This window comes from Allobosea sp. (assembly GCF_035999205.1).
GTDB lineage: Bacteria > Pseudomonadota > Alphaproteobacteria > Rhizobiales > Beijerinckiaceae > Allobosea.
The window spans coordinates 167,550-223,106 of record NZ_DASYHA010000018.1; the positions used below are offsets into that span (position 1 = coordinate 167,550).

At 66.5% G+C, this 55,557-nt stretch carries 54 protein-coding genes and 1 tRNA gene (1 of these 55 cut by a window edge); 26 read left to right on the top strand and 29 right to left on the bottom strand.

What is annotated here, in order from left to right:
• Positions 1-4: 4 nt before the first annotated feature.
• Complete coding sequence (locus tag VGN82_RS06860; protein WP_327526251.1) at positions 5-403, top strand: TIGR02300 family protein; 399 nt, start codon at positions 5-7, stop codon at positions 401-403.
• A gap of 193 nt (positions 404-596) precedes the next feature.
• A tRNA-Ala gene (locus VGN82_RS06865) sits at positions 597-672 on the top strand.
• A gap of 619 nt (positions 673-1,291) precedes the next feature.
• Here the strand turns inward: VGN82_RS06865 and VGN82_RS06870 are convergent.
• From VGN82_RS06870 to VGN82_RS06885, 4 genes are all read right to left on the bottom strand, one after another.
• Positions 1,292-2,164 (bottom strand): flagellar motor protein MotB, encoded by an 873-nt coding sequence (locus VGN82_RS06870; RefSeq protein WP_327526252.1) that lies wholly within the window; start codon positions 2,162-2,164, stop codon positions 1,292-1,294.
• A gap of 22 nt (positions 2,165-2,186) precedes the next feature.
• Positions 2,187-3,050 (bottom strand): flagellar motor stator protein MotA, encoded by an 864-nt coding sequence (gene motA, locus VGN82_RS06875; protein ID WP_327526253.1) that lies wholly within the window; start codon positions 3,048-3,050, stop codon positions 2,187-2,189.
• 526 nt (positions 3,051-3,576) lie between these two features.
• Positions 3,577-4,134, bottom strand: coding sequence for a L,D-transpeptidase (locus tag VGN82_RS06880; RefSeq protein WP_327526254.1), 558 nt, complete (start codon positions 4,132-4,134; stop codon positions 3,577-3,579).
• A 222-nt stretch (positions 4,135-4,356) separates the two neighbouring features.
• Positions 4,357-5,145 carry a class II glutamine amidotransferase gene (locus VGN82_RS06885; protein WP_327526255.1) on the bottom strand — a complete coding sequence of 263 codons (789 nt, stop codon included), beginning with the start codon at positions 5,143-5,145 and terminating at the stop codon, positions 4,357-4,359.
• Positions 5,146-5,318: 173 nt separating this feature from the next.
• Here VGN82_RS06885 and VGN82_RS06890 point away from each other — a divergent pair, with 173 nt between their 5' ends.
• Positions 5,319-6,743, top strand: a complete 1,425-nt coding sequence (locus VGN82_RS06890) for a sodium:proton antiporter (protein WP_327526256.1) — start codon at positions 5,319-5,321, stop codon at positions 6,741-6,743.
• Between the two features lie 26 nt (positions 6,744-6,769).
• On the opposite strand, the gene VGN82_RS06895 is transcribed toward VGN82_RS06890, so the two are convergent.
• Positions 6,770-8,086, bottom strand: coding sequence for a polyhydroxyalkanoate depolymerase (locus VGN82_RS06895; protein ID WP_414644212.1), 1,317 nt, complete (start codon positions 8,084-8,086; stop codon positions 6,770-6,772).
• 188 nt (positions 8,087-8,274) lie between these two features.
• On the opposite strand from VGN82_RS06895, the gene VGN82_RS06900 reads away from it, so the two are divergent.
• Both VGN82_RS06900 and VGN82_RS06905 read left to right on the top strand, forming a co-directional pair.
• A complete protein-coding gene (locus VGN82_RS06900) occupies positions 8,275-9,630 on the top strand; it encodes an ActS/PrrB/RegB family redox-sensitive histidine kinase (protein ID WP_327526257.1) in 1,356 nt (451 codons plus the stop codon).
• A 76-nt stretch (positions 9,631-9,706) separates the two neighbouring features.
• The gene (locus tag VGN82_RS06905) at positions 9,707-10,273 is read left to right on the top strand and encodes an ActR/PrrA/RegA family redox response regulator transcription factor (RefSeq protein ID WP_327526258.1); all 567 of its coding nucleotides are present in this window, start codon (positions 9,707-9,709) and stop codon (positions 10,271-10,273) included.
• On the opposite strand, the gene VGN82_RS06910 is transcribed toward VGN82_RS06905, so the two are convergent.
• Positions 10,274-11,308: an aldo/keto reductase gene (locus tag VGN82_RS06910; RefSeq protein ID WP_327526259.1), complete on the bottom strand. Its 1,035-nt coding sequence runs from the start codon at positions 11,306-11,308 to the stop codon at positions 10,274-10,276. It lies immediately after the preceding gene.
• Between the two features lie 31 nt (positions 11,309-11,339).
• Positions 11,340-12,509 carry an MFS transporter gene (locus tag VGN82_RS06915; RefSeq protein WP_327526260.1) on the bottom strand — a complete coding sequence of 390 codons (1,170 nt, stop codon included), beginning with the start codon at positions 12,507-12,509 and terminating at the stop codon, positions 11,340-11,342.
• Positions 12,510-12,606: 97 nt separating this feature from the next.
• Here VGN82_RS06915 and VGN82_RS06920 point away from each other — a divergent pair, with 97 nt between their 5' ends.
• Positions 12,607-13,578 (top strand): LysR family transcriptional regulator, encoded by a 972-nt coding sequence (locus VGN82_RS06920; protein ID WP_327526261.1) that lies wholly within the window; start codon positions 12,607-12,609, stop codon positions 13,576-13,578.
• Here VGN82_RS06920 and mmcB read toward each other — a convergent pair.
• Positions 13,575-14,036 (bottom strand): DNA repair putative endonuclease MmcB, encoded by a 462-nt coding sequence (gene mmcB, locus VGN82_RS06925; protein ID WP_327526262.1) that lies wholly within the window; start codon positions 14,034-14,036, stop codon positions 13,575-13,577. The genes VGN82_RS06920 and mmcB overlap by 4 nt on opposite strands.
• 124 nt (positions 14,037-14,160) lie before the next feature.
• On the opposite strand from mmcB, the gene VGN82_RS06930 reads away from it, so the two are divergent.
• A complete protein-coding gene (locus VGN82_RS06930; protein WP_327526263.1) occupies positions 14,161-15,180 on the top strand; it encodes an MraY family glycosyltransferase in 1,020 nt (339 codons plus the stop codon).
• On the top strand, positions 15,177-16,106 hold the full coding sequence (locus VGN82_RS06935) for an NAD-dependent epimerase/dehydratase family protein (protein WP_327526264.1): 930 nt from the start codon (positions 15,177-15,179) through the stop codon (positions 16,104-16,106). Before VGN82_RS06930 ends, VGN82_RS06935 begins: the two co-directional genes overlap by 4 nt.
• Here VGN82_RS06935 and VGN82_RS06940 read toward each other — a convergent pair.
• The 3 genes from VGN82_RS06940 to VGN82_RS06950 form a co-directional block, all read right to left on the bottom strand.
• Positions 16,030-17,994, bottom strand: a complete 1,965-nt coding sequence (locus VGN82_RS06940; protein ID WP_327526265.1) for an SDR family NAD(P)-dependent oxidoreductase — start codon at positions 17,992-17,994, stop codon at positions 16,030-16,032. The two genes, VGN82_RS06935 and VGN82_RS06940, sit on opposite strands and share 77 nt — an antisense overlap.
• A 71-nt stretch (positions 17,995-18,065) precedes the next feature.
• Positions 18,066-18,662 carry a TetR/AcrR family transcriptional regulator gene (locus tag VGN82_RS06945; protein WP_327526266.1) on the bottom strand — a complete coding sequence of 199 codons (597 nt, stop codon included), beginning with the start codon at positions 18,660-18,662 and terminating at the stop codon, positions 18,066-18,068.
• 209 nt (positions 18,663-18,871) lie between these two features.
• Entirely contained in the window at positions 18,872-20,353 is a 1,482-nt protein-coding gene (locus VGN82_RS06950) for a cobyric acid synthase (RefSeq protein ID WP_327526267.1), read from the bottom strand.
• 312 nt (positions 20,354-20,665) lie between these two features.
• Between VGN82_RS06950 and VGN82_RS06955 the strand changes: the two genes are divergently transcribed.
• Complete coding sequence (locus tag VGN82_RS06955) at positions 20,666-21,814, top strand: aminotransferase (protein ID WP_327526268.1); 1,149 nt, start codon at positions 20,666-20,668, stop codon at positions 21,812-21,814.
• 4 nt (positions 21,815-21,818) lie between these two features.
• Here VGN82_RS06955 and VGN82_RS06960 read toward each other — a convergent pair whose 3' ends face one another.
• The 6 genes from VGN82_RS06960 to hisF form a co-directional block, all read right to left on the bottom strand.
• Positions 21,819-23,219, bottom strand: a complete 1,401-nt coding sequence (locus VGN82_RS06960) for a hypothetical protein (RefSeq protein ID WP_327526269.1) — start codon at positions 23,217-23,219, stop codon at positions 21,819-21,821.
• Between the two features lie 135 nt (positions 23,220-23,354).
• Positions 23,355-23,705, bottom strand: a complete 351-nt coding sequence (locus tag VGN82_RS06965) for a RidA family protein (RefSeq protein WP_327526270.1) — start codon at positions 23,703-23,705, stop codon at positions 23,355-23,357.
• 73 nt (positions 23,706-23,778) lie between these two features.
• The gene (locus VGN82_RS06970; RefSeq protein WP_327526271.1) at positions 23,779-24,225 is read right to left on the bottom strand and encodes a YqaA family protein; all 447 of its coding nucleotides are present in this window, start codon (positions 24,223-24,225) and stop codon (positions 23,779-23,781) included.
• A 48-nt stretch (positions 24,226-24,273) separates the two neighbouring features.
• Positions 24,274-25,248: a type I pantothenate kinase gene (coaA, locus tag VGN82_RS06975; RefSeq protein WP_327526272.1), complete on the bottom strand. Its 975-nt coding sequence runs from the start codon at positions 25,246-25,248 to the stop codon at positions 24,274-24,276.
• Between the two features lie 52 nt (positions 25,249-25,300).
• Complete coding sequence (locus tag VGN82_RS06980; RefSeq protein ID WP_327526273.1) at positions 25,301-25,621, bottom strand: phosphoribosyl-ATP diphosphatase; 321 nt, start codon at positions 25,619-25,621, stop codon at positions 25,301-25,303.
• Positions 25,622-25,626: 5 nt separating this feature from the next.
• Positions 25,627-26,391 (bottom strand): imidazole glycerol phosphate synthase subunit HisF, encoded by a 765-nt coding sequence (hisF, locus tag VGN82_RS06985; protein ID WP_327526274.1) that lies wholly within the window; start codon positions 26,389-26,391, stop codon positions 25,627-25,629.
• A gap of 147 nt (positions 26,392-26,538) precedes the next feature.
• Here hisF and VGN82_RS06990 point away from each other — a divergent pair, with 147 nt between their 5' ends.
• Positions 26,539-27,345, top strand: a complete 807-nt coding sequence (locus VGN82_RS06990) for a transporter substrate-binding domain-containing protein (RefSeq protein ID WP_327526275.1) — start codon at positions 26,539-26,541, stop codon at positions 27,343-27,345.
• Between the two features lie 26 nt (positions 27,346-27,371).
• Here the strand turns inward: VGN82_RS06990 and VGN82_RS06995 are convergent, their stop codons facing one another.
• Positions 27,372-28,124 carry a sulfite exporter TauE/SafE family protein gene (locus tag VGN82_RS06995; RefSeq protein WP_327526276.1) on the bottom strand — a complete coding sequence of 251 codons (753 nt, stop codon included), beginning with the start codon at positions 28,122-28,124 and terminating at the stop codon, positions 27,372-27,374.
• A gap of 262 nt (positions 28,125-28,386) precedes the next feature.
• Here VGN82_RS06995 and VGN82_RS07000 point away from each other — a divergent pair, with 262 nt between their 5' ends.
• Positions 28,387-29,037: a L,D-transpeptidase gene (locus VGN82_RS07000; protein WP_327526277.1), complete on the top strand. Its 651-nt coding sequence runs from the start codon at positions 28,387-28,389 to the stop codon at positions 29,035-29,037.
• Between the two features lie 22 nt (positions 29,038-29,059).
• Here VGN82_RS07000 and VGN82_RS07005 read toward each other — a convergent pair whose 3' ends face one another.
• Together VGN82_RS07005 and VGN82_RS07010 are read right to left on the bottom strand one after the other, a co-directional pair.
• A complete protein-coding gene (locus VGN82_RS07005) occupies positions 29,060-29,950 on the bottom strand; it encodes an aldose epimerase family protein (RefSeq protein WP_327526278.1) in 891 nt (296 codons plus the stop codon).
• 14 nt (positions 29,951-29,964) lie between these two features.
• Positions 29,965-30,732: an IclR family transcriptional regulator gene (locus VGN82_RS07010; RefSeq protein WP_327526279.1), complete on the bottom strand. Its 768-nt coding sequence runs from the start codon at positions 30,730-30,732 to the stop codon at positions 29,965-29,967.
• Positions 30,733-31,094: 362 nt separating this feature from the next.
• On the opposite strand from VGN82_RS07010, the gene pcaH reads away from it, so the two are divergent.
• The 5 genes from pcaH to VGN82_RS07035 all read left to right on the top strand — a co-directional run bounded on the left by pcaH (position 31,095) and on the right by VGN82_RS07035 (position 35,054).
• Positions 31,095-31,805 (top strand): protocatechuate 3,4-dioxygenase subunit beta, encoded by a 711-nt coding sequence (gene pcaH, locus VGN82_RS07015; RefSeq protein ID WP_327526280.1) that lies wholly within the window; start codon positions 31,095-31,097, stop codon positions 31,803-31,805.
• The gene (pcaG, locus tag VGN82_RS07020) at positions 31,795-32,376 is read left to right on the top strand and encodes a protocatechuate 3,4-dioxygenase subunit alpha (RefSeq protein WP_327526281.1); all 582 of its coding nucleotides are present in this window, start codon (positions 31,795-31,797) and stop codon (positions 32,374-32,376) included. Before pcaH ends, pcaG begins: the two co-directional genes overlap by 11 nt.
• A gap of 111 nt (positions 32,377-32,487) precedes the next feature.
• A complete protein-coding gene (locus tag VGN82_RS07025) occupies positions 32,488-33,384 on the top strand; it encodes a 2-dehydro-3-deoxygalactonokinase (RefSeq protein WP_327526282.1) in 897 nt (298 codons plus the stop codon).
• Positions 33,381-34,289, top strand: coding sequence for a ribokinase (locus tag VGN82_RS07030; RefSeq protein WP_327526283.1), 909 nt, complete (start codon positions 33,381-33,383; stop codon positions 34,287-34,289). The genes VGN82_RS07025 and VGN82_RS07030 overlap by 4 nt, the downstream gene beginning before the upstream one ends.
• A 201-nt stretch (positions 34,290-34,490) precedes the next feature.
• Positions 34,491-35,054 carry a retropepsin-like aspartic protease family protein gene (locus tag VGN82_RS07035; protein ID WP_327526284.1) on the top strand — a complete coding sequence of 188 codons (564 nt, stop codon included), beginning with the start codon at positions 34,491-34,493 and terminating at the stop codon, positions 35,052-35,054.
• A 121-nt stretch (positions 35,055-35,175) separates the two neighbouring features.
• On the opposite strand, the gene VGN82_RS07040 is transcribed toward VGN82_RS07035, so the two are convergent.
• The 3 genes from VGN82_RS07040 to VGN82_RS07050 form a co-directional block, all read right to left on the bottom strand.
• Entirely contained in the window at positions 35,176-35,799 is a 624-nt protein-coding gene (locus VGN82_RS07040) for a TadE family protein (RefSeq protein ID WP_327526285.1), read from the bottom strand.
• 8 nt (positions 35,800-35,807) lie between these two features.
• Positions 35,808-36,437: a TadE family protein gene (locus VGN82_RS07045; protein WP_327526286.1), complete on the bottom strand. Its 630-nt coding sequence runs from the start codon at positions 36,435-36,437 to the stop codon at positions 35,808-35,810.
• Positions 36,438-36,853: 416 nt separating this feature from the next.
• Complete coding sequence (locus tag VGN82_RS07050) at positions 36,854-37,309, bottom strand: pilus assembly protein N-terminal domain-containing protein (protein WP_414644229.1); 456 nt, start codon at positions 37,307-37,309, stop codon at positions 36,854-36,856.
• Between the two features lie 483 nt (positions 37,310-37,792).
• On the opposite strand from VGN82_RS07050, the gene VGN82_RS07055 reads away from it, so the two are divergent.
• The 9 genes from VGN82_RS07055 to VGN82_RS07095 all read left to right on the top strand — a co-directional run bounded on the left by VGN82_RS07055 (position 37,793) and on the right by VGN82_RS07095 (position 46,573).
• Positions 37,793-37,960 (top strand): Flp family type IVb pilin, encoded by a 168-nt coding sequence (locus VGN82_RS07055; protein ID WP_327526288.1) that lies wholly within the window; start codon positions 37,793-37,795, stop codon positions 37,958-37,960.
• 186 nt (positions 37,961-38,146) lie between these two features.
• Positions 38,147-38,659 (top strand): A24 family peptidase, encoded by a 513-nt coding sequence (locus tag VGN82_RS07060; RefSeq protein WP_327526289.1) that lies wholly within the window; start codon positions 38,147-38,149, stop codon positions 38,657-38,659.
• 139 nt (positions 38,660-38,798) lie between these two features.
• Positions 38,799-39,581 (top strand): Flp pilus assembly protein CpaB, encoded by a 783-nt coding sequence (cpaB, locus tag VGN82_RS07065; RefSeq protein WP_327526290.1) that lies wholly within the window; start codon positions 38,799-38,801, stop codon positions 39,579-39,581.
• Positions 39,578-41,026: a type II and III secretion system protein family protein gene (locus VGN82_RS07070; RefSeq protein WP_327526291.1), complete on the top strand. Its 1,449-nt coding sequence runs from the start codon at positions 39,578-39,580 to the stop codon at positions 41,024-41,026. The genes cpaB and VGN82_RS07070 overlap by 4 nt, the downstream gene beginning before the upstream one ends.
• Positions 41,027-41,064: 38 nt before the next feature.
• Positions 41,065-41,799, top strand: a complete 735-nt coding sequence (locus tag VGN82_RS07075; RefSeq protein ID WP_327526292.1) for a CpaD family pilus assembly protein — start codon at positions 41,065-41,067, stop codon at positions 41,797-41,799.
• On the top strand, positions 41,799-43,058 hold the full coding sequence (locus tag VGN82_RS07080; RefSeq protein WP_327526293.1) for an AAA family ATPase: 1,260 nt from the start codon (positions 41,799-41,801) through the stop codon (positions 43,056-43,058). The genes VGN82_RS07075 and VGN82_RS07080 overlap by 1 nt, the downstream gene beginning before the upstream one ends.
• Positions 43,059-43,134: 76 nt before the next feature.
• The gene (locus tag VGN82_RS07085) at positions 43,135-44,580 is read left to right on the top strand and encodes a CpaF family protein (RefSeq protein ID WP_327526294.1); all 1,446 of its coding nucleotides are present in this window, start codon (positions 43,135-43,137) and stop codon (positions 44,578-44,580) included.
• A 27-nt stretch (positions 44,581-44,607) separates the two neighbouring features.
• A complete protein-coding gene (locus VGN82_RS07090; protein ID WP_327526295.1) occupies positions 44,608-45,585 on the top strand; it encodes a type II secretion system F family protein in 978 nt (325 codons plus the stop codon).
• Between the two features lie 10 nt (positions 45,586-45,595).
• Complete coding sequence (locus VGN82_RS07095; RefSeq protein ID WP_327526296.1) at positions 45,596-46,573, top strand: type II secretion system F family protein; 978 nt, start codon at positions 45,596-45,598, stop codon at positions 46,571-46,573.
• A 96-nt stretch (positions 46,574-46,669) separates the two neighbouring features.
• On the opposite strand, the gene ppk2 is transcribed toward VGN82_RS07095, so the two are convergent.
• The 5 genes from ppk2 to VGN82_RS07120 form a co-directional block, all read right to left on the bottom strand.
• Complete coding sequence (gene ppk2 / locus VGN82_RS07100; RefSeq protein ID WP_327526478.1) at positions 46,670-47,584, bottom strand: polyphosphate kinase 2; 915 nt, start codon at positions 47,582-47,584, stop codon at positions 46,670-46,672.
• A 772-nt stretch (positions 47,585-48,356) separates the two neighbouring features.
• Entirely contained in the window at positions 48,357-49,184 is an 828-nt protein-coding gene (locus tag VGN82_RS07105; protein ID WP_414644230.1) for an ABC transporter permease, read from the bottom strand.
• Positions 49,185-49,189: 5 nt separating this feature from the next.
• Positions 49,190-50,161 carry an ABC transporter permease gene (locus VGN82_RS07110; protein WP_327526298.1) on the bottom strand — a complete coding sequence of 324 codons (972 nt, stop codon included), beginning with the start codon at positions 50,159-50,161 and terminating at the stop codon, positions 49,190-49,192.
• A gap of 64 nt (positions 50,162-50,225) precedes the next feature.
• Positions 50,226-51,833, bottom strand: coding sequence for an ABC transporter substrate-binding protein (locus VGN82_RS07115; RefSeq protein ID WP_327526299.1), 1,608 nt, complete (start codon positions 51,831-51,833; stop codon positions 50,226-50,228).
• Between the two features lie 49 nt (positions 51,834-51,882).
• Positions 51,883-53,247: a M20 family metallopeptidase gene (locus VGN82_RS07120; RefSeq protein WP_327526300.1), complete on the bottom strand. Its 1,365-nt coding sequence runs from the start codon at positions 53,245-53,247 to the stop codon at positions 51,883-51,885.
• Positions 53,248-53,364: 117 nt separating this feature from the next.
• Here VGN82_RS07120 and VGN82_RS07125 point away from each other — a divergent pair, with 117 nt between their 5' ends.
• A complete protein-coding gene (locus VGN82_RS07125) occupies positions 53,365-54,276 on the top strand; it encodes a LysR substrate-binding domain-containing protein (protein WP_327526301.1) in 912 nt (303 codons plus the stop codon).
• A 136-nt stretch (positions 54,277-54,412) separates the two neighbouring features.
• Here VGN82_RS07125 and VGN82_RS07130 read toward each other — a convergent pair whose 3' ends face one another.
• Positions 54,413-55,557, bottom strand: partial view of an MFS transporter gene (locus tag VGN82_RS07130; RefSeq protein WP_327526302.1) — the 3' portion only. 67 nt of this gene lie beyond the right edge of the window; only the last 1,145 of its 1,212 coding nucleotides appear in the window; its start codon lies off the right edge, out of view; it ends in the stop codon at positions 54,413-54,415.

Below are 55,557 nucleotides of genomic sequence, written 5' to 3' on the forward strand. Positions count from 1 at the left end.
CGCAGTGGCGAAACCGGAACTTGGAACGAAACGCGTTTGCCCGACCACGGGCCGCAAATTCTACGACCTGAACAAGGACCCGATTGTCTCCCCCTATACGGGACAGTCGTTCGCGCGCTCGATGTTCGAGCCGCAGGCCAAGGTTGCTGCCGCAGCCGCGGCCAAGCCCGACGAGGACGAGGATGAGACCGAGGCCGCCGACGGCGCTGTCGAACTCGTCTCGCTCGACGAGGCCGATGCCGAGGCGTCCGAGAAGGATGTCGTCGTCACCAGCGAGGACGACATCGAGGTCGAGGACGACGGCACGCCCGACGACGACACCTTCCTGGAAGAGGACGAGGAAGGCGACGACGACGTTTCCGACCTGATCGATGGCGACATCGAGGGCGACGAAGACGTTTGAACGCCTTCGGCAGGGGCCGCGAAAAAGAATGACGATCAAGCGACAATAGGTGCTTGAGTCTTCCGCCGCTCCCGCCTATAGAGCGCTTCGCCGCTGACGCGGTGACCGGGTTCCGGGCCTTTCCTCACCGAAATGGTGAGCGGCGCGGATCCCAGATTATCCCGGCCGACCCCCATGTCGGCTGGTTGAGAGTGGGGCCATAGCTCAGTTGGGAGAGCGCTTGAATGGCATTCAAGAGGTCGGCGGTTCGATTCCGCCTGGCTCCACCATCTCCTCCCGCCAAATGACTACGGTTTCGCGGGAATAGCCGGAACAGTCCGGCCTACCCCAAAATTTGCCCCCAGCCCTCTCTCCCCTCGGGCGAGACTACGGGGCTTCAAGCAGGCATCGGGCAAGCCGAGAGCTTCGCCTGGGCAGCGCCATCCGCATGAGTCGAGTCTGCCGGTGGACCAAGCGCAGCGGCTGATTCGGGCAGCATCTGTGCTGCCGTCATCCTTCAAGGCCACACTCAGACGATAGAGCGCAACGATCAGCAACCCGCCCGAGGGCGCTGCGACGACCTCGCTCTTCGGGCGTTCGACCAAGGTGGAGACGGCGCGACGAATCGACGACCGGTCGTCGTCGCAGAACCCGTTGTCGTCGGGCTCACACTCATTCTCGCATTGCGCGCCTTCGTCCAGGCACGCATCCTCCAGATCGGTGCCAGGACGAAGGCGTTCCGGCGAGGTTAGGCTCCAGGTCGCAATCTCCGTCGATCGCATCCACGACCCTGATCAGCGAAGCAACGGCGGCATCCAAGTGCTTGCAGGGTGGCGGCAGGCCAGCCGAGTGCGGCAGCCACTGAGCTCAATCTCAAACGGACACTGAGCCCGCCGAGGCGCCTTGTCGTCAGCGAAGGATGTTCGGGGGCAGCGGCGGTTCCGCATTGAGCAGCAAGATCGTCACCCGTCGGTTCGGCGAGAGGTAGGGATTGTCGGGGAAGACCGGCTCGGTGTCGCCGCGTCCCACCACGGAGTCGAAGTGGTCGCTGGGGAGTCCCGCACCGGACAGAATCTCGCGTACGGCGAGCGCGCGGCCGGTGGTGAGGCCCCAGGGTTCGACGGCCCGCACCGAGCCCGGGCGCGCGGCGGCCGTGTGGCCGGTGACAGACAGGCGGTTGGGCAGCCGGCGCAGGGTGGGCGCGATCGCCTCCAGCACGAGACGGGTGTGCTGGTAGGGCTGGACCGAGCCCTCCGGGAACATGGAGCGGCCGTCCTCGTCCACGAGGGAAACGGTCACCCCCTCCTTCGTTTGCTCGATCACGATGTTACGCGACAGCTCGGTAATTTCGGGCAGCTTCTGGAGCGCCTGCCGGAGGCTGGCTATGGCGCTGTGGTTGGCCTGCACGTTGGCGGCCGGGCGGTTGACCTCGCGGTCGCTGGCACGGCCCGAGCCGGTCGGGCGCGCTCCGTCCTCCTGCTTGGCGGAGCCTATCGCCGCGTCGCGGGGCACTGACGATTTGTTGCCTGACTTGTCCAGGGCGGTGCCCATCAGGATGCCGCCAGCGCCGCTGGTGCTGGCACTCAGGGCCGTCGGCGCGAAGTATTCAGCCAGGCCGTTCTTCTGCTCCTGCGTCGTCATGCTGATCAGCCACATCAGCAGAAAGAACGCCATCATGGCGGTCACGAAGTCCGCATACGCGATCTTCCAGGCCCCGCCGTGGTGCGCATGACCGGCCTTCTTGACCTTCTTGATGATGATCGGCTGGGCGGGCTTGTCCATCGAGTCCCCACTGGAGATTGGGTCAGACGTTGGCGGGCAGAGCCGCGGTCGCCGCTTCCACTTCGCTGAAGGTCGGGCGGACGTCGCTCATCAGAGCCTTGCGGGCAAATTCGACCGACATCACCGGCGGCTGGCCGCTGATATGGGCGAGGAGCCCCGCCTTGAGTGAAAGGAAGTACTTGGATTCCGCCTCGAAGGTGCTCTTGAGCGACGCTGCCATGGGCGCGAAGAAGCCGTAGGCGACAAAGACGCCGAAGAAGGTGCCCACGAGCGCGCCGCCGATCAGATGTCCCAGCACCTCCGGCGGCTCTTTGATCGCCCCCATCGTCTTGATCACGCCGAGCACGGCGGCGACGATGCCGAGCGCCGGCGTTCCGTCGGCGATCGACTGCATGGCCGAAACGAGACGCTCCTGCTCCTGGTGGTGCGTCTCCAGTTCCTCGTCCATCAGAGCGTCAATCTCGTGGACGTTGTTGGCGCCCAGCGACAACATGCGCATGTAGTCGCAGACGAACTCGACCGCATGATGGTTCGCTGCAAAAGTCGGGAAGGCGTTGAACAGCGTCGATTCGCTCGGATTTTCAATGTGCTGCTCGATAGCGAGCATGCCCTTCTGCTTCACGAGCTTGTACAAGGAATACTGCATCCCCAGCAGTTCGACATAGCATTCCTGCGTGTACTTGGGGCCCTTCATGATCGTGCCCAGCATGCTGGGCACGGCCTTGAGCACCGGCGCGGGGTTGCCGATGACGAAGGCACCGATGGCTGCACCGAGGATGATCACGAACTCGAACGGCTGCCAAAGGACGAGGAGGTGGCCACCCATGGCCGCGTAGCCGCCGAAGACGCAGCCGAAGACGATGATTGTGCCGACGATCAGCCGCATGGATCTGCCACTCTGTGCCGCAGCAGGTGCAGCCCGCGCGAAGCATTACTAGTCCAACGAAATGACCGATCGAGGTTAACGGCGGGTTTAGAGCCACGGTCCGGCAGGTCCGTAAGCATCGTCCTCCGGCCACGGCGTCGAGGCTTGGGGCGGCGGACTAGGAGATCGGCGTGCAACGCATCTCCGCCGATCCCGGTGATCCGCGTCCAATGGGGAAGCGTTTCATGGGGTCATCGACGCTGCGCCGCCTTCCTGTCCCGCGGCGAGGGGGCACGGGCTGGCCTTCCGACCAGCGATATGTCGATAAGGCATTGATTTGATTATCTTCAGTTCTTGCGTTCAAGCATGATGCCGCCGAACCATAGAGGCACACATGCATTCCAACCGAGGCAAGCGAACTGCGATGCTGATGCGCGCCGCGCTCGCGTGGCAGGTGACCATTCGTGGTTTTCTGCCGACGGCCGCTCGGCCGCGGCATGCGAATGGCGTGGTCGGGGCTCAGGGTTTCGAGCGTGCCGCGTCCGAATCAGCGGAGCACGACGACCTTGGTTCCGATCCTGACGCGGTCGTAGAGATCGACGACGTCGCGATTGGTCATCCTGATGCAGCCCGACGATACAGCGGCGCCGATCGTGTTCGGCTCGTTCGAGCCATGGATGCGGTAGAGGCTCGATCCGAGATAGAGCGCGCGCGCCCCAAGAGGGTTGTCGATGCCGCCGGCCATGTGGCGCGGCAGGTCGGGGCGGCGCTTGAGCATGGCCGCCGGCGGTCGCCAATCCGGCCATTCGCGTTTCATCGTGACGTTCTTGGTGCCCGACCAGCTGAAGCCCTGCCGTCCGACGCCGACGCCGTAGCGCAGCGCTCGCCCATTGCCGAGGACGTAGTAGAGCCGCCGCTGGCTGGTCGAGATCACGACCGTGCCCGCAGCCTGTTGTCCGCTCCACGGCACCACCTGGCGCGGGATCGGCTGTTCGCTGAAGATATTGAGGAAATCCGCGAGTCCGCGGCTGATCGTATTGTCGTAGGCACGTGCGGGTGCCGAGAGAACGAAAAGCGTGACGATGAAAACGATGGTGCGCAGCATGATTGGCCCTACGGCGCCCCCCGCCCGAATTTAACGGGAGAACGGCAAGGCGGGTCAAGGCAGGCTCCGCGATATGGGAGCGTATCGCCGCCCCGGTAGCCTTTGGGAGGTGTGAAGACCGAGGCGGCGAAGGCTGAGCCGCAAGGCTCGCGACCCGATCATCTGTCGCTTCCGGCCGGCGTCCGGTTCACGGGCCTGCGCAAATAATGCGAGGACCGCGGCTCAGGCGGCCTGCTCGAGGCCGACCTCAAATGGCGTCAACGCGACCGTGCCGGCGCGGACCGACACCAGCGTGTTGCAGGGCAGCGCCTGCCAGCAGTCGCGCGCGGCGTCGACCGGCTCCGAGGCGACGACGACGCTGTCGCTGCGCTGGCAGAGATAGAGGCTCGGCGGGCGCGCATCGGAGGACCAGCGCACGGCATGGATCGTGTCGCCATCGGCGAGGGCCGCGGCGCAGCGCAGGGGCTCGCTCGTGCCGACATGCCGCATCAGATCGAGCGCGTCGCCCAGCGCGGCGGCCAGGGCCGCACCGGGCGCCAGCCCTCCCTCGATGCGCGAGAGGGTGAGCAGGAACAGCGCTTCCGAATCGGTCGTGCCGACCCGGGCGGAATAGAGCGAATCGGGGATCAGCGCCTCGAGCCGGCGCCGGATCAAGCCGTAGCCCCCGATCTGGCCGTTATGCATGAAGAGATGCCGGCCATGAGCGAAGGGGTGGCAGTTGGCCCGCGTCGTCGCCGTGCCTGTCGCCGCCCGGACATGGGCGAAGAACAGATGCGAGCGGACCTGCCGGGCGATCGAGAGCAGGTTCTCGTCCGACCAGGCCGGCCTGACCTCGCGATACTGGCCGGGCTCCTGCCGGTCGCCATACCAGCCGACGCCGAAGCCGTCGCCATTCGTGCCCGTTTTGGCCTCGGCCGCGTGCAGCGACTGATGGATCAGCGAATGGCACGGTGCGGCGACGAGGTCCTCGAGGAAGACCGGCACGCCGGAATAGGCCAGGAAACGGCACATGGGGCTGTCCGAATCAGCGCGGCGGATCACCGCGCGGAGAAGATTATTCTCGCGGAATGAACAGCGGCACAATGGCGGAAAGCGGGCGGGCGCTCCGGTTGCGGGGGGCATGGCCATCGTATAACCGTGCCCGGCAGCGGATCACGACAACCACGCGAAGAGTGGGGCGGGGAATGGCCTTGAAAACCGGACTGACGCGGGCTGCCGCGATCGTGACCCTCTGCCTGACATCCAGTGCCGCCTTCGCTGCCGGCGACATCGGCGGGGGCTCGATGGGCGGCCTCTGGGCGCTGCCCTTCGCCGGCATGCTGCTCTCGATCGCGCTGGGGCCGATCCTGTTCCCGCATTTCTGGGAGCTGAACTACGGCAAGTTCGCGGCCTTCTGGGCGGCGCTGGTGCTCGTGCCGCTCGTCCTGTTCCGCGGCTTCGAGCCGGCATTGGGCGCGCTCGCACATACGGCGCTGCTCGAATACATCCCTTTCATCATTCTGCTTTTTGCGCTGTTCACGATCGCCGGCGGCATCCTGATCATGGGAAACCTGCACGGGACCCCCGCGACGAACACGGCCCTGCTGGCGATCGGCACGCTGATGGCGAGCTTCGTCGGCACCACCGGCGCCTCGATCATCATGATCCGCCCGGTGCTGCGCGCCAACGACAACAGGCGCCACAACGTCCATGTCGTCGTGTTCTTCATCTTCCTGGTCTCGAATATCGGCGGCTCGCTGACGCCACTCGGCGACCCGCCGCTCTTCCTCGGCTTCCTGCGCGGGGTGAACTTCTTCTGGACGACGACGCATCTGCTGCCGGAGACAGCGCTGGCCGTCGCGATCCTGCTCGCGCTCTTCTTCGCCCTCGACAGCTGGTTCTACCGCAAGGAAGACGGCATGCCGGCCCTGAAGGACCCGACGCCCGACCGCGACATCAAGCTCTACGGCAAGGTCAACTTCCTCCTGCTCGGCGGCGTCATCGCGGCGATCCTGATGTCGGCCAGCTGGAAGCCCGGCGTCGCGGTCACCATCGCGGGCGTCCATGTCGAACTGCAGAACATCGTGCGCGACGGAATCCTGCTGGCGCTGGCCGCGCTCTCGCTGATGCTGACGCCCAATCCGGTCAGGGCCGGCAACGAGTTCAGCTGGGGCCCGATCAAGGAGGTCGCCAAGCTCTTCGCCGGCATCTTCATCTGCATCATTCCCGTGCTGGCGATGCTGCAGGCGGGCCGGGACGGCGCCTTCTCGGGGCTGGTCTCGCTCGTCACCAATCCCGACGGTAGCCACAACACGGTCGCCTATTTCTGGCTGACCGGCGCCCTGTCCTCGTTCCTCGACAATGCGCCGACCTATCTCGTCTTTTTCGAGCTGGCCGGCGGCGATCCGCAGAAGCTGATGACGACGGGCGCGCTGACGCTGGCGGCGATCTCGGCGGGCGCCGTCTTCATGGGCGCCAACACCTATATCGGCAATGCGCCGAACTTCATGGTCTACGCCATCGCCAAGGACCGCAAGGTCCGGATGCCGAGCTTCTTCGGCTACATGCTCTGGTCGGGGGCGATCCTGATCCCGATCTTCCTGCTGCAGACGGTGATCTTCTTTCGGTAGCCGGAGCGGCGCAGGCGCCGCTCCGCTCAGCTCGCGACCTTCAGCCCCTTGCGGGCCTCGGCCGCGCCGGCATCGCGGCGGCCCTTGGCCGCTTCCATGTCGAGGCTGACCATGAAGTCCGAGATGCGCGGAGCGATCTCGGAGCGGAAGCGCGAGCCGTTGAAGACGCCGTAATGGCCGACGCCCTTCTGGAGGTAGTGCACGCGCTTCTCGGCGGGGATGTTGGGGCAGAGGTCGTGGGCGGCCTGCGTCTGCCCGACGCCGGAGATGTCGTCCTTCTCGCCTTCGACGGTCATCAGCGCGACGCGGCGGATGGCTGTGCAATCAACCGGCTTGTCGCGATGCATCATCGTGCCCTTTGGCAGCGCGTGCTCGACGAAGACGGTCTCGACCGTCTGGAGATAGAACTCCGCGGTCAGGTCCATCACCGCCAGGTACTCGTCGTAGAAGTCGCGGTGCTTCTCGGCGGAATCGCCGTCGCCGGCGATCAGGTGCTGATACATCTCGTAATGCGCGCTGACATGGCGGTCGATGTTCATCGCCATGAAGCCGGAGAGCTGCATGAAGCCGGGGTAGACGTCGCGGAAGGTGCCCGGATGCGGGAAGGGGACCTTGGTGATGCAGTTGCGCCGGAACCAATCCGTACCGCGCTCCATGGCGAGGCAGTTCACCGCGGTCGGCGAGCGTCGGGTGTCGATCGGCCCGCCCATCAGCGTCATCGAGCGTGGCGCGCAGACGTCACCCTCGGCCTCCATGCGGGCGGCGGCGGCGAGAACCGGCACCGAAGGCTGGCAGACAGCCATCACATGGGTCTCGGGGCCGAGCATCTGCAGCATCGCGATGACGTAGTCGATATAGTCGTCGAGGTCGAAGCGGCCGGCCACGAGCGGCACCAGGCGGGCATCGGTCCAGTCGGTGATGTAGACCTCGTGCCCGGGCAGGAAGGCCTCCACGGTGCCGCGCAGCAGCGTGGCGTAGTGGCCCGACATCGGCGCGACCAGCAGGACCTTGGGCTGCGGCTTGCGGCGGCCGGAGATCTTGCGGTCGAAATAGACCAGCCGGCAGAACGGACGTTCCCAGACGACGCGCTCCTCGACGGCGGTCTTGACGCCGTTGATCGTCGTCTCGGACAGGCCGAAGGCGGGCTTGCCGTAGCGCCGCGTGGTGCGCTCGAACAGCTCGCAGGAGGCAGCGATGCTACGGCCCATCGGCGTGTAGGTCAGCGGATTCGCCGGGTTCCTGAAGGCCAGATGCATGGCATCCGACATGCCCCTGGCGGGGCTGAGCATCATGTGAACCGCTTCATAGGCATGATAGGCAAACGACATGGCGGCCCCGTACATGCGATGTTGATCCTTCCGGCGCTGCAACATTCGTTGATGCGCCGCAACAACAACACACCCTATGCCTAAATTGTTCTCATTCAATCCCGCAAAAGGCTAAGAAATCACTCCAATGCCGGTTTGCCACAGAAGATTGCACAGGGAATGCCTCGCATGATGCCTGCGGCGCCAACGAGACGGGGCCGAACATGAGCTTCGCGGATGTCGCGACGCCCGCGCTGGGCCGCGCGAATCGCCACCTGCGACTCGATACGCTCGTGCGGCTGCGCTGGCTTGCCATCGCCGGCCAGAGCCTGGCCGTCGCAGGCGTGCATTTCGGGCTCGGCTTCCCTTTGCCCTTCGGCTGGTGCTTCGCCGCGATCGCCGTCTCGTCCTGGCTGAACATCGCGTTGCGCATCCGCTTTCCGCTGAGCCATCGGCTTCAGGCGGGTGCGGCGACGGCCCTGCTCGCCTTCGACATCGTCCAGCTCGCGGCGCTGCTCTTCCTGACGGGCGGTTTGCAGAATCCGTTCTCGATCCTGTTCCTGGCCCCGGTGATGATCTCGGCAACGGCGCTGCCGCCGCAGCGTACATTCGTGCTCGGCGTGCTGGCGATCGTGTTGGCGACGGTGCTCAACTTCGTTCACCTGCCGCTGCCCTGGGCCGGGCCGGAGCGTCCGGTGCTGCCGTTCTACTACCAGCTCGGAAGCTGGGCCGCGCTCGTTCTCGGCCTGGGCTTCACCGGCATCTATGCTTGGCGGGTCGCCAAGGAAGCGCGCGACCTCTCCGATGCGCTCGCCGCCACCGAACTCGTCCTCGCGCGCGAGCAGCATCTCTCGCAACTCGACGGTCTGGCCGCCGCCGCGGCCCATGAACTCGGCACGCCGCTGGCCACGATCGCGCTCGTCGCCCGCGAATTGTCGCGACTTGCTCCGGCCGAGGGCGAGATGGCCGAGGACATCGCGCTGCTGCGTGAGCAGGTCGAGCGCTGCCGCGGCATCCTCGGCAAGCTCGCCTCGCTGCAGGATGACGATGCCGGGCCGCTCGACCAGCTGTCCCTGCGCCTGCTGATCGAGGAGGCCGCCGGGCCGCAGCGCCCCTTCGGCGTGCCCTTCGAGATCGTGATGAGTGGCGAGAAGCCCGAGCCGGTGTGCCGGCGCAATCCGGGCATGATCTACGGCCTTGGCAACATCGTCGACAACGCCGTGGATTTCGCGCGGTCGACGGTGACGATCACGGCGGAATGGAATGCGAGCCTCGTCACGCTCACCATCGCCGATGACGGTCCGGGCTTCCCGCCCGACGTGCTGCTGCGGGCGGGCGATCCCTATCTCACCCATGGTGCGGGCGAGAGCCGCGCCGGCGGCGGGCTCGGGCTCGGGCTCTTCATCGCCAAGACCCTGATCGAGCGCGGCGGCGCGGTGATGGAGTTCGCCAACCTGCCGGCGCCGGGAAGCGGCGCTTCGGTGCGGATGACCTGGCCACGCGAGGTGTTCGAGGCCGACCTGCCTGCCGCCGGGTCTACAAACGCGGAGCCGTCGATCCCACATGGTGTGGGCCGATGAGCCGGCGTAAGGGGTGCGTCGCGGTGGGAGCCGCGCTAAAGTGCCGATCGGGCTGGGCCCGCGGCAGGAGAGGATGATGCAGGAGACGCTGAGCGAAACCGTGGCGGATTTGGCCGCCCCGGACATGACGCTGCTGCTGGTGGACGACGACAAGCCGTTCCTGACCCGGCTGGCCCGCGCCATGGAGGGCCGCGGCTATTCCGTGCGCACCGCCGAGAGCGTCAGCGCCGGGATCGCGGCGGTCGAGGAGGAGGCACCAGCCTTTGCCGTGATCGATTTGCGTCTCGGGGATGGCAATGGCCTTGACGTCATCGCCCGTCTCAAGGAGCGCCGCCCCGATGCCCGAGGCATCGTGCTCACCGGTTATGGCAACATCGCCACCGCCGTCAGCGCGGTGAAGCTCGGTGCCTTCGATTTCCTGGCGAAGCCGGCCGACGCCGACGAGATCCATGCCGCGCTGGCCGCCACCCGCGATTCCCGGCCGCAGCCGCCCGAGAACCCGATGTCGGCTGACCGGGTGCGCTGGGAGCATATCCAGCGCGTCTACGAGCTCTGCAACCGCAATGTATCCGAGACGGCACGCCGGCTCGGGATGCACAGGCGCACGCTTCAGCGCATCCTGGCGAAGCGCGCGCCGCGCTGATCAGACCGGCGGCGGATTGATCTGGCGGAAGCCGCCCTCGCCCCAATACGGATAATGCGGGTAGGCCGGGGTCGTGGCGCTGGCGGCATCGAGCCTCGCGATCTGCTCGGCCGTCAGGCTCCAGCCGACCGCGCCGAGATTCTGGCGAAGCTGCTCCTCGTTGCGCGCACCGATGATGACGCTCGACACGGTCGGGCGCGCCAGCAGCCAGTTCAGGGCGATCTGCGGCACGCTTTTGTCGGTCTCCGCCGCGAGCGCGTCGAGCACGTCGACGATTGCGTAGAGCCGTTCGTCATCGACGGGCGGGCCGAAGGCGGCGCTGTCATGCAGGCGGCTCTTTTCGGGCAGGGCGACGCCGCGCCTGATCTTGCCGGTCAGGCGGCCCCAGCCGAGCGGGCTCCAGACCATCGCGCCGACCTTCTGGTCGAGGCCGAGTGGCATCAGCTCCCATTCGTAGTCGCGGCCGACCAGGGAGTAATAGACCTGATGCGCGACATAGCGCGGCCAGCCATGGCGCTCGGATGTGGCCAGCGATTTCATCATCTGCCAGCCGGAGAAGTTCGAGGCGCCGACATACAGAAGCTTGCCGGCGCCCACGAGGTCGTCCAGCGCCTTCAGGACCTCCTCGACCGGCGTGCCCGCGTCGAAGGCATGGAGCTGGAGCAGGTCGATGCGATCCGTGCGCAGGCGCTTCAGCGCAGCCTCGACCCCCTCGATCAGCCGTCGCCGCGACGTGCCAGCCTGGAGCGGGCCCTCGCCGATCGGCAGGCCGAGCTTGGTCGAGATCAGCGCCGCATTGCGCCTCCCCTCCAGCGCCTCGCCGAGGATCGCCTCGGAGGCTCCTTCGGAATAGACATCGGCCGTGTCGAACAAGGTGAGGCCGGCTTCGAGGCAGATGTCGATCAGACGCTTCGCCTGCGCGACATCCGTGTCGCCCCAGGCGCCGAAGAGCGGGCCCTTGCCGCCGAATGTGCCGCATCCGAAGCTGAGCGCGGGCACCTTGAGGCCGGACGCACCGAGTTGCCGATAATCCATGTGGTTCTCCTGTAGAGTGAATTGAAAGGGGTCAGGCGGCCAGCACGCGCGTGGCGCGCCGGTCGAGCGTGAGAGCGATCCAGGCGAGCGCGAGCGCTGCCAGCGGCACCAGGGCTGCGACCGGGGCGACGCCGGCGAGACCCGGTCCATGCGAGATCACGACGCCGCCGAGCCAGGCGCCGAAGGCGTTGCCGAGGTTGAAGGCGGCGATGTTGAGGCTCGAGGCCAGGCCCTGGCCGGCACCGCCGGCCTGCTGGAGCACCCACATCTGAAGCGGCGCGACGGTGGCGAAGGCGGCGGCACCGAGCACGAAGGCGCCCACGATCGCGCCGATCTTGTCATGGAACGCGAAGGTCGCTGCGAGCAGGGCGAGCGTCAGGAACATCAGCGTTCCGACGAGCGCGGGCGACAGGCTGCGGTCGGCCAGGCGTCCGCCGAGCAGATTGCCGACGACGAGGCCGGCGCCGAACACCAGGAGGATCGGCGAGACCGCCGCCTCGCTGAAGCCCGCGAGCTCGACCAGCAGCGGCTGGATATAGGTGAAGACGGCGAAGATGCCACCGAAGCCCAACACGGTCATGGCGAGCCCGAGCAGCACCTGCGGCCGGGCCAGGACCTCGAACTCTTCCGAAAGCGGACCGGACGCGACGCGCTCGCGGGCCGCCGGCACGAAGATCGTCAGGATGGCGAGCGCCAGCAGGCCGATTCCCGCCACGGCCCAGAAGGTCGAACGCCAGCCATAGGCGAGGCCGAGCCAGGAGCCGAAGGGAACGCCGAGCAGGGTCGCGAGTGTCAGCCCGGTGAACATCAGGGCAATGGCGGAGGCCTTGCGTTCCGGCTCGACGAGGCCGGTCGCGACCATGGCGCCGACGCCGAAGAAGGTGCCATGCGCCAGCGCCGTGACGATGCGCGCCGCCATCAGCCACGCAAAGCTCGGCGCAAGCGCAGCGGCAAGGTTGCCGAGCGTGAAGATTGCCATCAGCACGAGCAGGGTCGTCTTGCGCGGCAGGGAACGCGTCGCGATGGTCAGGATCGGCGCGCCGACGAAGACGCCGAGCGCATAGCCCGACATCAGCAGCCCGGCGACGGGAATACTGACGCCGAGATCGGCGGAGACCTGCAGCAGCAGTCCCATGATGACGAATTCAGTGACGCCGATGCCGAAGGCACCGACGGTGAGGGCATAAAGAGCGATGGGCATGACCGGCTCCGGGGAATGAACGAGCCGGCAAGATGGCGCATGCCGCGCCTATGAATTAGATTGCCGCCAGGACCTGCAATTGTGAAGTGAAGTCATCATGCCTCGGCCCGAGATCAACCGTTCCGGCGAGATGGAGGTCTTCGTCCGCGTCGTCGAGCTTGGCGGCTTCTCGTCGGCGGCTCGAGACTTGCGGATGACGCCATCCGCGATCAGCAAGCTCGTGGCCCGGCTCGAGTCGAGGCTTGGCGTCCGGCTGATGGTCCGATCGACTCGCAAGCTCCAACTCACCGAAGAGGGCGCCACCTTCCACCAGCATGCACTGCGGGTGCTGAACGATCTCGACGAAGCCGAGCGCTCCGTCGCGGTCTGCCAGACTCCACGCGGGCGGCTGCGGGTCAATTCGAACGTGCCGTTCGGGCGGCTCTACCTGCTGCCGCTGGCACCTCGTTTCATGGCGGGCCATCCGCAGGTGCAACTCGACATCACCATTACTGACGAGGTCATCGACCTAATGGACGAGCGCGCCGAGATCGCGATCCGCGTCGGGCCGATGCGGCCCTCGCAGCTGATCGCCCGCAAGCTCGGCGAGGCAGGGATGGCGATCGTCGCTGCGCCGGAGTATCTCGCACGCAAGCCGGCGCTCGAGCACTGGAACGACCTCGCGCGGCACGACCTGATCACCTTCAACTTCGCCCGCCATTGCGACGAGTGGCCGTTCCGGGCCGATGGCCGTCGCTTCTCGGTGCCGGCGCATGGCCGGGTCGCGGTCGGCGACGGCGAGAGCGCCCGTCAGCTCGCCCTCGCCGGGCAGGGGCTGGCGCGGCTTTCTCTCTTCCATGTCGGCCACGACATCGCGGCCGGGCGGCTCGTGCCCGTGCTGCAGGACTTCAACCCCGGCGATGTCGAGGAGGTCCATGCGGTCTATGTCGGCCATGGCGGCAAGCTGCCAGCCAGGGTCCGCGCCTTCATCGACTTCCTCGTCGAGACCGTCGATCTGACGGCCCCGCCGGGCGCCAACGAAGCCGAACCGCGGATGGTTCCCGCATTGGAGGGTGCGGTATCGGCCTAGACTCCGGGATCCTCGATCAGCGCCAGCCGGCCGGCGGCGAGCTTGGCGAAGGCGATCGTCAGCGCCTTGCGCCGCGCCGGCGCCAGCGGGTGCCGCGGCGCTTCCCGGATCAGCGCGCCGCCATAGGCGTCGGCGACGATCAGGCCGACATCCTCGGGCAGGATCTCCTGGGGAAATTCGGGCGCGACAGCGAAGAGGAAGCCATCGCAGTAGTCGCGGTAATCCGGCCATTTGCCGTCGACGCGATAATCCTCGATCCCGGACTTGACCTCGACCACCAGCAATTCCCCGGACGGGGCGAGCGCGACGATGTCGCCGCGCCGGCCATTGGCGAAGGTCATCTCCTTGACGATCGCATAGCCGCGCTCGCGCAGATGCCGGCCGGCCCCTCGGCAGACGGAGCGGGTGATGTCGGGCCGCGTCGGCGGCGGGTTGAGGACGGAATCCGGAAGCCGCATCCACTCATGTTCCCTCTTTGTGCTGGTCAAGGCAAGGGTGGAGCGCGGCAGGCGCCGGAAAACGGCTCCCGCTTTCGGAGTTCATGCTCTAGGGAAGGCGCGATGCTGCAGTGGTGACCTCACTTTGGAACGTCTTGCTACGCCTGTCCTGATCCTGCTCGTTGCGGCTGCCGTCTCGGCAGGGCTCTGCGTGCTGCTGCGGCCGTTGCTGGTGCGCTATGCGCTGGCGCGCCCCAATGCCCGCTCGAGCCATCGCGTGCCGACGCCGCAGGGTGGCGGCATTGCTGTGCTGGCGGGTGCGTTCCTGGCGCTGGGGCTGGCATTGCAGGTCGCGCCGCCGTCCATCGGCACATCCGGCCTCGCCTTCGTCGTCGTGGCCGCCCTCGCGCTTGCCATGGTGGGCGCCTGGGACGACATCCGGCCGCTCTCGGCTGGGTTGCGGCTCGGCCTCCAGGCGCTCTGCGTCGCGGTCGTCATCGTTTACGCCGCGCCAGACGCGCGGCTGTTTCCGGATCAGATGCCGCTCGCCGTCGAGCGCTGCCTCGCTCTGCTCGCCGGGATCTGGTTCGTCAACCTGACGAACTTCATGGATGGCATCGACTGGATCACGGTCGCGGGCGTCGTGCCGCTCGCCGGCGCCTTGGCGCTCGCCGGCGTCTTCGGGCTGATCGACCCGGCGACAGGCTGGCTGGCGGCGGCGCTGTGCGGCGGGTTGATCGGGTTCGCACCGTTCAACAAGCCGGTCGCGCGGCTCTTCCTCGGCGATGTCGGCTCCTTGCCGATCGGGCTCCTCACCGCCTATCTGCTGTACCGGCTCGCGGGCATGGGTGCGCTCGTGGCGGCGTTGATCCTGCCGCTCTACCATGTCGCCGATGCCACGATCACGCTGCTGCGCCGGCTGGCGCGCCGCGAGAAGGTCTGGGAAGCCCACCGCTCGCATTTCTACCAGCAGGCGACGACGAACGGTTACAGCGCCCTCGCCGTCGTCACACAGGTCGCGCTGCTCAATCTTGCGCTGGTCGTGCTGGCGGCCGTTAGCGTGCTTCTGCCGGTTCCGACCGCGCAGGGAGGCTGCCTTGCCGCGGCGATTGTCCTGACCGGGCTGCTGTTGCGCCGTTTCTCGCGACCGGCCGCGCGCCGATGAACGGCGAAAGGGTCCTCGTGACGGGCGCCGGCGGGTTCATCGGGCCCCATGTCGTCGCCGCCCTGAAGGCGGCTGGCTACCGTATTCGTGTCGCGCAACGCAGCGCTGCTCCGGTGCCCGCAGGTGCCGAGGCTGTCGTGACCGGGGACCTCGCCACTCTGGTCGATTGGAGCGCTGCGCTCGAGGGCGTCCAGCATGTCGTCCACCTCGCCGGGCTGGCTCACGCCGGCCCCGGCCTCGACGAAGATCTCTATCGCCGGATCAACACGCGGGCGACGCTGGATCTGGCTGAGGCGGCCCGTCGCGCCGGCGTGTCGCGCTTTGTCTGCATCTCCTCGATCAAGGCGCAGTCCGGCGCCTTCGACGGGCCGCCCTTGCGCGAGGACGATGCCCCCGCCCCCGACGACGCCTATGGCCGCTCGAAGCTGGCCGCGGAGCAGGGGCTGGCTCGACTCGATTTCGACTGGGTCGCGCTGCGACCGGTGCTGGTCTACGGGCCGGGTGTGAAGGCCAACATGGCAGCGCTGCTGAAGCTCGCGCGACTGCCGGTACCGCTGCCGCTGGGCGCGCTGATCGCGCCCCGCTCGCTGCTGGCGGTCGAGAATCTCGCCGATGCGGTGCAATTCGCGCTGACGCCCGCCTGTCCGGCCCGACGGGTCTTCACCGTCGCCGATCCGGAACCGATCAGCGTCGCGGCGATCCTGACGGCGTTGCGGGCAGGCATGGGGCGCGGCCCGGGGCTTGTCGCCGTGCCACTCGGCCTGTTGCGGCTGGCGGCGCGTCTCGTCGGGCATGAGGACGCCTTCGTCAAGCTGAGCGGCAGCCTCGTGGCATTGCCCGAGGGGCTGCTCAGGGCAGGTTGGCGGCCGCCGCTGACGACGCGGACGGCTCTTGAGCGCCTGGCGGCGTCTTCTGGCGCTGGCTGAAATCCGGGATCGCCTCGTCCAGCACGGCATCGGCGGCGGCGCGATCATCGGCCTTCAGCGCAGCCTCCAGCCGTGAGAGCCAGGCCTGCAGGCGGGCGCGCTGGGCGAAGACCGGCTTGGCGGCCATGACGCCGTCGAGGCCGGTTTCGGCCATCGGCTCGTCGCGGGCGAACAGGATCTCGTTGAGGCGCTCGCCCGGCCTGACGCCCGAGACCGCGATCTCGATGTCCTCGCCCGGCTCGAAACCCGCCAGCCGGATCATCCGCTCGGCCAGATCCATGATCCTGACCGGCTGGCCCATCTTGAGGACGTAAACGGCGGCGCGCTCGGCTTCGGGCCCATCCGGGCGGGCATGCGAGGCCGCCGTCAGCACGAGGTCGCAGGCTTCCCGAATGGTCATGAAGTAGCGGATCATGTCCGGGCTGGTCACGGTCAGCGGCCCGCCGCGCGCAATCTGCGCCTTGAACTTCGGCACCACCGATCCGACCGAGCCCAGCACGTTGCCGAAGCGCACGGCGACCAGCCGCATGCCGGCTGCGGCGGCGACGAATTCGGCATCGCGCGACTGCGCGTACATCTCGGCGAAGCGCTTGGTCGCGCCCAGCATCGAGACCGGCTCGATCGCCTTGTCGGTCGAGATCAGCACGAAGATCTTGGCGTTGGCAGCGATTGCGGCATCGGTCACGTTGACCGAGCCGAAGATGTTGGTCTTGACACCTTCGCTCCAGTCCGCCTCGAGATAGGGCACATGCTTGAGCGCCGCGGCATGGATGACGATGTCCGGTGCAAAGGCGGTGAACAGCGGCGTGATCCGCGCCCGGTCGCGCACATCCGCCAGCGCGCCGGAAACGACCGTGTCGTGGCCGTGCGCGATGAGCTGCTCCGTCACCTGGAACAGGGCGGGCTCGGAACTCTCGACAATCAGGAGTTCGGCCGCGCCGAAGGCGGCACAGCGCAGGCAGATCTCCGATCCGATCGAACCGCCGCCGCCGGTGACGATCACCCGCTTGCCCTTCAGGAAGGTGCCGAGGCGGTCGCGGTCGATCCGGACAGTGGAGCGCACCAGCAGGTCCTCGATCTCCAGCGGCGCGAGCTCGGTGTCGCGGACGCCTTCCCCGAGCGTTTCGATGCGCAGGATCGGCAGGGAGAGCTTGCGCGTGCGGGCGAGCCACCGGTCGGGCTGGGCCTCAGGCAGCAGCGCGCTCGGTGTCGCTACGATGCGGCGAAAGCCCTCGCCGCGATCCGCCGCGTCATTGGCGATCTGCTCGATCTCCGAGAGCAGGCCGAGCACCGGCACGCCCCGGATCGACTGGCCGAGATCATCGGCGCGCGGCGACAGGATGCCGGTGGGCCGCAGCCGACGCATGGTGCCGGACTCCATGGCGCGAATCACCATCTCGACCTCAAGGCCGCGCCCCAGCAGCAGGGCGGGCAGCGCCGCCTCCCGTGCCGCGTGGCGACGGGAGCGGGCGAACTTGAAATAGCGATAGGCGAGGCGGGGGCCGCCCAGCAGCGCAACCTGCACGAGCCAGTAGAGCGCGATGGTGATCTTGCCGAAATAGAAGGCGCCGTAGAAATTCGGCGCCACCAGCACATAATCCACGACAAGCAGCGTCAGCGTCAGGAGCGAGACGGCTTTGACGATGTTCGACAGGTCCGGCAGCGAGGCAAAGCGCCATTTCGAGCGGTAGAGCGAGAAGTACCAGTAGACCAGCCCGGCATAGGCTACGAAGAACGGCAGGAAGCGGGGCAGGTAACGCAGATGCTCGTCGAGCTGCCCGCCCTCGAACCGCACGACGAAGACAAGACAGATCGCAAGCGCCGTGACCACGAGATCGTGGAGGACGACGGCGAGCTTCTTGACGTTCTGCTTGGGGAGAATGGCCATGACAGGCGCGGTATCCTGCTCCCTCGGCGGCTTGTCAACGCGGCCGGCGGAGCGGGCCCACTTGCTCCCGGTCAGCTGCCGGGCTTCGGCCGCTCCAGCGCGACCATGATGAACTCGATCATCGCCTCGGCGGAGGGGCCGGGAATCCGTTCGCATTGAGCCATCAGCAGCGGGTGCTGGAAGCGGATCATCGCGGTGCGGATGCATCGCGTGGCGGCGATCGGGTCGACGTCGCGGAACTCGCCATTGGCGATGCCCTCGGCCACGACACCGCCGAGCAGGGCGTCGAGGCGCTCGATATGGCCGAGGATCGCGTCCCAGCTCTCCTCCATCGCGGCACAGACCATCTCCTGCATGCGCTGCTGGTCGGCGAAGCGGGCCTGATTGATCCGGTGGGAGGTCAGCAGCATTTCGCGCAGCCGGCTTCCGGCCGAGCGCGGTTCCGCGATGATGAGCGACAGCTTTTCCTCGAGCTCGCCCTTGAACCGGGCGAGAACCGCCTCGTTGATCGACTTCTTGGAATCGAAGAAGCGATAGACATTCGCCGGGCTCATGCGCAGCGCCTTGGCGATGTCGGCGACAGTCGTCTTCTGGTAGCCGATGTCGCGGAAGAAGCGCTCGGCGGTATCGACGATACTTTGCCTCGTGTCGCGCTCGGGAAGACTCACGGCTTCTGCCTGTTTCGTTGGGCCTGTAGCTGTCGGCGGGAATTGATCGCTATGACGAATTTCGTCATTCGTCAACATCATGGCGAATAAGGCGTTTCGTCACGGTGCCCTGACATTTCCCGACATGCATTGATCTGGATCAGCTCGACGCTACGCCTAGAGCTCGTTCAACGCTGGCATGGCGGCCCTGTTCCGCTGCCAGCGGTAGGTCAGCCATGTGCCGGGCGCTTGCTTGCGATGGCCAGGATCGCGTCGATGTCGAGATGGGCATGCAGATGCGCGGCGAGCCGATCCAGCGTCGCCTCCACCTCGTCCTCATAGGACAGGCTCGAAACCAGAAGACTCCCCGCGACAGCACCGAGGCAGGCAGCCCGCACGGCATCGGCCGAGAAGACACCGTGCAGATAGCTGCCGAGGACGCGGCCGTCGGAGCTCGCGGCGCCCTCCGCCCGGTCGCTGACCCTGAATGGCGCGCGCGCCGTATCGGCGCCCTCGGTTCGGCCGAGATGGATCTCGTAGGCGCGGCCCGTCGCGGCGCTCTGCGCATGGACGAAATCGACTTCGCGGACCGTCTTGGTTCCCTCGAGCACGGTCTCGACGTCGAGGAGCCCGAGGCCGGGCGCCTCGCCGGCCGGGCCTTCCAGCCCGAGCGGATCGCGCACCACACGACCGAGGATCTGATACCCGCCGCAGAGTCCGAGGATATGGCCGCCACGCCGGCGATGGGCGAGGATGTCGATGTCCCAGCCTTGTGCGCGCAAGGCGGCGAGATCGCGCAGGGTCGTCTTCGAGCCGGCCAGGATGATGAGATCGGCATCACCCGGCAGCGGCTGCCCCGGCCTCACCATCGCGAGGTCAACCTCGTCTTCCAGCTTTAGCGGATCGAGATCGTCGAAATTGGCGATGCCGGGCAGGACCGGAACCGCGATCTTCAGGCGCGCGCCGGGCTTCCGGCCCGAGCGGATGTCGAGTCCGTCTTCGGCCGGGAGGCGCATGGCATCGGCGAACCAGGGCACGACGCCGAGGCAGGGCCAGCCGGTCGCCTGGCGGATGGTCTCGACTCCGTCGCGGAACAGCGCGACCTCGCCCCGGAAGCGATTGACGGCGAAGGCGCGGATCATGGCGCGGTCGGCCTCGTCGAGCACGGCGTGGCTGCCGACGAGGCTGGCGATGACGCCGCCCCGGTCGATGTCGCCGACCAGGATCGCCGGAACGCCGGCGGCGCGGGCGAAGCCGAGATTGGCGATGTCGCGGGCCCGCAGATTGGTCTCGGCCGGCGAGCCCGCACCTTCGACCAACACGAGATCGGCATCGGCCGCGAGCCGCTCGAAGCTTTCCAGAACCTTGGGCAGGAAGTCGCCGCGCCTCGCGAAATCGCCCGAGGCGAGATGCCCGGCGACCCGGCCCTGCAGGATGATCTGGCTGCCGGATTCGCTTTCGGGCTTCAGCAACACCGGGTTCATGTCGACATGCGGTGCGACGCGGGCGGCGCGCGCCTGCAGCGCCTGTGCCCGGCCGATCTCGCCGGCGGCCGTGGCCGCGGCGTTGTTAGACATGTTCTGAGGCTTGAACGGTCTGACCTTCAGCCCGCGATCGGCGAAGAGCCGGCACAGCCCCGCGACGATCAGCGACTTGCCGACATTGGAGCCGGTGCCGAGGATCATGACGGCGGGGGTGCGGGATGAGGCCATGCGCCTGCTTATGCGCGCGTCATGCCGCGAGCAACCAGGCAACGCGCCGGATCGGCGACCGCAGGGGGATCAAAAAGGGGAGGGTCACCGGTTCACGCCAAATCCCGCTACGCCAAAGGGGCGAAGTCGCAGCAGGCGCCCGTCGTGAACCGGCCGACTCACTAAATACTGATCAGTGATGAATGTCAATAATCATCAGTTCGTATTTGACCGGTCGTTTCAAGCGCAGGCGGCAAATGCCGATCGCGTGCGTCCAGCGGCTTGCCATGCTAAACGCGCCGCCTGTTTTCGTGCCGCAGGCGACCGACTTCGATGAACCCGATCTTCTCTGCCCTTTCGACCAGCGTCTTCGAAGTGATGTCCCAGCTCGCGCGCGAGACCGGCGCCGTCAATCTGGGGCAGGGTTTCCCTGATGATCCCGGGCCGCTCGACGTCCGCCAGAAGGCCGCGGATGCGGTCGTGAATGGCTGGAACCAGTATCCCCCGATGATGGGCCTTCCCGAGCTTCGCCAGGCCACGGCGACGCATTACAAGCGCTGGCAGGGCCTGGACCTCGATCCCGACAGCGAGATCATGGTGACCTCGGGCGCGACCGAGGCGATCGCGGGCGCGCTCATGGCGCTGGTTTCGCCCGGCGACGAGGTCGTGCTGTTCGAGCCGATGTACGACGCCTATGTCCCGCTCGTGCGCCGCGCCGGCGGCATCCCGAAATTCGTGACGCTGACGCCGCCGCATTTCGGGCTGACCGAGGCCGCCCTGGCGCAGGCTTTTTCGCCGAAGACCCGGGTGGTGCTGTTCAACAACCCGCTCAACCCGACCGCGACGATCTTCAGCCAGGCTGATCTCGACCTCCTCGCCGATTTCTGTGTCCGCCACGACGCCGTGGCGATCTGCGACGAGGTCTGGGAGCATGTCGTCTTCGACGGGCACCGCCATGTCCCGGTGCTGGGGCGCCCCGACATGCGCGAGCGTACCGTCAAGATTTCCTCGGCCGGCAAGATCTTTTCGCTGACCGGCTGGAAGGTCGGGCTGGTGATGGCTGCGCCGCCGCTGATGAAGGTGCTGGCCAAGGCGCACCAGTATATCACTTTCACCACCCCTCCGAACCTGCAGGCGGCGGTCGCCTACGGGCTGGGCAAGGACGACAGCTATTTCGAGGGGATGCGGGCGGATTTCCAGCGTTCGCGCGACCGCTTCACCGATGGGCTCACCGGCCTCGGCTTCAGCGTGCTGCCGAGCGTCGGGACCTATTTCCTCAATGTCGACATCGCCCCGCTTGGCGAGAGCGATGACGTCGATTTCTGCAAGCGGCTTGTGATGGAAAGCGGGGTCGCGGCCATCCCTGTCAGTGCCTTCTACGCCGAGGGCGCGGTCAGGAACGTGGTCCGCTTCTGCTTCGCCAAGCGCGACGTGACGCTCGATGCGGCGCTGGAGCGCCTGGCGAGCCGTCGCCCGCGCTGAACGGTCAGCGCGCCGGCGAGCCGCCGATCAGTTGGGTCGCCACCGCACCGGCGGCGACGAGCCGCTCCTGCAGGTCGGCCGCGGTAGCGCCGCCATCGGGTGACTGGCGAGCGATCTCCATCGCCGACATCAACTGGGCCAGGGCCCGCTGCGCGAGCTCCCTGTCCCGTGTGCGCCGCGCGAGCTGAAGCATCGTCTCGGCCTGGTTGGCGAGCGTCCGCGCCCGCAGCAGGGGCGCCCTCTCGGCGCGGCGCTCCTCCAACGCGGCGTCGAAATGGGCGATCGCCTCCTCGAGCACGACGGGTTCGCTGTAGCGCTCGCCCATGCTCGCCAGCACGCTGCCCATCTGGTCCTGAAGCTCGGCCCAGCGCAGCGGTTGGCGGGCACGGTCGGTGGCCTGGGCAACCCGGTTGATGCCGTTGAAGGCGCGTTCCAGCAGGGACAGATCGCTGCGGTGCCGGCCAAGGGTGGCCCGGGCGCGGGAAATCATGTGCTCGGCCTGGAGCCACCGCGATTCGTCGTCGCGGCGATCCCAGACCGCGAGGACCTTCGCATGGGCGGCGATCGCTTCCTCGAGCAGCTCGTCGTCCTTCTGGGCGACACCGAGCGTCACGGCGAGGCGGCCGAAGCGCAGCGTCAGCGTTCGCCACAGCGCCGGCGCCTCTTCGCTGCGCAAATCCTCCAGGCCATCCCGGCAATGGGCGAGGGCCGTCCCGAGCAGTGCGGTCTCGCCACTGAGGTCGGCAAGGCCTTCGAGCGTCGCGGCCAGCGTCTCCTGGGCTGCTGCGAAGGCGACGGTGTCCTCCAGGCTGTCGAGCCCCTGGATCAGGCGGCGCAGCGCGGCCACAGCGGTGTCATAGCCCTCGCGCCCGCCGAAATCCTCGCTGACACGCGCCAGCGCCTTCGCCTGCTCGAGGGCAGCCGCGCGACTGCGATCGATATCGGCGAGGCCGATCAGGGCGGATGCCTCGCCATAGCGGGCGGCGGACTCGTGATAGGCGTCCGGCGTCGTACGCAGGAAGCTGAGCGCGGCCCGGTCGGCACGATTCTCGCCGATCAGCAGCCGCCGCTCGAGCGGCAGGGCGGCGAGGTCGGTGGATCCGCCGATCGCGTGCAGCTCGGCCTGGGCGAGGGCCTTGTCGCCGTCGGCAAGACGGCCCTCTGCGAGCGCGACAGCTGCCGTGCCGCGAAGTCCGCGGATCGTCGCATCGTCGAATGGCATCGCAAGACGCCGGGTCAGGACGAGGAGATCCGCCGATTTGCGGTCGAGCAAGGCCTCGTCTGGCTCGGCCGAGCCGGAACGGCGCAGCCAATCGGCGATCATGGCCGCCAGAGCGACGGGCGGCAGGCCGTGGCGCCCTGCGACACGCGCGACGAGAGTCGCGATATCATTCGGCTTGTTCACGAGATGACCGTTTCCCTGCCCCGCCGGGTCGACAATTCGTATGCGTAGGCCGGATGAAAATCACCTGGCCGGGCGATCCACCCGGCCCGGTAAGATTTGCAGTGTGTCACGCCCGCGCGACACACTGCGCGCCGCTCACTTGGCGGCGATGACCGCGATCTCGACCGTGAACTGCGGAGCGGCGAGCTTGGCCTCGACCGTGGCGCGGCCCGGCGTCTGGCCGGCGACGATCCACTTGTCCCAGACGCCGTTCATCTCGGCGAAGGTCGACATGTCGGACAGCCAGATGTTGACCATCAGCAGCTTGGATTTGTCGGTGCCGGCCTCGGCCAGCAGGCCGTCGATGATGCCGAGGATGTCGGCCGTCTGCTCGGCGACGCTCTTGCCCGCGGCCTTGTCGGCGACCTGACCGGCCAGGTAGACGGTGTCGCCGTGAACCACGGCCTTGGACATGCGCGGACCCACTCCGATGCGCTGAATGCTCATGATCAAATCTCCAAAAAAGGGGCGCTAGCTGGTAGCCCGTGCCGCAGCCATTCGCAAACGCAAAGACGGTGGGTCAGGCCATCGCCGTCCAGCCGGCCCAGAGCGCCGCGTAACGTGCGGCCTTGCCGATGAACACCAGCACAATGAAGCGTCCGAGCGGATAGTTCAGCGTGCCGGCGACGAAGGTGAGCGGATCGCCTGCGATCGGCAGCCAGGCGAAGAGCAGGGATGGCCAGCCGAAACGGGCGAACCAGCCCTGCGCCTGGTCGAGACGCTGCGGATCGGGCCGCAGGCGCTGCGGCAACCTCTCGACGCCATGCTGCGCGATCAGCCGCCCCACCCACCAGTTCACCGCCGACCCCGCCGTATTGGCGAGGCTCGCGACCAGGAACAGCAGCAGCGGATCGACCGTGCGCGCGGCCAGCAATCCGACGAAGACGGCCTCGGACTGGGCCGGCAGCAGCGTCGCCGCGACGAAGGCTGCGCCCGCCATGCCGGCGAGCGACCAGAACGCCTCCATCAGGACACGGGGCTGAGCGGCGCGAGCCGGTGTGCCGGCGCCATGCCGTCAGAGCCGGCGCAGCGCGACCTGCTGGATGCGATGGCTCGCGCCCTTGGTCAGGATCAGGCTGGCGCGCTGGCGCGTTGGCAGGATGTTCTCTTGCAGGTTCGGGAGGTTGATGCCGGTCCAGAGGCTCTGCGCGATCGAGAGCGCCTCCTCCTCGCCGATCTCGGCATATTTCCGGAAGAAGGATCGCGGATCGCGGAAGGCCGTCTGGCGCAACGTCATGAAACGGTTGACGTACCAGCGATGCAGGTCGTTCTCGTCGGCATCGAGATAGACCGAGAAGTCGAAATAGTCCGAGACGAAGGGGATAACCGTTCCGTCCTTGGGCATGCGACTCGGCTGGAGCACGTTCAGCCCTTCGAGGATCAGGATGTCCGGCCGTTCGACCGTCACGGTCTCGCCCGGCACCACGTCGTAGACGAGGTGGGAGTAGACCGGTGCCGTCACCTGCGGCTTGCCCGCCTTGACGTCGGAGAGGAAGCGCAGGATCGCCGCGCCGTCATAGCTCTCGGGAAAGCCCTTGCGCTGCATCAGCCCGCGGCGCTCGAGCTCCGCATTGGGCAGGAGGAAGCCGTCGGTGGTGACGAGCTCGACCTTGGGCGTGTTCGGCCAGCGCGAGAGCAGTGCCTGCAGGACGCGCGCCGTGGTCGACTTGCCCACCGCAACGGAGCCCGCGACGCCGATGATGTAGGGTACCTTGACCTCGGCCTCGGCCAGCAGGAAGCGCTGCGTCGCCTTGAACAGCCCTTGCGTCGCCGCGACATAGAGCGAGAGCAGGCGCGACAGCGGCAGGTAGATCGCCACGATCTCGTCGAGCGAGATCGGGTCGTTGATCGATTGCAGCCTGGTCAGGTCGTCGACCGACAGCGTCAGCGGCGTATCGGCGCGCAGATGCGCCCACTCGTCGCGCGAGAACGTGCGATAGGGTGAGCCGAGCTCGGGGTGATGTGGGGCGGGGATGACACGCTTGTCCATGAAGCGACCCGCATTCCAGGCTTCGAGGTTCAACGCAGGACTAGCCTCGATCTCAAGTGGGCCGTGCGGCCTTCTCCGCCAGACCGGAGCGCACGGTGCGAGCCTCAAGCTGGCTCAAGACGTCCTGCAATGCAACATTTCGCGCCTTAAGTACAACCAAGAGATGATAGAGCACGTCCGCACTCTCGGCGATCAACTCGTCGCGATCGCCCTTTACTGCGGCAATCACGGCCTCGACCGCCTCCTCGCCGAACTTCTTGGCGCAGCGCTCGGGCCCGGCGGCGAGAAGCTTCGCCGTCCAGGATTCATCGGGCGAGGCGGCGGCGCGCTCGGCGATGCGCGCTTCGAGATCGGACAGGGTGAAGGTGGTCATATCGGTCAATCCAGCCGCATCGCGAGACCGGCCTGCGCCATATGCGCCTTGGCCTGCCCGATCGTGTAGGTCCCGAAATGGAAGATCGAGGCGGCGAGCACGGCCGAGGCGTGGCCCTGCTTCACGCCATTGACCAGATCGTCGAGATCGCCGACGCCGCCTGACGCGATCACGGGCACCGTGACGGCATCCGCGATCGCCGCCGTCAGGCCGAGATCGTAGCCGACCTTGGTGCCGTCGCGGTCCATCGAGGTGACGAGGAGTTCGCCGGCGCCCAGCGAGACGACCTCGCGCGCGAAGGCGACGGCCTCGAGCCCGGTGGCGTTGCGGCCGCCATGGGTGAAGATCTCCCAGCGCCCGGGCGTCACCTGCTTCGCGTCGATGGCGACGACGATGCACTGGTCGCCGAACTTCTCGGCGGCTTCCTTGACAAACTGCCGGTTGGTCACTGCGGCGGTGTTGATCGAGACCTTGTCGGCTCCCGCCAGCAGCAACGCCCGGATGTCCTCGACCTTGCGCACGCCGCCACCGACCGTCAGCGGCATGAAGCAGGCCTCGGCCGTGCGGGTGACGACGTCGAGCAGGATGCCGCGATCTTCGTGGCTCGCCGTGATGTCGAGGAAGCAGAGTTCGTCGGCGCCCGCGGCGTCATAGGCCTTGGCCGCCTCGACCGGATCGCCGGCATCGACGAGGTCGAGGAACTTGACGCCCTTGACGACGCGGCCGTCCTTGACGTCGAGGCAGGGGATGATGCGGGTCTTCAGGGTCATGGCGAGGGATCGATCGGGTTTGTCGGGCGGAAGGCGCGGCCACTCTTAGAGCATTGCCGGCAAAAGCGGAATGTGTGGCCGCCGCCGTTGCCGGAAGGCGCATTCCTTGCTTTGCTGCCGGCTCTCCCGTCAGAACCCGAGGCCGCCATGTCGATCCTCTCCCCTCTCCGCGCCACCAAGTCCCTGCTGCTGCGCGCCGGCGCGACCATGCTTTTCGCGGGTCTTTCCCACGCCGTTCTGGCGCAGGCGCCGCAGAGCGCGCTCGATGCCATTCCAGCCCGCGGCGCCCTGCAGGTCTGCACGACCGGCGACTACAAGCCCTTCACCCTGGCGAAGGACGGCAGCTATGAGGGCATCGACATCGAGCTGGCGAAGTCGCTCGCCAAGGCGCTCGGCGTCGAGGCGAAATTCGTCCAGACCAAATGGTCCGACCTCCTGACCGATATGGGTTCAGGCAAATGCGACGTCGCCATGGGCGGCATCTCCGTGACGCTCGATCGCCAGAAGAAGGTGTTCTTCTCCGCGCCCTACCTGGTCAACGGCAAGGCGCCGATCGTGCGCTGTGCCGACAAGTCGAAGTTCCAGACGGTGGCCGACATCGACAAGCCGGAGACCCGTGTCGTGGTCAATCCCGGCGGAACCAACGAGCGCTTCGTCCGGGCCAACTTCAAGAAGGCCGACATCCGCGTCTATCCCGACAACGTGACGATCTTCGACGAGATCCTGGCCGGCCGTGCCGACCTGATGATCTCGGAATCGATCGAGACCAAGGTCCAGGAAAAGGCCAGGCCCGGCCTTTGCGCCGTCAATCCCGACGAGCCGCTGCAATATGGCGAGATGGGTTACATGCTCCCGCGCGGCGACGCGACCTTCAAGGCCTTCGTCGACCAGTGGCTGCACCTCGCCAAGGCGAGCGGCGAGTTTGCCGGGATCTACAACCAGTTCGTGAAGTGAGGCGCGGCTGAAGGGGGGCGGTGGGTTCAGTAGCCCGCCGCCCGCCGCAGCAGGTCGATCCCGACGATCGTCAGGATCGCCTTGATCGCGACCTGGAACCAGCGCTCGGGCAGTTTTTCCAGCAATTTCGTTCCCAGCATCGTCCCGGCGAATCCCGAGATGATCATCGCGACGATCAGCGGCAGCCAGTCGGCGAAGGCGAAGCCGAGTGCGCCGAAGGCGATGACCTTGAGCAGGTGCTGGATCGTCGTGCAGGCGGCATGCGTTGCGATGAGCTGGCGCTTCTCGAGCTTGAGCGGCAGCAGGAGAGCCTGGACGAAGGGGCCAGTGGCGCCGACGAACATGGTGATGATCGTCGAAAGGCCGCCGCCGATGACGAGGCCACTCGAGGCAAGACCGGGAATGCGCGGCTTCGGCAGCCAGGTCATCGCCAGGATGAAAGCCCCGAGCAGGCCGAGCAAGACGCGCTCCGGCAGTTCCACCACGAGGAAGGCCCCGATCAGCACGCCGACGACGGAACCTGCCGTGAAGCGTGCGACCAGCGGCCAGATGGCGTGGGCTCGCTGAACGAAGGTCCGCCCGATGTTGGAGCCGAGCTGTACGAGCCCGTGCACGGCGATGATGACCGAGGGCGGCACAGTGCCGGCGAGCGCACCGAGCATGGCCATCCCGCCACCGATGCCGAATGCGGCTGTGAAGGCCGAGGTCAGGAAGCTGAAGGCGATCAGCAGCACGGCGATGGTCGGCGCGACGCCGGCCGGCAGGAGAGTATCGAGCATGTCTGCGGAGCCGCGCTGCTAGGGAGGAGGAGCTTCGTTCCGCTGCTACACCGTGCGAGGCGGTCGGCAAAGCCTGGCCACGCAGGGCCGCCATGGGCGCACTGCGACCGGGCAGGTCGATGTCCTTCCCCTGCGCGGAAACCACATTTCGCCTTGGCGCTTTACAAGGGCTCGCGGGAGGCGTTTCCTGAAGGGAATGGCGGCGGCTCCGGGCCTGACAACGCCACATCGTTCAACAGTAGCGTCTTTGCGGAGTGGTGTGATGCGTCGCATGTTCGGCCTGCTGGCCGCCCTTGTCCTGTCGCTCGCCGGTGTGGCCTCGGCTCAGGCCGGCGTCGATGTCCGGGTCAACATCGCCGCCCAGCGCATCCAGGTCACCACGACCGACGGCGAGGTCTATAACTGGGCGATCTCGTCCGGCCGCAAGGGTTTTCGCTCTCCCAATGGCGTCTATCGCCCGACCCGGCTGGAGAAGAGCTGGTATTCGCGGAAATATGGCGGAGCGATGCCTCATGCCGTGTTCTTCCGCGGCGGCTATGCCATCCACGGCACGACCGCCGTCGGCGCGCTCGGGCGCCCGGCATCGCATGGCTGCATCCGCCTGCACCCAGCCCATGCCGCCAAGCTGTTCGCGCTGGTCAAGAAGCACGGCGCCGGCCAGACCCGGATCGCATTGAACGGTGCGGTGCCAGACAATGTCTCGCAATTCGCCAAGGCGTCTGGCGGCACCAAGGTCACGGTCGCCAAGGCCAAGACCAAGCCGACCGCGACGCTCGCGCAGCAGCGCAAGGCCCCTAGCTGGGATGCCGCCCGCGAGCAGATCCTGCTCCGTCCGGCCCTGCCGGCCGGTGCCTATGGCTACCAGCCCTACAACCTGCAGCGCTATTATGAGCCCGGTCCGCGCTGGCGCTGAGCCGGCTGCCGTCATGCCCGGGCTAAACCGCCTCCGGCGCGATCCGCAGCCAGCCTGACAGCGTCTCGCCCGGCTGCAGTCGCTTCAGCGGCGCGGCCTCCCGCGCGGCCTTCTCGCTGGGCGAGCCGATGGCGTGGCTCTGTGGCTCGACGCAAAGGAAATCGGCCCCTGCGGGCGCCCAGACGACCGGACAGCGCAGCTCTTCGCTGGCGCTCAGCGTGATCGCGAGCCCGGCTGAGGGCGTCTCGATCCGGGCCGTTCCATCCCAGCCGAGAAAGCTCCAGGCCGTCTCACCTCCGGTGGCGAAGACCGGCTGACTCGCATAGGGCCCGCCTCCGGCGAGCGGCTCGGATCCCGTTGCACGGTAGCCTTTTCCCAGGACGAGTGCGCCGCTGGCGGTCATACCGAGCCGCGTATCGGCGGCACAGGGAAACCAGGGATGATGGCCGATGCCGTAGGGTAGGGCCTGGTCCGCCTCGTTGATAATCGCAAGCTTCACGGTCATACCGGCCTCATCGAGCCGGATATCCTGGGTGATCCGGTAGCGATAGGGGTCCGGACCGGCGTTGCGGCGATGTTCCAGCAGAGTATGGCTTGCGGTTTGACCGAGTATGTCCCAGGCGGATTGCCAGCCGAAACCGTGGATGTTTCCGCTACCGTTCGGATTGTTGTCCGGCACCACGAAGCGCGTCATGCCGTCATCGACGATGCCGTCGAAGGCGCGGTTGGCGAAGGGCGCCATCGCCCAGCTGCCCATCTTGTTTGGCGCGGCCGTCGAGGGCACGGCGCCATCCGGCGAATGCAGCAGCTTGTGCAGGCGCCCATCCGGCCCCTGCCATTCCAGCGCGGCAATGATGCCGCCGGCTTCCGGATGGATGCGGGCGCGCAGGTTTCTCGCCTGGAGTTCGAGCATGAGCCTTGGTTCCTTCACGTGATCAGCGGCCGCAGCATCGCCTGCATCCCGAGCAGGCGCGGCAGGAAACGTTCGGCCATCTCCCGGGCTGAGCTGCGCTGGACCTGGCCTGAGATGTTGAATGCCGCGATGACCTCGCCGCGCGCATTGAACAATGGCACGGCCAGCGAGATCAGACCGAGTTCGAGCTCCTGGTCGACGACGCAATGACCTTGGTCGCGAATCTCGGCAAGAATCTCGGCCAGCCGAGCCGGATCGGTGATCGTGTGCGGCGTCAGGGCCCGTGGCTGGCCGGCGAGGATGCGCTTCTGCGCGTCGGCGGGATCGCGAAAGGCCAGCAGTACGCGGCCCATCGAGGTGCAGAAGGCCGGCAGGCGCGTGCCGACGGAGAGGCCGACCGACATGATCCGCCTTTGCGCCGATCGCGCGATGTAGACGATCTCATGCCCATCGAGCAGCGAGGCCGAGGAGGATTCGTGCGTTTCCTCGGAGAGCCGTTCGAGGAAGGGCTGCACCAGCTGGGGCAGGGCCGTCGAAGCGAGCCAGGCATGGCCGAGCCGCAGCACGCGGGGCGTCAGCCGGAAGAATTTCCCGTCGAACTCGGCATAGCCGATCCGGGTCAGCGTCAGCAGGCAGCGCCGGGCGGCGGCGCGGGAGAGGTCCGTCGCGCGGGCGACGTCGGCGATGGTCAGCTTGTCATGAGCGGCGTCGAAGCACTCGATCACCGCCAGCCCCTTCTCGAGGGCGGCCATATGGTCGCGGTCGGGGACCTCTCCTGCCATCCTTGACCGCCCGTCCCCTACTGCATAGAGTGCGATTATCGAAATAATGTGCGATAAACGCACATCTTGAGGGAATGTCAAGGTGGCCCGATCCGTGTCCCTGTCCGGAGGGAACATCGATGATATCGACCCGCGCGACACCAATACGTCGCCCCAGCGGCTATCGGTCTTGAGCAATTTGTCCTGGATCAAGGACATCATGCGAAGGAACGCGTCGGATCGTCGTCCAGCTTGCGGCCCGGCCGGCACGATGGCCTCATGACGGCAGGCTCGACCGAGATGACGACCATTGCGACGGCGCAGAAGTTCGCCATCCTGCGCGCCTCCCACAACCGCACCAGGCAAGCCCACGGAGTTGCGGCATGAGTCTGATCTACCCGCGCGACAGCCTGAAGTCGCACCCGCTCAACGCGTCGCCCGATTATGGCTCGACGGTGAAGCGAGCGCCATCCAAGCCCTTGATCCTGCTGCCGCATACGCTGTCGGAGACGAGCGGCCCGGTCTTCGGGCACGCCGCCGTGGCGGCGGGCGATTCCGACCTGACGCGCCAGCATCAGGGCGAGCCGCTGGGCGAACGCATCATCGTCACAGGGCGCGTCCTCGACGAGGACGGCCGGCCGGTGCCGCATACGCTGATCGAGATCTGGCAGGCCAATGCGGGCGGCCGCTATGTCCATGTCCGCGACCAGCATCCGGCCCCCCTCGATCCGAACTTCACCGGGGCTGGCCGGGCGCTGACGGATGCTGAGGGCCGCTATCGTTTCGTCACGATCAAGCCCGGCGCCTATCCCTGGCGCAACCACCACAATGCCTGGCGCCCGGCCCATATCCATTTTTCGCTGTTCGGGCCGAGCTTCCTGTCGCGCGTGATCACGCAGATGTACTTCCCGGGTGATCCGCTGTTCAAATACGATCCGATCTTCCAATCGATCACCGATGCGCATGTGCGCGAGCGCCTGATCTCGCGCTTCGACCTCGCGACGACCGAGCCGGAATGGGCGCTCGGCTACCAGTTCGACATCGTCCTGCGCGGCCGCAACGCGACGCCGGTGGAGGAGCCGCATGAGCACTGAACCCAAGCCCGCTCTCGGCATCACGCCCTCGCAGACCATCGGCCCCTTCTTCGCCTATGCACTGACGCCGCGAGCCTATGGCGGCTCCGAACTCGCGACCGAACAGGTCGCCACCGATGGCGTCGCTGGTGAGCGAATCCGCGTCGAGGGCACAGTCTATGACGGCGATGGCGCGGTCGTCAGCGACGCCATGATCGAGATCTGGCAGGCCGATGCGCAGGGGCGCTTCAACGCCTCGGGCAATGCCGGCTTCACCGGCTTCGGCCGCGCCGAGACGACAGCCGAGGGCGGCTTTCATTTCGACACGATCATGCCGGGTGCGCTGGCGGGGCCGGATGGCCGTACGCAGGCGCCGCATTTGTCGGTGTCGATCTTCGCGCGCGGTCTCCTGGTCAGGCTGGCGACGCGCATCTATTTCGAGGGCGAAGCCGGCAACGCGGGCGACCCGGTGCTGGCACTCGTCCCGGCCGAACGGCGCCGCACGCTGATCGCCAAGCGCAACGGTCAGGGCGTCTTCCGCTTCGACATTCGCCTGCAGGGCGAAGACGAGACGGTCTTCTTCGAAGCGTAGGGAGCGAAATCCGTCATGCCTGGGCTTGACCCGGGCATCGACCGCGGATGAGTCTCGCCGCCCCGCTTCGCACCCCCCGGGGGGACGAAGCACCCAGCCGGAGCGCCGCCTATGCCCAGACCTCTGATCGCGCTCGACTGGGGCACGACGCGCGCCCGCGCCTTCCTGATCTCCGAAGCGGGCGAGGTGCTGGAACGCCGCAGTGCCGATCAGGGCATCCAGTCGGTCCCGCCCGGAGGCTTTCCGGCCGCGTTCGAGGCGATTGCCGGCGACCTGCGCAAGGTGGCGCCCGACGCAGCGATCGTGCTCGCCGGCATGGTCGGTAGCCGCAATGGCTGGATCGAGGCGCACTATGTTGCCTGCCCGGCCTCGCCCGACCAGATCGCCGCCGCGGGCATGCAGGTCACCCTGGCCGACGGGTCGCCGGCGACCATCCTGCCCGGCCTGTCCTGCGACGAGGGCGCCTTCGACGTCATGCGAGGTGAGGAGACGCTGATCGTCGGCCTGGGGCTTGGCGACGGCATCGCCTGCCTGCCCGGCACCCATTCGAAATGGGCGCGGGTCGAAGGCGGCCGGATCGTCCGCTTTGCCAGCTTCATGACCGGTGAGATCTACGGATTGCTGCGGCAGCACTCGATCCTCTCCCGGCTCGCGGAGGAGCCGAGCGACGAGGACGCCGCTCGTGGCACGGCCGACGGACTTGCTGCCGCTGCTCGCCAGGGCGGGCTGCTCAACACCGCCTTCGCGTCCCGCTCCGAGGTGCTGGCTGGACGGATGCCGGGCGGTGCCGTCGGGCCCTATCTCTCTGCCTTGCTGGTTGGTCATGAGGTCGCCGGCGCACAGGCGCTGCTCGGACGGAGCGATACGGTCCATCTCGTCGCTGACGGTGTGCTGGCGCAAAGCTACGGCGCGGCGCTGGCCTCGGCCGGAATCGCGGCCAGCGTGACGACGCCGGAAGCGGCCTTCGTCGCCGGTGTTCGCCGTCTTGCGGAGCACGTCGCCGCATGATCGTCGTCTTCGGCTCGCTCAATGTCGATCTGGTTACGCCGGTCGAGCGCCTGCCCGGAGCGGGCGAAACCGTGATCGGGCCGGCCTACGCGCTTCACCCCGGCGGCAAGGGCGCGAACCAGGCGCTCGCGGCGCGCCGCGCCGGGGCGGAGGTCGCCTTGGTCGGCGCGGTCGGCCGCGATGCCTTCGCCGACATAGCCTTGTCGCTGCTTGCGGCTGACGGTGTCGAGCTTTCCCATGTCGCGCGTGCCGAGGCGCCAACCGGAGCGGCATTCATTGCGGTCGATGCAGAAGGCGCCAATCAGATCGTCGTCGCGGCGGGCGCCAACGCGCTGGCGCGGGCGGAGGTATTGTCTGCGATGACGCTCGGCGAAGGCGACATTCTACTGTTGCAGCGCGAGGTTCCGGAAGCCGAATGCCTCGCTGCGGCGGAGAGGATGAAGCGTGCTGGCGGCCGCGTCGTCCTTAACCTCGCCCCGGCGGGGCCGCCGGCGGAGGCGCTCCTGGGCTGTCTCGACGTGCTGGTCGTCAACGAGCATGAGGCCCTGGTGCTGGCGCAATCTCTCGGCTGGCCGGAGCGCGAGCCCGACGACATCGCCAGGCGCTGCGACGCCGAGCGCGGCATCGCCTGCATCGTCACGCTGGGGGCGGAAGGGGCTGTCGGCTGGCATGGCGGGGTCCGTCGACGGCTGGCGGCCCCCGCTGTGGCCGTCGTCGATACGGTCGCGGCCGGAGACAGCTTCACCGGCGCCTTCGCGGCTGCGCTGTCGGCCGGTTACGGCTTCTCCGGCGCGCTCCAGCGCGGTCTCGCGGCCGGCACGCTCGCCTGCATGGTGGCCGGCGCACAGCCGAGCGTGCCGCGCCGCGAGGCGATCGAGGCTCTGGTCGGCGAGTCCTTCATCTAGCCTCCGGCTGGTTGCCCAGATCCACCGCGGCATCCCGGCTATGCCGCATTCATCGGTGGCGGCAAGCAGGCGTTAAGCCTGTTCATGTCGGGCAGGCCGCGGGGTGCGGGAAACCGCCCAATCCAACCAGCGCTCTTCACCCTTCCGCAGGGACTGGGCCAGCATCCTTGCCGCAACGTCAATGATGGAGATGTGGTCGCGATGGCCCAAAGGCCGATCATCTGGGCGCTCGGTATCGCGGCGGTCGCGTCGTTGGGCGCGCTCGGCTTTGGCCCGCAGCTCGCTCGCCTCGTCGGTATGGAGGACGCGCCGAGCGCGGCGTCGGTCACCGCCGGGGGGCGTCCCGCTCCGGCCCGCGCCGAGGTGAAGCCCGCCGAAGTGCGGCCGAGCGAGCCACCCACACTGACCGTTGCCGCAGATTATCGCGGCCACTACGTCGTTCATCCCTCGATCGACAATTACCGGATCAAGATGATGGTCGACACGGGGGCCAGCCTCGTCGCACTGACGGCGAAGGACGCCCGGGCACTCGGCATCCAACTCTCATCGGCCGACTACAAGATGTCGCTGAGCACTGCCAACGGCACGGTCAGGGGCGCGCGCGTCAATCTGCGCGAGGTCCGACTCGGCTCGATCCTCGTTCGCAATGTCGATGCCGTGGTCCTGCCCGAGGGCGCGCTCTCCATGAGCCTGCTCGGCACCTCCTTCCTCGGCAAGCTGAGGGGCTACGAGGTCCAGACCGGACGCATGATCCTGCGCGGTTGAGTCAATCTCCGTAGCCGGCTATTTAAGGAAGGGAGATGCGCCGACAGATGCGCTTCTCGCCGGCCGGCGCCCCTGCAACACGATCGTCCGAGCCGACAGGACAGGCCGGCTAGGGCCGGTCTCAGCTGAATCCCGGGCACATCGACACGCCGGAGCGCTCGACCTGCTCGATGCTGGCTGAGCCGCCGGCCTTGCCGAGGCGCGGGCGCATATAGATCGGGTCGCCTCCGATCGTGATCGCTCCGCCCGTGATGATCCAGCCGACGACGGGCGTGAAATCGTAGCTCGCCTGCGCCATCACGACGGAGGTGTTGGGCAGGCGCAGATCCGTCGGCAGGTTGACGGTCGTCCCCCGGGCGAGCTTCGTCGAATTGCGCTCGTCGCTCCAGCAGACCTTCGCGACGCCGGCACTGTCGATGACGATGTTGTGGATCGACATCTTCGGCGCCACCGAGGTGTAGGGCATCATGACGGTCTGTGCGGCATCGAAGATGTTGCTCATCTCCGTGTTGGGGATCGTGGCGACCTGCGACGACAGGTCAACCAGCGACCGGGTCAGCTGCGTGACCTTGCGGTCGATCATGATGGCCTGGCCGGTTTCGACGATGCCGAAATAGATCGCCAGCATGATCGGCAGGATCATCGCGAATTCCAGGGCCGCGACGCCGCGCCGGTTGCGGCGGAGCCCGCGGACCAGGCGTCGCAGAGCGGCTCGGTTGCGCTTGAGCGAAAAGGCGCGCGTCATCTCGAACCTCATGTCGCGGGTGCTGCGGGCGCGTTGAACGGTTCGGCTCGGAAGGCCGTCGTGGCGACGATCCCGCGCCGGCCGGAGCCGATATTGACGAGGCTCGAGCTCCAGGTCGTGAAGAACAGCGGGTACTCGAGAACGGCACGCACGACGACGATCTGCTGTGGCTGGGACTGGTTGAAGCCGAAGCCGGTCGTGTTCAGTCCGCCCGCGCTGATCGGGTTGCTCCCGTCGATGCCGGTCTTCGCATTGGCGAAGGAGTTGTAGGTCCGCACGTCGATGACAAGCTTGGAGCAGTCGACAAGTGCCGACGACGCGGCACAGACGTCATTGCGGAAAGCCACGGTATTGGCTGCGGAAGTGCCGGTATAGCGGGTATGGGACTCGCCGGTCAGCAGCCGGCGCGAGGTCTGTGACACCGCCTCTTCGAGAGTTTGGCTCGTCCAGAACATCATGGCCGTCTCGAGGATGGCGGCCAGCACGAGCAGGAAAGGAAACGCGATGAAGGCGAATTCGACGGCGGTCGCGCCGTCCTGCGAACGCCGGAAGCGCGACAGCAGGCGCGTGCGCCGGCGGCTGACAGGCGCCGGAGCCGCAACCATCCTTGTGTCGGTGTCGATCGGGGAAGGGGTCATGCCGCTTGGCGTCCGGTTGTCGCTTCGAAGATCCATGCCGCTGGGTGGCCGTGCCGGCCCTGTTCGGGCAGTCGTCGGGCGCGGTGCAGGCTCCAGTAACGGCACCAGTCATAGCGGCAAAGAATTTCCGATCCGTTAGGCGCCCATTCGGTCAGCTCGAACGGCGATTAGGCAATGGTTTACCTTGCTACGGATGTGGATCGGCATCGGCAAACGCGCTCGCAGCCATGGCCGCGAGCATCAACCTGTGGCCAGGCGTCGGGAACCGGGAGAGAATGGAGCCCTCGTCCTCGGGGGCGCGGAGGCGTCTCGAAGGGCGCTCCGGTTGGTCGCGCGCTTCCGCTCCCATGCTTCGAGACGTCATTCCTGGCGGAACGGCTCCTCAGGCTGAGGACTCTTGAAGCTTCGAAGCGGATTCAGCGCTTGGTGGCGCCCAATGCGTTGCTGCTGCGGGTCGATGCCTGCGAGCCGACTTCGCCGAAGTACCTCTGGGCGTCGCCGAGCTGCGCCGAGGGCTGGCAGACGGGGGTGCAGGAATAGCTTTCCCGGTCGAGGCCGCGCTGAACCGTCAGGACGGAATCGGAATCCGCGCCCACGCGCACGAGGGATTCCGCCAACAGAGCACCGCTTGCGTCGAGTGCGATCAGGTTGGTGACGCCGAAGCTCTTGCCGGTGACGATCATGACGCCATTCTTCTGGACGGCGACGTCAGCGATGGCGGGGTTTCCGACAATGACGGTCTGCGCCTTTTCCGGCAGCCGGATGACCTTGGCATGATCGACCATCACGGCCACGCTTTCGATCTTGCTCGCCTGTGGAGCCGCGCCGGCAGGCAAGAGGCCGGCCGCCAGAATCAATCCGCTCGCCGCCATGCCCAGCGCCGATTTCGCCCAGGATGAGCGTCGGCGAGCCTGCCCTGCAGCAACCGGGAGAGTGGACATGGCGATGCCTCAAGATTTCCGACATCTGCAGGAAAGCGCAAAATGATGAATCAAACGCTAATTCCGTCGGGGCGATTGATTTGGCTCGCGTTGGCCGCCGATGACGCAGAGAGAGATATCCGGCGCGGCGCGCTTGCCGGTACGAATTCGTAGGTGGGGTTGCGAGCGTTTAGTCAAAATTGACAGTATTTATATTGTATACGACTTAAGTAATGCTTCAGATGGTGAGGCAAGTATTGAAGTATGCGGCATAAAGTCGACGTTAACCATCGATACGATGTTTGAATGAAGGGTCGAATTCTTCAATCGGCTTAACCGATCGGCAAGGGGAGCGCGGTAATGTGCATTTGTCGCTGACCGAAGCCACTTCAGAGCGAAGGCAGCCGTCAAACCGTGGTTCAAAAGGAGTTCGACATGACCAACGTTTTCGCTCGCTTCGTCAAGGATGAGTCCGGCGCCACTGCCATCGAGTACGGCCTGATCGCTGCCCTGATCGCCGTGGTCTGCATCACCGTCTGGACCAACATCGGCACCAGCCTCTCGGCGAAGTTCCAGGAAATCAACACCGGCCTGACGAAGTAAGGCTGGTCGGGGGCTCTACTGAGTTCCGCCACGAAACGCCCCGGCTCGTCCGGGGCGTTTTGATTCGGGTGATGCTGCGACGCGCGCCACCTTGTCCTTTGCGGTAAGGGTTTGGTGAGGCACCTGCGCCAGGATTGCCGGACAGCCCGCTTACCCCCGTAGGCAAATTGTTGCGAAGGCAAGTCCATGTCGCTCCCGCTCATTGCCCTGCTCTTCGTCTTCCCGGCCGCCATGGCCTATGCGGCTGCGAGCGACCTCGTGTCGATGACGATCTCCAACCGGCTCTGCCTCGTCCTGATGGCGGCATTTGCGGTCTGTGCGGCCGCGCTTGGTCTCGGCTGGAGCCAGATCGGCTGGCATCTGGCCGCCGGAGGGTTGGTGCTCGCCGTCTGTTTCGGCATGTTCGCGGCCGGCTGGATCGGCGGTGGCGACGCCAAACTGGCGGCCGTGACGGCGCTTTGGTTCGGCTTCGACCATTTGATGCCCTATCTCACCATTGCCGCGATGGCGGGTGGCGTGTTGACACTCGCCCTGCTCAAGCTCCGTTCGGGCCCGCTGCCGGCCGTCGCCAGCGACTGGTCCTGGGCGCGCCGGCTGCACTCGCCCAAGGAGGGCGTGCCCTATGGCATTGCGCTGGCCTTCGCCGCGCTGCTCGTCCTGCCCGAGACGACGCTCTGGCGCGCCGCCATGGGCCTCTGAGCGCGATGCCCGCCGGGCTCACATTGCCGGCACCGCCGCGGATACGAAAAAAAGATACGTCTGATTAACCATAAGTTGACGATTCCGGCCGCACGATCCTCGCCGAGAGCCAACTGGGCTTGGCCGAGGGTCAGTCGCAATGAGTCCCGCCCGCATCATCATTCTCCTGGTCGCGCTCGTCGCCGGTGTCGGCGCGGCCATGCTGATCAGAAAGCCCTCGCAGGGACCGGCTCCGGTCGCGCGGGTCGAAGCGGCACCGACCGTGCCGGTTCTGGTCGCTGCAGCCGACATCCCCGTCGGCAATGTCGTGGCCGCCGCTGACCTGCGCTGGCTCGAATGGCCGCTCGCCAGTGTGCCGGCCGGCGTGGTGCGCAAGGACGAGGCGCCCGAGGCCGAACATGAACTCACGGGCCAGGTCGTCCGCTACGGCATGCTCGCCTCCGAGCCGATCCGCCGCGAAAAGCTGATCAAGACCGACGGCACCGGCTTCCTCTCGGCGGTTCTGCCGTCCGGCATGCGCGCCGTCGCGATCTCGACCGACAGCCGCGGCGCCAACACGGCCGGCGGCTTCATCCTGCCCAATGACCGCGTCGACGTGATCGTGACGATGAAGGGCCCAGCGGCCGAAGGCGACGGCGAGGCGTTTCTGAGCGAGACGATCCTGCGGAACCTGCGCGTGCTGGCGATCGGCCAGAACGTCCAGGAGCGCAACGGCGAGAAGGTCGTGATCGGTGAGACCGCGACGCTCGAAGTCGACCCTGGTCAGGCCGAGACGCTGTTCCGGTCCCAGAAGATGGGCACCCTGTCGCTCGCGCTGCGCAGCCTGAAGGATGCGGGGCAGATCGCCGCGCCGGGCGTCGCGACCGAAGGCGCCCTGACGATCGTCAAATACGGCGTCACCATGAGGAGTGCGAACCAGTGAGCCGGGACCGTATCACCCTCTCCGTCGTCCTGGCCGTGGCCCTGACAATGTCCGGCCCGGCGCTGGCTCAGACCAGCGCTCCGGCGCCGGTCCTGAATGTCGGTACGAGCGAGCACGCCATCGCCCGAAAGCTCGACCTGTCGATCGGGCGCTCGATGATCGTTGAGCTGCCGCGCGACGCCAAGGAGGTCTTCGTCGCCAACCCGAAGGTCGCCAACGCAGTCGTCCGCTCGGCCCGCAAGCTCTTCATCATCGGCATCGCCGACGGTTCGACCTCGATGTTCGTCATCGATGCCGAGGGACGCCAGATCACCGCGCTCGAGATCGAGGTCGGGCGCGACCTGAACGTGCTGCGCCAGACATTGCGCACCGCGATCCCCAAGGCCCAGATCGAGGTCAAGCCGGCCGGAAACTCGATCCTGCTCGTCGGCAACGTCGCCAACGCTTCAGAGGCGACGCAGGCCGTCGACATCGCCAACGCCTTTGTCGGCATCAGCGGTGGTCTGTTCACCTCGAACAAGGGCGCGGTCATCAACTCGCTCTCGATCCGCGGCCGCGACCAGGTCATGGTCAAGGTCGTGGTCTCCGAGGTCTCGCGCAAGGCGATCAAGCAACTCGGCATCAATTCGACCGGCGAGTGGAAGCTCGGCAATTTCTCGGTCATGCCGACCATCGACAACCCGCTTCCGCTGCAGCCGCAGGCGCTGTCGGCGACCGCGATCACCGCCGGCCTCGGCAACTCCACCAACTTCACCCTGCGCGCCCTGGAGCGTGCGGGCCTCTCGCGCGTCCTCGCCGAGCCGACCGTCACCGCGATCTCGGGCGAAAGCGCCAAGTTCACCGCCGGCGGCGAAGTGCCGGTCCCGAGCGGCTACTCCTGCGACGGCACCGGCCTCTGCACCCTCGGCATCCAGTACCGTCCGATCGGCGTGGCGCTGAATTTCACGCCGATCGTTCTGTCCGACAACAAGATCAGCATGCGCATCGCCACCGAGGTGACGGAGCTCGACTTCGAGAACCAGCTGCGCCTCAGCGATACCCGCAACAGCAGCCAGCAGGTCGTCAACGCACCGGCCTTCCGCGTCCGCAAGTCGGACACGACGGTCGAGCTGCCCTCGGGCGGCACGCTGGCGACGGCCGGCCTGATCCAGCGCGTCTCGAAGTCGTCGCTCAACGGCTTCCCGGGCCTGATGAACCTGCCGATCATCGGCGTGCTCTTCCGCTCGCGCGACTATCAGCGCGAGGAGACCGAACTGATGATCACCGCGACGCCCTACATCGCCAAGCCGATGGAGCCGAACCAGGTCCAGCGGCCGGATGACGGCTTCGTCGACGCCCATGACGCGCAGGCTGTCCTGCTCGGGCGTCTGAACAAGATCTACGGAACCAGCGGCGGGCCGGTGCCGCAGGCCTACAAGGGCCGCGTCGGCTTCATCGCCGACTGACGGCCCCAGCTGCACGCGCAAGGGATGGCGAGACCATGATGGCTCGATCGAAGCAGAAGACCCGGTTCCGGCCCGCGGGCCTCGGCATCGCGCTGATTGCGGCGACGCTGCTCGGCGCCTGCGCGCGAAAGGACCTCGCCAACTCGGGGGTTCCGGTCGACGTGCGGGAGCGCCACCCGATCGTGCTGCGCGACGCGCCACGATCGCTCGACGTCTTCGTGGGGCGCTCGGGTGGCGGTCTCGACGCCCGCCAGTCGGAGGATGTCGCGGACTTCGCCAGGGAGTATCGCCGCTCCGGCAAGGGTGGCCTCGTCGCCCAGGTGCCGACCGGGGCGCGGCGCGAGATGGCCGCGCACGACACGCTAAACGGCATCCGTTCGGCGCTGGCGCGCGCCGGGGTCTCCGGCCATGCGCTGTCGGTCAGGACCTATCCCGTCCAGGACGAGAACCTCGCCTCGCCGATTCGTCTGACCTTCGCCTCGCTCCAGGCCGGCCTGCCGCATGATTGCGGGCAGTGGCCCGCCGATACCGGCGTGTCCAGCCTGAAGGACGACATGCGCAACGAGCCCTACTGGAATTTCGGTTGCTCCAGTCAGGCGACGCTGGCAGCCCAGGTCGCCGATCCGATCGATCTCGTGCGTTCGCGCAGCGAGGGCAGGCCCGACATCGCCAAGCGCATGGGCGCCATCAGCAAGATCCGCGACGGCAAGGACCCGTCGACCCAGTACCGGCAGGAAACGCCGCAGATCAATTCGTCCGTCGGAGGCCGCTGATGAGCGAGCAGGACTTCGAGACGCGCTCGGGCGATGCGGTGACCGAGGAGGTCATCGCGCCGCTTCCGCGCATTACCCTGCAGGCCTTCTGCGAAACGCCGGCCGTCGCGGCGACCATGCAGGCCGCCATCGCCGACCGGCGCATGGAGAAGGCGCATGCGCGCATCCAGATGGGCGGCCCGGCCGCGGCCGTCGAGGCTTTCCGCGCCGCGCCGACCCCCAACATCATCGTTCTGGAGACCGTCTCCGATCCGGCCAGCCTGATCGGCCATCTCGATGCGCTGTCAGAGAGCTGCGATCCAGGCACCAAGGTCGTCGTCATCGGCCATGTCAACGACGTCCAGCTCTACCGCGACCTGATCCGGCGCGGCGTCAGCGAATATCTGATCGCGCCGCTCGGCACGCTCGACGTGCTGCGCACGCTGTCCGAGCTCTATGTCTCGCCAGGCGCCCGCAATCTCGGCCGCATCATCGCGGTGATGGGCGCCAAGGGCGGCGTCGGTTCATCGACCGTGTCGCACAACGTCGCCTGGGCGATCGCCCGCAACCTCGACGCCTCCACCGTGATCGTCGATCTCGACATCGCCTATGGCACGGCCGGCCTCGACTTCAACCAGGACCCGCCGCAGGGGATCGCAGAAGCCGTCTTCGCACCCGAGCGTCTCGATGCGAATCTGCTGGACCGTCTGCTCTCCCGCTGCAGCGACAATCTCGCGCTGCTGGCGGCTCCCGCCATGCTCGACCGCACGCTCGACCTTCCGGAGGATGCCTTCGACCAGCTCTTCGACCTGCTGCGCGCCACCGTGCCCTGCGTCGTTCTCGACGTGCCGCATGTCTGGAGCGGCTGGGTCCGGCGCGCCCTGATCAATGCCGACGAGGTCGTCGTGGTCGCGGGCCCGGAACTCGCCTCGCTCAGGAACGCCAAGAACCTGATCGACCTCGCCCGGGCGAACCGGCCCAACGATTCCGGAGCGAGGCTGGTCCTGAACCAGGTCGGCATGCCCAAGCGGCCGGAAATCGACGCAGCCGAGTTCTCCAAGGCGCTCGGCGTCGAGGTGCTGACCTCGATTCCGTTCGATGCGCAGCTCTTCGGCACCGCCGCGAACAACGGACAGATGATCGCGGAGGTGCAGGCCAGCGGCAAGATCGCCGAAGCCTTCGTGCATATCGCGAGCAGTTTGACCGGCCGTGGCGAGGCCAAGCGCAGCAAGCGCAGCCTGTTCGAGCCGCTCGTCGCCAAGCTGCGCCGAAAGGCCTGATCGATGTCGTGTCTGCGGACCAGCGTCGGGCCACGGGACTACGCCGCCGCGCCATTGCGCTCGGAAGAGGGTTGAGATGTTCGGAAAGCGATCCCCTGGCGCAGCCGCCGCACCGGCCCTGGCTCTGAAGACTCCGGCCCCGGCCGCTGTGTCGGCCCGTCCGCCGGAGCCGGTGCTCGCGGCCGATACCCGTCGCGCGCCACCGCCCGTCGTTCCCGAGCAGCAGCGCTCGGAAGAATACTATCAGATGAAGAGCATGATCTTCGGTGCTCTCATCGAGGCGATCGACCTGTCGCAGCTCGCCAAGCTCGACGGCGAATCGGCACGCGAGGAAATCCGCGACATCATCAACGAGATCATCTCGCTGAAGAACGTCGTGCTCTCCATCGCCGAGCAGGAGGAGCTGCTCGACGATATCTGTAACGATGTGCTCGGCTATGGTCCGCTCGAGCCATTGCTCGCCCGCGACGACATCGCCGACATCATGGTCAATGGCGCGACCCGGACCTTCATCGAAACCGGCGGCAAGATCACGCTGACGAACATCCGCTTCCGCGACAACGCGCAGCTGATGAACATCTGCCAGCGCATCGTCAGCCAGGTCGGCCGCCGTGTCGACGAGAGTTCGCCGATCTGCGACGCGCGTCTCGCCGACGGCTCTCGCGTCAACGTCATCGCACCGCCGCTGGCGATCGACGGCCCCGCGCTGACCATCCGCAAGTTCAAGAAGGACAAGCTGACGCTGGACCAGCTCGTCAAGTTCGGCGCAATCTCGCCGCCGGGCGCCGAGATCCTGAAGATCATCGGCCGGGTCCGCTGCAACATCGTCATTTCGGGCGGTACCGGCTCCGGCAAGACCACCCTGCTGAACTGCCTGACCAACTACATAGACCTCGACGAGCGCGTCATCACCTGCGAGGACGCGGCCGAGCTTCAGCTCCAGCAGCCGCATGTCGTGCGCCTCGAAACCCGCCCGCCCAATCTCGAGGGCACCGGCGCGGTCACCATGCGCGATCTGGTGAAGAACTGCCTGCGCATGCGTCCAGAGCGGATCATCGTGGGCGAGGTGCGCGGACCCGAAGCCTTCGACCTGCTGCAGGCGATGAATACGGGCCATGACGGCTCGATGGGCACGCTCCATGCCAACACTCCGCGCGAGTGCCTCAGCCGTATCGAATCGATGATCACGATGGGCGGCTTCTCGCTGCCCTCGAAGACATTGCGCGAGATGATCTGTTCCTCGATCGACGTGATCATCCAGGCGCAGCGCCTGCGCGACGGTTCGCGCCGCATCACGCACATCACCGAGGTGATGGGCATGGAAGGCGACGTCATCATCACCCAGGACATCGTCAACTACGACATTCTGGGCGAGGACGCCCATGGCAAGTTGATCGGCCGCCACCGCGCGACCGGCATCGGCCGGCCGCGCTTCTGGGAGCGCGCGCGCTACTTCGGCGAGGAGCAGCGCCTCGCCGCGGCCATCGACGAACTCGAGCAAGGCGAAGCCCATGCGGCCTGATGACATCGGCGGGCTGGGGCTACGGCCATGGATCTGAGCTTCATCGCCGTTGTCGTTCTGGCGACGCTGGCTGCGGGCGGCGTCGCCTATGCGCTGTTCTATCCGATGCTCAGCGGCCAGGCACGTGCCGAGAAGCGCCGCAAGGAATTCGCAGCTCCGGTCGCCGCCCGCGCTCTCGACCGCGAGGCGCAGGCGCGGGCCAAGCGCGGCCAGATCGCCCAGAGCCTGAAGGAGATCGAGAACCGCGAGAACGCGCGCAACAAGCTGACGCTGGAGCAGCGCATCTCGCAGGCCGGCCTGAACTGGGACCGCAAGAAGTTCTACATGGTCAGCGCGGCCATGGCCGTCGGTACGGCTGTCGTCCTCTTCGCACTGAGCGGCAACGCCCTGGTCGGCCTGGCGGGCCTGTTCATCGGCGCTCTCGGCATGCCGCTCTGGTTCCTGCAGCATTCCCGGAATCGGCGGCTCAAGAAGTTCGCCAACGAGTTTCCCAATGCGCTCGACGTCATCACCCGAGGCATCAAGGCCGGTCTGCCCCTGAACGACTGCATTCGCATCGTCGCGACCGAGGCGGCCGAGCCGGTGAGGACCGAGTTCCGCCTGATCATCGAAAGCCAGACGCTCGGACTGCCGCTCCCCGATGCGGTCGCCAAGCTCTACGAGCGCATGCCCTGCGCGGAAGCGAACTTCTTCGGCATCGTCCTGGCGATCCAGCAGAAGACGGGCGGCAATCTTTCGGAGACGCTCGGCAATCTCTCGCGGGTCATTCGCGATCGCCGCAAGATGCGCGACAAGATCCAGGCCGTCTCGATGGAAGCCAAGGCCTCGGCCGGCATCATCGCCTGCCTGCCGCCGAGCGTGGCGGCCATGGTCTACCTGACCAGCCCTCGCTACATCGAACTGTTGTGGATCACCCAGTCGGGCAAGCTCGCGCTGATCGGTTGCGCCGTCTGGATGCTCATCGGCGTGCTGGTCATGCGCAAGATGATCAACTTCAACATCTGAGGCGGCATCGATGATTGCCCTGATCGCCGAAAAAGCCGTCGACAGTCAGTTCCTGCTGGCGCTGTTCGTTGCGATTGCCGCCGCGGCGACGGTGCTGACGATCGCGATCCCGCTGACGGAAGGCTCGAGCCTCCAGAAGCGCATGAAGAGCGTCGCCACCGAGCGCGAGAAGATCCGCGCCCGCGAGCGCGACCGCTTGAACCGCCAGAACGACCGTGTCTCGCTGCGCCAGGAACCGAAGGAGTTCATGCGGCGCATCGTCCACCAGTTCAAGCTGGGCGACTGGCTCGGCACCGAGACCGCCAAGAAGCAGCTCACCATGGCCGGCTATCGCGGGCAGCAGGCGGAAATCGCCTTCCTGTTCTTCCGCCTGGTGATGCCGATTGGCCTGTTCCTGTTCACCCTGTTCTACGTCTTCGTCATCAACGATTTCGGCAAGTCGGCCTTGATCCGGTTCGCGATGGCGATCGGCGGCGCCTATGTCGGCATCAAGGCGCCCGAGCTCTTCCTCTCCAACCAGATCACCAAGCGTCAGGCTTCGATGAAGCTGGCCTTTCCCGATGCCCTCGACCTGCTGCTGATCTGCGTCGAATCCGGCATGTCGATCGAACATGCCTTTCGCAAGGTCTCGACCGAGATCGGTGGCCAGTCCGTGCCGCTGGCCGAGGAGTTCGCGCTCTGCACGGCCGAGCTGTCCTACCTCACTGAACGCCGCCAGGCCTATGAGAACCTGAGCGCCCGCACCGGGCTCGAGGGCGTCAAATCGGTCTCGACCGCATTGATCCAGGCCGAGCGCTACGGCACGCCGGTCGGCACCGCGCTGCGCACGCTCGCGCAGGAAAGCCGCGACCAGCGCATGCTGGAAGCGGAGAAGAAGGCCGCAGCCCTGCCGCCCAAGCTGACGGTGCCGATGATCCTGTTCTTCCTGCCGGTGCTGTTCGTGGTCATCATGATGCCGGCGGTGATCCAGGTCATGAAACTGCAGTAGGTGTTGCCGGATCTCACTCCCGATGAGATGGCATGTGTTCCGGCAGGTCTCAGTCCGCCGTGCTCATAGGTCGACCCACCCGGGCTGGATGGCAGTTCAGTTTCCCTGATCCCGATAGAGATCTGGAACGTGGAGTTCCGGGGGGACAGCCTGGCGGGAATAGTCGGGATGGCGCACGCGTTCCGGCAGGGTGATCTCGGGCTTCGGTACGCTCTCATAGGGAATCTGGGCGAGCAGATGCGCGATGCAATTGAGCCGCGCCTTCTTCTTGTCGACGGCCTGTACCACCCACCACGGAGCATGGTCGGTATGGGTGCGGTCGAACATTTCTTCCTTTGCACGGGTGTAGTCTTCCCAGTGCACCCGGCTCTCCATGTCCATGGGTGAGAGCTTCCACTGCTTCAGCGGATCCGCGATACGCATCTGGAACCGAAATTCCTGCTCCTCGTCTGTGATCGAGAACCAGTACTTGATCAGGATGATGCCCGAGCGGACGAGCATGTGCTCGAAATCCGGGACCGAGCGGAAGAACTCCTCGAGTTCATCCCTTGTGCAGAATCCCATGACCCGCTCGACGCCGGCGCGATTATACCAACTCCGGTCGAACAGGACCATTTCGCCGGCCGTGGGCAAGTGCGGAACGTAGCGCTGGAAGTACCACTGGTGCTTCTCGCGCTCGGTCGGAGCGGGCAGTGCGACGACCCGGCAGATGCGCGGATTGAGACGCTGCGTGACGCGCTTGATCGCGCCTCCCTTGCCTGCCGAATCTCGACCCTCGAAGAGCACGACGACCTTGAGCTTCTTGTACTGAATCCAGTCCTGCAGCCGCACGAGCTCGTGCTGGAGACGGAACAGCTCGCGGAAATAGAGCTTGCGATCGAGTGCAGAGCCAACCGGGCCGATGCCCCTGGCGACCAGCTCGTCGAGCCGGTCTTCCTCGAGTTGCATCTCCAGCTCTTCGTCAAAGCTGTCGGCGAGTTCTGCTTTGAGGCGATCCAGGTCGGTGATCATGTGCTTGGAACCCTTGAGTAGAAGCGCGCCTCGGGCGTCTAGCGACAGTGCGGATCTGCCCGACATTCCCGGTGGCTCTCCCACCGATCGGCAGCTTCCGGCAGCGCTCGCAGCGCGACAGTCTCGCGAGAGGCTATGGACGCGGAGGTAAGCTCGTCGACTCTGCACATGGCGCTTTCATGGTCGTCGTCGGCATGGAGACGAGAACTTTGGCGCAGCGTCATCGGCATCTCCGCGGATGGAGGCCTTCTAGCCTTTGTTCTATGTCAGTTTCGCGAAGCCAGGCACGAGGCCGGTTCGAAGGCTCTGTAGCGCCTCGCGGTCTGAAGTTCGCGGCCCAACCCATTCCGGAAGGCCCTGGCCGCAGTTGTCGCTTGAGGCATGCCGGCTGCGCTCGCCCACATACCGATCGAGCCGCATGGTGAAGCCCTTAGGCCCGGCAGCGAATACCGCTGTCGACCGGTGACGAGCTTCGAGGCGATCTGCGCTCCAGTCGAGGCCGACATCGCCGTCTGACTAATGCTGCCCTCGGCAGTTCCCGGAACGCTGGATGTGCTGAATGCATCGGCCAACCTTCCTCTGCTGGCCGACTTCCTCATCAATCTCTGACTCCCCCGCGACGGCGCGACCAATGTCGCGGTGGAGCTGGCCCGCCACATCAGGAAACTGCACGACAAATCGTAGAACGCTCAGGCGAGCCGGAATGCCCGGCCAACTTGTCGCCAAGTCGTCGTCCTGGAGCGCTGATGCGCTGTCCAGCGGGTCGCTGGACTCACCGCTCTTGCAGTTTCGGGTTGAGGGCATCGCTAAGCCCTTCGCCGACGAGGTTGATGCACAGCACCGTGACCAGGATGGCGATCCCCGGGATGGCTGACATCCACCATGCCGTACGCAACAGCGTTCGACCGACACCGATCATATAGCCCCAGGAGACGACATTCGGATCGGCCAGCCCGAGAAAGGAAAGCCCCGATTCGGTGAGAATGGCGGTGGCGACCAGGAGCGACGAGACCACGATCACCGGCGGCAGCGCATTGGGCAGGATCTGACGCACGGCGATGCGCCAGTCGGACATGCCCATCGCTCGGCAGGCCTGGACATACTCGCGGTCGCGATGCGCCATGAACTCGGCCCGTGCCAGGCGGGCGACCGGCGGCCAGGAGACGATGGCGATCGCGCTCATCACGCTGACCAGCGACGGGCGGAAGATCGCGATGATGACGACGGCGAGGACGAAGGACGGGATCGTCAGGAAGAAGTCCGTCAGCCGCATCAGCACGGCATCGACCGTCTTGCCCCAATAGCCCGCCGCCGCGCCAACCGCGACGCCGATGACGGTCGCGCAGACGCTTGCCGCCACCCCGATCAGCAGCGACACGCGCGCGCCGTGGAGGAGGCCGGCCAGCATGTCGCGCCCGGTCACGTCGGTGCCGAGGGGAAAGCGCGCCGAGGGCGCCTGGGCAGGCCTGCCGATCATGTCGAAGGGATCGACCGTGTAGATCATCGGCCCGAAGAGGGCCGCGAGCACGATCGCCGCGAGCACGACGAGACCGAGCACGGCGCCGCGATTGCGGCGATAGCGCCGCCAGAGATGCAGAATGCCCTTCATCGCGCGAGAATCCTCGGATCGAGCAGGCTGTAGACGAGGTCGACCAGCAGATTGCAGACGACCACGAGGATCGACGAGATGAACAGGATGCCCAGCAGCAGATTGAGGTCGCGCTGGAGCAGGCCGTCGAACAGCAGGCGGCCGAGTCCCGGCCAGCCGAAGACGGTTTCGACCAGGATCGAGCCGCCAAGCATGTGTCCGATCTGCACGCCGCCGAGCGTGACGACGGGCAGGAGTGCGTTGCGGGCCGCATGCTTCATGCTGATCCGGCCCTCCGACACGCCCTTGGCACGGGCCGTCGTAATGAAATCCGAGGAGTAGACCTCGAGCATCGAGGCCCGCATCAGCCTGGCATAGACCGCCGCATAGAACAGCCCGAGCGTCAGTGCCGGAAGGACGAGATGTCGGCCGATATCGAGCGCCCGCTCGAACGGGCCCATCTGCGCGCCGATCGTCATCATGCCGCCCGACGGCAGGACGCCGAGCGTCACCGAGAACAGCACGATCAGCATCAGGCCGAGCCAGAACTGCGGGGTCGCGTAGCAGAGAAGTGCCAGGACCGAGACGCAGGTATCGACCCATTTGCGGTGGCGCATTGCGGCGACCACGCCGCAGAGCACGCCGACGACGATGGCGATGCCGATCGAGGTAAGCATCAGCAGCAGGGTGGCCGGCATGCGCTCGCTGATCAGTTCGAGAACCGGCCGCTGCTGGACGTTGGAGATGCCGAGGTCGAAGCTGACGAGCTTGCCGAGATAGACGAAAAACTGCTGATAGATCGGCAGGTCGATGCCAAAGGAGCGTCGCAGCTCCTCGACGAACTCCTTCGAGGCGCCGCCGGACTGGGCGGCGATGATCTCTGCTGCATCACCTGGAGCGAGATGCAGCAGAGCAAAGTTCAGCACCGCGATGCCGAGGACGCTGGGTATGACCTGGAGTAGACGAACGGCCACATAGCCAATTGACATGGACGTTAGCTCTGCTGCTGGAGCGACCGGGCATGGACGAAGTGCGGCTTCACGACGGACTTGCTCAGTCCTTGCTCACGGCGTCCCAGGGCGAGTACATCGAGATGCCGTTGGTGATCAGGCCCTTCACCTTCCGGTTCCAGATGTGGGTGTAGGACATTTCCATCAGGAAGATCACGGGCATCTCGTCGTGCAGGATCTGCTGCAGCTCATCGAACTGCTTCTGACGCGCGACCGGATCGATCTCCCGGGCAGCCAGCCTGAAGAGCTCGTCAACGCGTGCGTTCTTGTAGCCCATCGAATTGGTGAAGGTTGCGCCCTTCCTGATGAAGTCCGAGTGGAAGGTGCGCTCCACACCGATCGAGGGATCGGAGTAATTGTGCGAGAAGGTGCTGGTGAGATTGAAGCTCCAGTCGGTATAGACCGCCTTCAGCCAGCCGCCGAGATCAGCGCTCTGGGTCTCGACCGAAATGCCGACCTTGCCGAGCTCCTGACGGACATATTCGGCGAGACGCTGCCAGTTCTCGCCATAGGGCAGGAAGTTCTGGGTGATCTTGAAGCGCACGCCGTTGGCGCCGCGGGGATAGCCGGCTTCATCGAGCAGCTGGTTGGCCTTGCGGGGATTGTACTCGTAGGGCTTCAGAGCCTTATTGAAGGCGGCGTTGCCGCTGACGACGGGGCCGCGGGCGGGTTTGCCCTGGCCGTACCAGATCACGTCGACAATGCGCTCGCGATCGAGCGCGAGGCTCAGCGCCTGCCTGACCTTGAGGTCAGCGAGCGGCTTGTCGCGCATGTTGACCTCGAGCCACATGTTCGGGCCGAGCGCTTCGGCGCCGGCCTGAGAGGCCTCCAGCGACGGCATGTTCTCCAGCCGCTGGGCCTCGGCCTCGGGCAGGCTGCTCATCGGCGCTAGATCGACCTCGCCCGTTTCGAGCGCGATCGCGCGCGAAGCGCCGTCGGGCATCATGCGCTGAACGATCTGGTCGAGGCAGGGGAACCCCTTGCGCCAATAGGTCGGATTGCGCTCGAGCGTGATGTGGCTGCCCTTGCGCCATTCCTTGAAGCGAAACGGGCCGGTTCCGACGGGGTTCTGCATGATCGGCGCCGCGCGCACGGCGGCCACCGTGCTCACATCGATGCCGTCAAAGCCGTGCTTGGGCATCATCGGCGCCTCGCCGGCCTGGAACACGTTCATGAAGAACGGGACCGGCGCCTTAAGCCTGAACACGACCGTCAAAGGATCGGGCGTCTCGACAGCAGCGACATCGCCGAAATAGGTCTTGCCGCGCGAGTGATAGGGCCGAATGATGCTCTCGACGCTGAACTTGACGTCCTCGGCCGTGAACGGCTTGCCATCATGCCAGGTCACGCCGGGGCGGAGCTTGAAGGTGTAGGTCTTCCTGTCGTCCGAGATCGTCCAGGACTCGGCGAGCCCCGGCTTCGGCGCCAGTCCCGGCCCCTCATAGTTGAGCAGGCTCTCGTACATCTTGGTGGAGATCAGCGCGACCGGCACCGCCGAGGTCGCAATCGTCGACAGCGACGTCGGTTCGAGCGAGTACACATAGGTCAGGGTGCCGCCCGTCTTGGGACAGCTCTGAGCCAGTGCGGAGGCGCCGCTCAGAGCCAGCGCGAACGGGACGGCCGCAAGAACCGCCGGAAGCTTCATACGCATGTCAGGACACCCCCTTTTATGGTTGGACGCTCCATGCTCGGAGCGCTTCCTACTCCGCGCCGCACCACTCCGCGATGAACTCGATCAGGTGCTCGATCGCCGACAGAAAGTCGCCGATCGGAATGTGCTCGTCCGGCTTGTGCGCTTGAGCGATGGTTCCCGGCCCGAAAATGATGCTCGGAATGCCAGCCTGGTTCACCAGATGGCGCATGTCGCAACAGAAGTGGCCGGGATAGGCCGAACCGTCGCCGCCGCGGCGTGCGAGCACGCCGCCCATGACCTGCGCAATGGCGAGACCGGCGGGCTGATCGGTCGAGTCATCATGGTGCAGGAACTCGAGCCGCGCCGGATGGCGACGCAGGCGCTCGTCGCTGTCATTGGCGCGGGCCACGGCCTCGCGAAAACCGTCCATGATGTCGGTGACGGCGCCTAGCGACGGAGCGAAGTAGGCGCCGCCCTTGATCACGACCGCGCCGGCCGTGACGGTCTCGTAATGGCCGCCGGAAATCTTGCCCATGGTCAGCGAGAAGGGTGGCTTTGCTCCGGTGGGTGTCCCGGAATTGTACCGATCCTCGAGGTCGAGCAGCGCCTCGATCACCGGAGGCAGCATGTCGACGGCGCCGAGCCCTTCGAGTTCGCCGCCGTTCCAGCGCGCGCCCGGCGAACGCTGCACGCCGTTGAGCGTAACCTGCCAGTAGAGCCCGCCCGGATGGCTGTAGGCGATGGTGTTGGATGTCGGCTCCAGCACGATGGCGGCATCGGCTGCCGCTCCGCGGGTGACGAGGTCGAGCGTGCCATTGCCGGCATGCTCCTCATTGACGACGCACTGCAGGGTCACGTCGCCGCGCAACCTGACGCCGGCCTCGCGTAGATAGGTAACCGCCAGAAAGGCGGCCATGAGGCCGCCCTTCATGTCGGAGGTGCCGCGGCCATACATCATGCCGTCGACGATCTCAGCCCCGAAGGGGTCGCGGGTCCATTGCGCCAGCGGCTCGACCGTCACCGTGTCGATATGTGCGTTGAGGATCAGCGAGCGCCCGCCCCCCGTGCCCTTCCAGTAGCCCACGACATTGGGGCGGCCGTCATAGTTCAGCACCGGTTGGAGCCCGCTGTCGCGCAACGCCGCATAGGTCGGCAGGCCCGCATAGGGCAGGATCAGGTCGTGCTCCCAATGCGTCGGATACTGCGCCACATCCGGGAACGCCTTGAACATCGCCTCGACATCGGGCTCGACCTGGCTGACCTCTGCCCCTGTGCTCGTGAGCAGCTCGGCCATGCGCGACTGCGCAGGGCCTTCCTCACCGGTCAGGCTGCGGATGCGAACGATTTCGGCAAGCGCCGCGACGCTGCGTTGTTCCTGGCTCTTCGCCAGTTCAAGGGCGGCCTTCTTAGATGCCGCTTGTGAGCTGTCCACGATTGTCGCCTCGCGCTGATCCACGATCAGAGAGGTTGCAGCCGTTGACCTATTAGGCAAATTAGAAATTTTATATGGACCGACAACGGTTCTTATAGTTTTGCATGGTTCTCAGGCATGATCTACGCGCAAATTCGAGCCTTCGACGCGGTTGCCAGGGAAGGTAGCTTTTCCCGCGCGGCGCTGGTCCTCGGGCTTACCCAACCTGCCGTGACAATTCAGGTGAAGGCACTGGAAGATCGGCACGGCCTCAAGCTCCTGCATCGCGAAGGACGCCGCGTTCGGCTGACTGAGGCTGGAAGGCGCCTCTATACGCTGTCGAGGCAGCTTGCGAGCCTCGATGAACTCATCGAGGAGACGTTGTCTTCATCGCAGGAATTGCAGGGCGGCAGCCTCCGCCTCGCCGTCGACGGGCCGCATATCGTGATGGGTCTTTTTGCCCGCTTCATGAGTCTGTATCCACGCGTGCGCCTGTCAGTGTCGACTGGAAACAGCCGCATTGTGCGGCAGGCGCTGCTCGACAGGCATGCCGACATCGGCATCCTGCCCGGGATCGCAGGCCATCCGCAGGTCGATGCGATGCCGCTCTGGCACCATCGCGGCGTGCTGATCGTCGCCAATACCCACCCATGGGCCAAGCGCACGTCGATTTCCCTGGCCGAGCTGAACGGCGAGCCGATGATCGGGCGCGAGGACGGCTCGATGACGCAGGCGCTGGTCGACAATGCTTTCGCTCGCCAAGGCGCCGCGCCGCGCTATGTCCTTGAACTTGGCAGCCGCGAGGCGATCTGCGAGGCCGTGGCGGCTGGCCTCGGCCATGGCATCATCTGGGAACTGGAGGCCTTTGGTTCAGAGCGCTTCACCACGCTGCAGATCGAAGGCGACGTCCTGATGAGCACCGACTATGTCGCCTGCCTCAAGAGCGAGCGCATGCGCTCCGTCGTCAAGGCCTTCTTCGATGTCACCGCCACGCTGCCCGCAGACCGCAGCGACATTCGTGCGCTGCGATCGACGCAAGCTACGCGCTAAGCACGACGGACCACGTTGCCAGTCCCACGCCGCCAATCCCACCCGCCCGCTGTCGGGTGGCGCGTCGATGTCGGCAACTGGCGCGACTCGCCTGTCGCGAAGTGCGTCGCGAGGACGTTTCAAAAGCAGCGCTTTCTTACGCCACGGCGGCCTGTATCGGAGCTTTGGCGGGGATCGGCCTGAAGGTCGCAAGGATCAGCGTCGCTGCCAGGCCCAGTCCCCAGGACGCGACATACATCGGCGCATAGCTGCCGAAATTGTCGTAGATCAGCCCGCCGAGCACGGGCCCGGTCGACATGCCGAGGCTTCCGGCCATCGCGGTTCCGCCGATGATGGTGCCCATCATCCTCAGCGGGAAATTCTCGCGGATGATCAGCGCATAGAGCGGCATCGTCCCGGCATAGATGAAGCCGACCAGGACAGCCACGGCATAGAACCCTCCGAGCTGTCCGACGAAGGCATAGGCCAGAACAGCGAAGGCCTGTGCGAGAAGGCCGGCGACGAGGATGCGCTGTGCGCCGAACCGGTCGCCAGCAAGGCCGAAGCCGATGCGTCCGAACATGCCGGCGAGCCCTTCCACGCTGTAGATCGAGACGGCTGCGACCATCGGGATGCCGCAGGTCACGGCATAGGTCACGGTGTGGAAGATCGGCCCGGAATGCGTCGCGCAGCAGAAGAAGTTCGCGAGCATCAGGGTGACGAATTGCGGCGAGCGCAGCGCCTCGGCCACCGTCATGCCAAGCGCGGTGGCATCCGTTGCCGCTTGGGCCGCTCCAGCCTCCAGGACCGGCGGCCGACGCACCAGCAGTGCCGCCGGGATCATCAGTGCAGCTGCGATGCCGGCGATGATCAGCATGGCGCTGCGCCAGCCGTGATCGGTCACCAGCCAGGCCGCGAGCGGAGCCATGGTCATCGGGGCCATGCCCATGCCGGCCGAGACGAGTGACACCGCCAGCCCGCGCTGTGTCTCGAACCAGCCGGTGACACAGGCCATCATCGGCGCGAACACCGCAGCCGTCGCCGCCCCGACCAGCAGGCCGAACAGGAGCTGGAATTCGACGAGCGAACTCGCCCTGCTGGCGAGGGTGAGGCTGACCGCCAGCGTGACCGCTCCGGTCAGCACGACGGGGCGCGGCCCGAACCGGTCGGAAAGACCACCCCAGACCATGCTGGCGGCCGCCATGGCGAGGAAGCCGATCGTCATCGCCGTCGATATGCCGGTGACCGACCAGCCCGTGTCCTGCGCCATCGGCCGCAGGAAGACCGGCAGCGAGAACATGG

Bases quoted from the DNA above. Each gene is read 5' to 3' on its own strand.
- VGN82_RS06870 (WP_327526252.1), bottom strand. From the start codon at position 2,164: ATGGACAAGCCCGCCCAGCCGATCATCATCAAGAAGGTCAAGAAGGCC.
- motA (WP_327526253.1), bottom strand. From the start codon at position 3,050: ATGCGGCTGATCGTCGGCACAATCATCGTCTTCGGCTGCGTCTTCGGC.
- VGN82_RS06880 (WP_327526254.1), bottom strand. From the start codon at position 4,134: ATGCTGCGCACCATCGTTTTCATCGTCACGCTTTTCGTTCTCTCGGCA.
- VGN82_RS06885 (WP_327526255.1), bottom strand. From the start codon at position 5,145: ATGTGCCGTTTCCTGGCCTATTCCGGCGTGCCGGTCTTCCTCGAGGAC.
- VGN82_RS06890 (WP_327526256.1), top strand. From the start codon at position 5,319: ATGGCCTTGAAAACCGGACTGACGCGGGCTGCCGCGATCGTGACCCTC.
- VGN82_RS06895 (WP_414644212.1), bottom strand. From the start codon at position 8,086: ATGTACGGGGCCGCCATGTCGTTTGCCTATCATGCCTATGAAGCGGTT.
- VGN82_RS06900 (WP_327526257.1), top strand. From the start codon at position 8,275: ATGAGCTTCGCGGATGTCGCGACGCCCGCGCTGGGCCGCGCGAATCGC.
- VGN82_RS06905 (WP_327526258.1), top strand. From the start codon at position 9,707: ATGCAGGAGACGCTGAGCGAAACCGTGGCGGATTTGGCCGCCCCGGAC.
- VGN82_RS06910 (WP_327526259.1), bottom strand. From the start codon at position 11,308: ATGGATTATCGGCAACTCGGTGCGTCCGGCCTCAAGGTGCCCGCGCTC.
- VGN82_RS06915 (WP_327526260.1), bottom strand. From the start codon at position 12,509: ATGCCCATCGCTCTTTATGCCCTCACCGTCGGTGCCTTCGGCATCGGC.
- VGN82_RS06920 (WP_327526261.1), top strand. From the start codon at position 12,607: ATGCCTCGGCCCGAGATCAACCGTTCCGGCGAGATGGAGGTCTTCGTC.
- mmcB (WP_327526262.1), bottom strand. From the start codon at position 14,036: ATGCGGCTTCCGGATTCCGTCCTCAACCCGCCGCCGACGCGGCCCGAC.
- VGN82_RS06935 (WP_327526264.1), top strand. From the start codon at position 15,177: ATGAACGGCGAAAGGGTCCTCGTGACGGGCGCCGGCGGGTTCATCGGG.
- VGN82_RS06940 (WP_327526265.1), bottom strand. From the start codon at position 17,994: ATGGCCATTCTCCCCAAGCAGAACGTCAAGAAGCTCGCCGTCGTCCTC.
- VGN82_RS06950 (WP_327526267.1), bottom strand. From the start codon at position 20,353: ATGGCCTCATCCCGCACCCCCGCCGTCATGATCCTCGGCACCGGCTCC.
- VGN82_RS06955 (WP_327526268.1), top strand. From the start codon at position 20,666: ATGAACCCGATCTTCTCTGCCCTTTCGACCAGCGTCTTCGAAGTGATG.
- VGN82_RS06965 (WP_327526270.1), bottom strand. From the start codon at position 23,705: ATGAGCATTCAGCGCATCGGAGTGGGTCCGCGCATGTCCAAGGCCGTG.
- VGN82_RS06970 (WP_327526271.1), bottom strand. From the start codon at position 24,225: ATGGAGGCGTTCTGGTCGCTCGCCGGCATGGCGGGCGCAGCCTTCGTC.
- coaA (WP_327526272.1), bottom strand. From the start codon at position 25,248: ATGGACAAGCGTGTCATCCCCGCCCCACATCACCCCGAGCTCGGCTCA.
- VGN82_RS06980 (WP_327526273.1), bottom strand. From the start codon at position 25,621: ATGACCACCTTCACCCTGTCCGATCTCGAAGCGCGCATCGCCGAGCGC.
- hisF (WP_327526274.1), bottom strand. From the start codon at position 26,391: ATGACCCTGAAGACCCGCATCATCCCCTGCCTCGACGTCAAGGACGGC.
- VGN82_RS06990 (WP_327526275.1), top strand. From the start codon at position 26,539: ATGTCGATCCTCTCCCCTCTCCGCGCCACCAAGTCCCTGCTGCTGCGC.
- VGN82_RS06995 (WP_327526276.1), bottom strand. From the start codon at position 28,124: ATGCTCGATACTCTCCTGCCGGCCGGCGTCGCGCCGACCATCGCCGTG.
- VGN82_RS07000 (WP_327526277.1), top strand. From the start codon at position 28,387: ATGCGTCGCATGTTCGGCCTGCTGGCCGCCCTTGTCCTGTCGCTCGCC.
- VGN82_RS07005 (WP_327526278.1), bottom strand. From the start codon at position 29,950: ATGCTCGAACTCCAGGCGAGAAACCTGCGCGCCCGCATCCATCCGGAA.
- VGN82_RS07010 (WP_327526279.1), bottom strand. From the start codon at position 30,732: ATGGCAGGAGAGGTCCCCGACCGCGACCATATGGCCGCCCTCGAGAAG.
- pcaH (WP_327526280.1), top strand. From the start codon at position 31,095: ATGAGTCTGATCTACCCGCGCGACAGCCTGAAGTCGCACCCGCTCAAC.
- pcaG (WP_327526281.1), top strand. From the start codon at position 31,795: ATGAGCACTGAACCCAAGCCCGCTCTCGGCATCACGCCCTCGCAGACC.
- VGN82_RS07025 (WP_327526282.1), top strand. From the start codon at position 32,488: ATGCCCAGACCTCTGATCGCGCTCGACTGGGGCACGACGCGCGCCCGC.
- VGN82_RS07030 (WP_327526283.1), top strand. From the start codon at position 33,381: ATGATCGTCGTCTTCGGCTCGCTCAATGTCGATCTGGTTACGCCGGTC.
- VGN82_RS07035 (WP_327526284.1), top strand. From the start codon at position 34,491: ATGGCCCAAAGGCCGATCATCTGGGCGCTCGGTATCGCGGCGGTCGCG.
- VGN82_RS07040 (WP_327526285.1), bottom strand. From the start codon at position 35,799: ATGACGCGCGCCTTTTCGCTCAAGCGCAACCGAGCCGCTCTGCGACGC.
- VGN82_RS07045 (WP_327526286.1), bottom strand. From the start codon at position 36,437: ATGACCCCTTCCCCGATCGACACCGACACAAGGATGGTTGCGGCTCCG.
- VGN82_RS07050 (WP_414644229.1), bottom strand. From the start codon at position 37,309: ATGGCGGCGAGCGGATTGATTCTGGCGGCCGGCCTCTTGCCTGCCGGC.
- VGN82_RS07055 (WP_327526288.1), top strand. From the start codon at position 37,793: ATGACCAACGTTTTCGCTCGCTTCGTCAAGGATGAGTCCGGCGCCACT.
- VGN82_RS07060 (WP_327526289.1), top strand. From the start codon at position 38,147: ATGTCGCTCCCGCTCATTGCCCTGCTCTTCGTCTTCCCGGCCGCCATG.
- cpaB (WP_327526290.1), top strand. From the start codon at position 38,799: ATGAGTCCCGCCCGCATCATCATTCTCCTGGTCGCGCTCGTCGCCGGT.
- VGN82_RS07075 (WP_327526292.1), top strand. From the start codon at position 41,065: ATGGCTCGATCGAAGCAGAAGACCCGGTTCCGGCCCGCGGGCCTCGGC.
- VGN82_RS07080 (WP_327526293.1), top strand. From the start codon at position 41,799: ATGAGCGAGCAGGACTTCGAGACGCGCTCGGGCGATGCGGTGACCGAG.
- VGN82_RS07085 (WP_327526294.1), top strand. From the start codon at position 43,135: ATGTTCGGAAAGCGATCCCCTGGCGCAGCCGCCGCACCGGCCCTGGCT.
- VGN82_RS07090 (WP_327526295.1), top strand. From the start codon at position 44,608: ATGGATCTGAGCTTCATCGCCGTTGTCGTTCTGGCGACGCTGGCTGCG.
- VGN82_RS07095 (WP_327526296.1), top strand. From the start codon at position 45,596: ATGATTGCCCTGATCGCCGAAAAAGCCGTCGACAGTCAGTTCCTGCTG.
- ppk2 (WP_327526478.1), bottom strand. From the start codon at position 47,584: ATGATCACCGACCTGGATCGCCTCAAAGCAGAACTCGCCGACAGCTTT.
- VGN82_RS07110 (WP_327526298.1), bottom strand. From the start codon at position 50,161: ATGTCAATTGGCTATGTGGCCGTTCGTCTACTCCAGGTCATACCCAGC.
- VGN82_RS07115 (WP_327526299.1), bottom strand. From the start codon at position 51,833: ATGCGTATGAAGCTTCCGGCGGTTCTTGCGGCCGTCCCGTTCGCGCTG.
- VGN82_RS07125 (WP_327526301.1), top strand. From the start codon at position 53,365: ATGATCTACGCGCAAATTCGAGCCTTCGACGCGGTTGCCAGGGAAGGT.